Below are 57,671 nucleotides of genomic sequence, written 5' to 3' on the forward strand. Positions count from 1 at the left end.
GTGCAGTGGAATCAAATAATCTTGGAATCCATCCTGCATCGCTTTGTACGCTGTCTTTACGTCAGGTGCGCGTTGAATATGAATCATCGAAAAACCTCCTTTTCCACTGAGCTGTTTCGCTTTCGTTCGTCTCATTTCCTGCATACAAAAACACCCTTGTCACCAAGGGTGTCATTACTCATTGAATTTTAGAGCGGCTACGTCCGTAACCAAAGTAAACAAGTAGTCCGATCGCTGTCCAGATAAAGAAGGCAATCCACGTGAATGGTTGTAAGTTGAACATGAGCATGATACAAGCAAGGACCGACAAGATCGGTAAGACTGGGACGAACGGAACTTTGAAAGCACGCTTCAAATCAGGACGCGTCCGGCGTAGGACGATGACCGCGATCGAGATGAGCGAGAAGGCTGCCAGTGTTCCAATGTTGATCAGTTCAGCCAGTGTACCGAGCGGCACGAATCCAGCGATTAAACCAGCAATCGTTCCGAGAATCCATGTTGCTTTAACGGGTGTGTGCGACTTTTCGTTGACGTCTGAGAAGACTTTCGGTAATAATCCGTCACGACTCATCGCAAATAAGAGACGGACGAGACCAAATGTCATGACGAGGATGACCGTCGTCATACCAACGATGGCTCCTAAGTCAACGAATCCAGCGACCCAGTCTTGGCCTGCCACTTTTAAGGCAAGAGATACCGGACTATCCACACCTTCGAACTGTTTGAAAGGAACGATTCCGACCATGATAGCAGAGACGACGACGTACAAAACGGTAACGATCGCAAGCGATCCTAGAATCCCAACCGGTAAGTTACGTCCCGGGTTTTTGACTTCTTCTGCTGCCGATGTAACGGCATCGAATCCAAGATAAGCGAAGAAGGCAATCGCTGATGCTTGCAAGACACCGCTTATACCAAACGGCGCAAACGGTTTGTAGTTACCTGGTTCGATGTACCAGATCCCGACGACGATGAACAGGACAACGACGGCAACTTTGACGAGTACCATGATGTTGTTGACGCGTTTTGTTTCTTTAATCCCAAGTGAAAGCAAGAGCGTGATGACCATCAGAATTAAGAACGCCGGTAAGTTAAAGAACGTCTCGCTTCCTGGTACAGCACCTGGAGCAGCCGTTAAAGCTGTCGGTAAATGGAAACCAAAACCTGCTAACAGTGACTGGAAGTACCCTGACCAGCCGGTTGCAACGGCACTTGAAGCAAGTCCGTATTCTAAAATGAGACACCAGCCGATGATCCAAGCCACGACTTCCCCGATCGTTGCATATGTATACGTATATACACTGCCTGAGACGGGAATCATCGACGAAAATTCAGCATAACAAAGGGCTGCGAGCGCACAGACGACAGCGGAAATAATGAATGAGATCGGTAAAGCAGGTCCTGCGTAAAGAGCGCCCGTTCCTGTCAGAACGAAAATTCCAGTTCCGATGATGGCACCGATTCCGAGTAAAATAAGGTCAAACCCTGATAAATGACGTGCCAGTTTGGAATGTTGTTTCATGTCCATCATTACACTGACATCTTTCTTGCGAAGCAAACTCATGTTTCATCCTCCGAACTTTTCTCTTTTTTCTGAATATTCAAATCATTGAGGTAATTGACTTTCTAATCATAACAAACGATGTCAGGTTCGATAAGTCTTTTTTTCTGTATTTTTTCACAAAGTGGTCAAACCACTTTTGTGAAAAGACGACAACGCTTTGATGCGTCAACGCAAAAACACCCTTTCCTCCAAAATGAGAGGAAAGGGTGAATTCGTATTACGGGCGATCGTTTGGATGATCGAGGTTAGGACCTTTATGATCATCTGGATTGATCGGGTAATCATCTTGCTGTGCTAAATCGTTTTCTGGCAACGCACCTTTTGGTGTACCATGTGTCGTCTCATCTGTTGAAGAAGAGCGCGCTGAGCGTGGTGCACGATCTGGTGTGACATCATCAGCTGCTTGTGAAGCTGCACCTTTTGCTGCATCTTTTAAGCTCGGTGATGATGAAGTCGATGATGATTTACTTGGGAGGTTCGATGTGTCGACTTCCGTATTCTCTGCTTTCTTTTGTAGACGATCGAGGTAACGCGATGCATTATCACGTCCACCAAGACCAAAGGCAAGACCGAAAGCAAGCGCAAGTGCTCCCAAGATCAAGATGAAGGCTGAGTTGACGATCGTATCCGCAACACCTAGCTGATCGAGTGCCATGAAGACAGCGAGTGCAAGAATTGCGTACTTCGCAACGCTTGAGAGGACTTTTAGTTCAGAGTTGCCGAACAGGCTGTCCATCGTACGTTTGACGAGGTTGCTGACGATGATCCCGATTGCGAGAATGATGATCGCTGTCAGGACGCTCGGTAAGAACGCAAGAACGGCACGACCGAGGTCGACCATGAAGTCAAGACCAATCAAGTTGAAGGCTTCGACGACGAAGAGAACGACGATGACGATCTCAACGAGTGCACCCACGATCGAAGCTGGTGATGTAGAAGCTTGGTTTGCATCCCACGTACCGATTTTCAAGTGACGTGTCAGGTTATTGAAACCAAGACGTGATAAGAGATCCGTCACGAATTTCTTAACGAAACGTCCGACATAAAGACCGACAAGGATCAGTACGACACCAACGATGATGTTCGGAATCATGCCGAGGACGTCGTTCAACATGTTGATCGCTGGTCCTGTGATTCCTTTAATGTTCAATTGATCAAGTGCTGAAATCGTGATTGGAATCAGAATTAAGATGAAGACGACTGTTCCGAGAATCGACGAAAGTGATTTCGCATCTTTTTGATCCGTTGATCCAAGGTTGAAGCGAGCTGCGAATTTATCCGTTCCAACAGCATGAAGGAAATTCGTCACGATATCGCGGACGATTTTCGCTACGAGGAAACCAACGAAGAAGATGGCTGCCGCAGCAATCAAGCGTGGAATGAATCCAAGGAATGACGATAACAATTGGCTGAACGGTTGTGAGACACTCTCAATGTTCAAGGCATCGAGGACACCCGGTAGGAACAGAAGCAAGACGAGATAGAAGACAATTTCTCCAGCGATTTTCGGGTAAGACGATAAGTCCGTCTGACCTTGAAGCATCTTGTTCGAACGTACTTTGTCGTTCGCCATCAGCTTCGTTCCTGCTTTGACGATGATCATGCGAAGAACGACCGCGATGACGTATGCCAAGAGAAGGATGAGCGCTGCTTTCAAGATGTTTGGGATTGCCGCAAGTAATGTACTCATCGTATCTGCAAGTGGTCCAGCAATGATGTTCAGATCAAGGATGTTGAAGACCAAGATAAGAACGAAGACCATGAGCACCCAAAAGACGACGGTCCCGATGATTTTTTCAGGTGTCCACTTTTTCTTCTTTGGTGGCGTACCCTCTTTTTGAGGTGACAACTTGTTGACGACTCCAGACTTCTCTAACGCTTTTTGAACTCCGTTCGCGATCAACTTGGCGATGAGCCATCCAATCAAGAAAATGATGATCGCTCCAAGCAAGTTTCCGAGTGATCCGAGAATGCCGTTCAAGTTCAACGACGTTCCGTTCCAAATGTTATTCATCCTGCCACACTCCTTCACCTAAATAAAATTATATATTTCTGACACTTCTTTAATTTCCCCAGGTAAAGGATTTATTAAACCCTTACCCGTACCAGAATGTGGTGTTTCTTGTGTTCCATACAAAAAACTGGATGGCATATGCTGCCATCCAGTCCGTCGTCTTATGATGTTTGTTGATTCAAAATCGTGCGCATCGCTGCATATCCACCCTCAATGTTAACAACATCCTTAAATCCGAGTGACTGTAGTACACTGACCGCCATTCGAGAACGAACACCGGATGCACAGTGTACGGCAAGTGGACGATCGGTCGGTAATTCCTCCTGACGAGCGACTAGCTTTCCTAAAAGAACCCGTCGTGCTTGATCATAATGTTGGCTGTCCCACTCTGTTTTGTTCCGGACGTCGAGGACGTAGACTTCTTGTCGCTCTGCAGCTGCTAGCGCTTCTTCTGCCGTCCAGTCCTCATAACGTTCCGTTAGCATCGATGCTGGTACTGCTTGATGATCTGCCCAGTAAGTGACCCGATCGAGTCCAATTGATTGAAGATCCCGTTGAATATCTTCACGCTGTTCCGGCGTCGACAGAATCGCGATGTCATGGTCAAAATCGAGTAACCAACCAGCCCAAGTAACGAATTTACCATCGTACGGAATATTGATTGTACCTGGAAGATGTCCATTCCGGAACGACTGACCATCTCGCGTATCAACGATCTGTATCGAAGACGTCCACGCTGTCGGATCCTCGCTCGTCACGAGTTCAGGAATCTCCGTCGTCAAAGCAATTCCTTCTTTATTGACGCGTTTCATCATCGCGAAATAGTTTGGTGGTTCTGGTTGATCCGTCGTTAGTTCCCGAATGAATGCATCTTCGTCTTCCATCTGCAACGCCCAGTTCGTCGCTTTTTCATAGCCGACCGTCGATGTCGGAACGGCTCCGAGCGCTTTCCCACAAGCGCTGCCGGCACCATGTCCCGGCCAAACTTGGACAAAATCAGGTAGCTCCTTGAAACGTTTTAACGAAGCAAACATCTGCTTCGCTCCAACGGCTGTCGTTCCTTTGATACCAGCTGCTTCTTCGAGTAGATCAGGACGACCGATATCACCAACAAAAACGAAATCGCCTGTGAAGATGCCCATCGGTACTTGTTGATTTCGGTCGAATAATAAAAAGGAGATATGTTCTGGCGTATGCCCTGGTGTGTGCATGACTTCTAGCGTCACATTTCCGACTTTGAACCGGTCACCATCTTTGACAAGTTCATGGTGAATATCCGAGACAAATTGATATTTCCAGTTTTCGTCTCCTTCATCTGACAGGTAAGCCGTCGTGTCGTATCGTTTTGCAAACTCTTGTGTGCCCGAGACGAAGTCTGCGTGAATGTGCGTTTCCGCTGTAGCAGTAATCCGGAGACCTTCTTTTTTAGCCACCTCTAGATACGGTGTAATGTTCCGTGCAGGATCGATGACGATCGCTTCTCCTGTCATTTGACACCCGACCATGTATGATGCCTGCGCTAATTTTTCATCATAGAAATATCGTAATAACATTGTGTATACCCCCTCTAGTGTATTAAACGATGGTTCCTTCGTAGCTCATCATGCCGCCGCTGATATTCGTCACATCGAATCCTGCTTGCTCCAAGTACATCGCCGCATTCATGCTGCGACCACCAGATAGACAGATGATATGGACCGGACGTGACGCGTCGAGTTCATCCGTTCGCTCTGTCAACTCGGACAATGGAACGTTTTTGGCTTCAGCGATATGTCCGCTTTCGTATTCATCGATTTCACGAACATCAATCAATTGGATCGTACTTTCAGTTAACGTCTGCTGTAATTGGTCTGTCGTCATCTGTTTCATCAAGATTCCTCCTAGTAGATGCCTCACGGCTGTAAAGTTGTTGAATTCAATATACCCCCTACCGTATATAAGTTCAAGAAAAATGCACACAAAAAAACAGCATCGTCAAAATGACGACACTGTCCTGACTCAAACGACTTCTTTTTCAGAGAACTGACTGTTGTACAGATCCGCATAAAAACCGTCTGCTTCGAGCAATTCTTCATGTGTGCCCTGTTCGATGACACTTCCTTGATTCATGACGAGAATCAAATCGGCATCTTTGATCGTTGAGAGACGATGGGCAATGACGAAGCTCGTCCGTCCCTCCATCAAGCGACGCATTGCTTGCTGGATGAAGACCTCTGTCCGTGTATCCACACTAGAGGTCGCTTCATCGAGAATCATGATTGGAGGATCGGCAAGAACGGCCCGAGCAATCGTCAACAACTGTTTTTGACCTTGCGAGATGTTCGAGGCTTCCTCGTTCAAGACCGTATCATACCCGTCCGGCAACGTCCGGATGAAGTGATCAGCATGCGCCGTTTTGGCTGCCGCGATGATTTCCTCCTCGGTCGCTCCACTCTTACCGTAAGCAAGATTATCTCGGATCGTACCGTTGAAAAGCCACGTATCTTGTAAGACCATCCCAAACGTCGTCCGTAAGTCTTCGCGTGACATCTCGCGGGTATCGATACCGTCAATCCGGATCGTCCCCCCGTTCAACTCATAAAAGCGCATCAATAGATTGATCATCGTCGTCTTACCGGCACCCGTCGGTCCAACGATCGCGACCGTTTGTCCCGGTGCGACATCGATGTTCATGTCCTCGATCAAGAGATCGGTTCCGTAACCAAAATCAACGTGTTCGAACGCGACCGCCCCTTCAGCTTGCGTGAGACGATGTGTCGTCACTTCCTTGATTTCTTCTTCCTCATCCAGTAATTCGAAGACACGTTCCGCTGCCGCAACCGTCGATTGAACGATGTTCGCGATGTTCGCCGTCTGTGTGATCGGTTGCGTGAACTGACGAGTATAGGTGATGAACGCTTGGATATCCCCGATCGAGATTGCCCGTTGCGTGACGAGAATCCCGCCGACGATACTGATCAGGACGTAACTGATATTCCCGATGAACATCATCATCGGCATGATGATCCCGGAGATGAATTGTGCTTTACGTCCTGCTTCATACAACTCTTCATTGACGGCATCGAACTGCTCGACTGCTTTGCGTTCATGTCCGAATGCCTTGACGACGGAGTGTCCGGTGTACATCTCTTCGACGTGTCCGTTCAATTGACCAAGTGTCCGTTGTTGGTCAGCAAAGTATTTTTGAGACCGTTTCAAAATCGGACGAATCGCAAAAATCGAGACCGGTAATGAGACAAGTGAAATCAGCGTTAACAGCGGACTGATCGTCAACATCATGATCAAAATCCCGACGATCGTCACGATTGAGGTGATGAACGATGTCACACTTTGTTGTAACGTACTGCCGATCGTATCGATATCGTTCGTCACGCGGCTGAGTGTCTCCCCGTTCGGACGACCATCGTAGTATTTCAATGGCAGGCGTTCGAGTTTATGATTGACGTCTTCGCGTAAATCGTAGACTGTTTTTTGAGCGATACCTGACATTAAATACTGTTGCAAGTAATTGAACAGACTACTGATGATATACAGTCCAGCGAGCCAGAGCAGGATCTGTCCGATTTTCGTAAAATCGATCGCCGCTCCCGGCACACCTTGGAACTTCGCATATGCCCCTTCAAATAATTCCGTGATTGCCGTCCCCATGATTTTCGGACCGGCAATCATGAAGATCGTACTGAGGATGGCTGCGAGGAATACACCAACGAGTGCCGTTCGACGCGGACGCAGATACCGAAGCAGACGACGGAACGTTGCTTTGAAATCCTTTGGTTTTTCTCCGAGCATCATCATATTTCCGCCACCGGGACCACCAGGCGGAGGACCGCCGGCAGGTCGTTTTTTCTCACTCATGCGATTTCCTCCTCTGATAGTTGTGACTTCACGATTTCCTGATAGACGGCATTGTCAGCAAACAATTCATCATGCGTTCCGATTCCAGCGACTTTCCCTTCATCCAGGACGATGATTTGATCGGCATCGATGACGGTGCTGACACGCTGAGCGACGATCAAGACGGTTGCCTTGCGTGTTTCTTCCCGTAAGGCTTTCCGAAGTGCCGCATCAGTTTTAAAGTCGAGCGCTGAAAAACTGTCATCAAAGACATATAAATCGGGTCGACGAACGAGTGCTCGCGCAATCGACAACCGTTGTTTCTGCCCACCAGAGACGTTCGATCCACCTTGTTCGATCCGTGCTTCGTAACCGTCCGGCATCCGTTCGATGAAATCGGTCGCTTGTGCGATTTGCGCCGCATGCGCGACTTCCTCGTCTGTCGCGTCCTCTTTTCCGAAACGAATGTTTTCAGCGATCGTACCCGTGAACAATAACGCCTTTTGAGGAACGAAGCCGATTTTCGACCGCAGTTCCTCTTGCGATACATCCTGGCTATCAACACCGTTGACCCGGATGCTCCCTTCCGTCACGTCATAAAAACGAGGAATCAAATTGACGAGCGTTGATTTACCGGAACCAGTTCCGCCGATCACAGCCGTTACTTCACCTGGTCGTGCCGCAAAGCTGATGTCGGATAAGACGGGTGTCTCAGCTCCTGGGTAACGGAACGTGACACGATCAAAGACGAGCGTTCCTTTTTCACGATCAGCGGTTTGTGTCCCCTCATCTGTCATCGTTGGTGTCATCTCGAGGACTTCATTGATCCGTTTCGCCGAGACAGCTGCTCGCGGAATCATGACGAACATGACTGATGCCATGACGAGCGCGAACATGATTTGCATGACATACTGGATGAACGCCATCAAATCCCCGATCTGCATGCCGCCATTATCGATTCGGATGCCTCCAAACCAAATGACACCGACAACGGTTAAGTTCATAACGAGCATCATCACCGGCATCAAGAACGCCATGATTTTATTGACCTTGATCGAGACTTCTGTTAAATCCGCGTTCGCTTTCGTTAACCGAACCTGCTCATCACGTTCCCGGTTAAAAGCACGGATGACACGGATCCCGGTCAAGTTCTCCCGCAAGACGAGGTTCAGACGGTCGAGTCGTTTTTGGACTTTCCCAAACAACGGAACCCCTTTCCACAGGATCAACAGGATTGAAATCACAAGGACCGGCATCGCCGCGACGATGACGAGCGATAGCTTGGCATCTTTTGAGACGGCCATGATCAATCCACCGATGAACATGATCGGTGCACTGACGACCATCCGTAACATCATAATGACGACTTGTTGGACTTGCGTGATGTCGTTCGTCGTCCGCGTAATCAATGACGCCGTTCCGACTTGGTCGAACTCTTGCAGGGAGAACCGTTCAACATGGTTGAAGACTTGGCGACGGATATCCCGTCCGAGTCCCATCGACGCCTTCGATGAATAATAACTGGCGGCAACGGCAGCTAACGCCCCGACACCGGTTATCCCGAGCATGACGGCACCAATTTTCCAGATATACGCGGTATCGCCGGTGACGACGCCTTTATCGATGATGTCCGCCATCAGTGTCGGTAAATACAAATCGGACATCGACTGCGCAAAAACCAAGATAAGCACGGCAAGGACTGCCCATTTATAGACCGTCAACCGTTTGAGTAACTTAATCATCCGAACATCCTCCTTTCAGATCTGGACGTAAAATCTGACCGATTCCCTCAGCAATCACTGCGTGTGTTTCAAGCATCTGTTCGAATGCGTCCGGGTCAATCGTCGCAAGCACTTGCTCCAGTTGACGTTGCATCCCCTTCTCTTGTTCCTTGATGTCGGTGACAAATTGCTGACCTTGATCACTGAGCATCAAAACGACTTCCCGTCGGTTGTCTGGATTCGTCTCGCGAATGACCCAGCCCGATTGGACGAGCCCTTCAATCGACTGACTGAGCGTACTTTTCGGTAAGTGCGTATGTGCAGCGAGCTCTTTTTGAGAGATTGGTCCACGCGGTGCAATCGTCATCAGACTATGAAATTGCGGTAAACTGAGTCCGTTTTCCTGTGCCGTCTGGTGCGCTGCCCGAACGAGATAACGCTGGACATTCCAAAACGACTGCATCATCGCAGTCGAACGGGTCGTTTCCGTTTGATCCATCCTGTTTCGCCTCCTTGTTCCATTTCAAATCGTTCCAAAAGGAACAATTACTTATATGAATTAAATTACGCCGATTATTTTTGATTGTCAACGAAAAGGCAATGTGAAAACTCACATAGTTTTGTTATGCTCAAGGAAGACAAGGAGTGAGCATATATGAGACATGAAATGGGGTTATATGAAGTTCCGTTTCGTTCGATCGAACAAGGACGAAAGACCGTCGAGATTCGATTGAATGACCCAAAACGACAACAGGTACACGTCGGTGATCAGATTCAGTTTACGCATACGAAAACAAGGGAGACGCTACTTGTCCGCGTGACAAAACGACAAGTCTTTCCTGATTTCCGAGCGCTTTACGAACAGATTCCAAATGAAGCTATCGACTGTGTCGGTTGGTCGCTCGACGAACTCGTGACGTCGACTTACTCGATCTATACAAAAGAAGCCGAGCAACAGTACGGGGCACTGGCTCTGACGATCGCATTAGAACCATAAAAAAAAGAGGCTGACTTTTAAGTCAGCCCTTTTTTCGATTCATTCCGGTTCGACGTGAACATGGATATCGTAGACACCATATTCTTCCGTCAGCGTATCCTCGACGCGTGTTGCGATATCGTGCGCCTGATGGATATTCAAGGTGGAGTTGACGAGGATGACGACATCGACGACTTCATTGTTTCCATAGTTGCGTCCTTTAATTGACTTGATCCCTTTGACACCTTCGAGATCGAAAATGACATCTTCATACATCTTCAGTTTCTTTTCATCAAAGCCATCTGTCAATTCATGTGACGCTTCCGTAAAGATGTCCCACGCTGTCTTACAGATCAAGAAGCCGACGATGATCGCCGTCACGACATCGAGCCATGGCATGCCGAACTGTGATCCGACGATTCCGATCGTCGTCCCGACACTGACCCACGCATCCGATAGATTATCTTTCGCTGCTGCCATGACGGCTTTGCTTTCAATCTCCTCGGATAACTTCTTATTGTAACGGTAGACGAAGTACATCACGAGAGCTGAACCGATTCCGACGTATGCTGCAAGAATATCCGGTGATTCCTGCTTGCCTTCGAACAACGTCGAGATCGTATCAATCAAGACTTGGAGACCGACTGCCATCATGATGAAGGAAGCTACGAGCGAGGCAATCGTCTCACTTTTCCAGTGTCCGTATTTGTGATCGTCATCTGCCGGACGTTGTGAAATCCGTAAGCCGATCAAGACCGCAATTGACGCGATGATATCCGTTGCGTTGTTCAAACCGTCCGCACGGAGTGCGGCAGAATCTGCTGTATACCCAATGATTAGTTTTAAAGATGATAACAAGATATAGGCTGCGATACTGATCATTGCACCGCGTTCGCCGCGTTTTAGATTATCGTATTTTTGTTGTTCCATTCTCGTCGCCCCCACTTTCTCTGCGATTAGCAAACCTCATCGTACCAGTCGGAAATCGAGTGGGTCTAGAGAAATCATTTTGTTTCAAACTAGGTAATTAACAAATGTGCAATAATGTTTCCCTATACCAAAATGAATTTAATTGGTTCATGTGGCTCTTTTCAAGATAATCAGCAGCATTATCTTAAAGAGTAACCAACTTTTTTGACTTGTCAGACTCTTTGACGAACATAATTCGTGCAAGTTCTGAAGGGAATCGGTAGACTAAAGGTACAACACCAAGAGGAGGAGTTCTCACAATGGCAGAATTCATTAAGAGTGAAGAAACATTCAAGGAATTGATTTCAAGTGATGCACCGGTCATCATCAAGTTCGAAGCAGACTGGTGCCCGGACTGCAAACGGATGGATTACTTCATGCCGGACGTCGAGTCACAATTCGACCACTTACCAATCCACACGATTGACAAGGATGAGTTCCCTGAAATCGCATCGAACCATGATGTCATGGGAATCCCAAGCTTGCTCGTCTTCAAAAACAATGAAAAACTGGCGCACTTGCACAGTGCAAATGCTAAAACACCAGAAGAAGTCACAGCATTCCTAAAGCAAAACTTCAACTAAGCAAAAATAACCTGACGCCGCAGCGTCAGGTTATTTTTTTAACGTTCACACGCGATGCCGTCTTTATCCCGGTCGCTCTTCGTGTTTAAGTTATACGTCGCAAGGCTCACGTACGCCTTGTACTTCGTTACTTTATAGATCGGTTTTCCGTTCTTGTCATACCCGGTCCGATTTTTTAGACCCGCTTTTTTCGCGACGCCGCCTTTGTACGTCTTCTGCATTTCCGTACAGTTCTTAAAGGCTTTTGCTTTCGTTGCCGCTTCACTGGCTGCCGGAACATGGATCAAGGCGAGACTGACGACACCCGCAAGTACGAGCCGACTCCATTTTTCCATAGGGATTCCTCCTTTTTTCAAAAAACAACGATTCGTCTTTTGATTATAGGAGGTCATTTTTAGAAATTGTTCCCCTTTTTCATTTTTACATCAATGATTTTTAAAATCTGACAATCAACGAATATAGGACGAGCTGACAAGGTCATCTTTTAAGACCGACGTCGGGATCTTGAATTCGACGATGCCCATATATCCTGGAGCGATGCTGTATTCATCAAACGACAGGACTAATTTGTGGTCTGCCGTAATATAAAAGTTTTGCTTCGCTGAAATGTGCTTGAACTGCTCGTCCTCTGGCACATCTGATGTTCCTTCGACGAAATAGACCTTTCCTTCATCGGCTTTCATTTGACGACGCATCTCTTCTTTTAGATAATCACTGATCGTCGTGATATATCCGTCATCCTTGAACAAGGATGGTAACGTCAAGACCAGCTGTTGTTTTTTGTCGATCGTATCGTACTGGACGCTTTCCGATGCACTTGCCCGTGTTTCGGTGACGGTTCGCCCAATCGACAACAAGTCGTCCGTATCCGTCTTGACGTCGTAGCGGCTATCGACGGCAAATGCCCCTTCCTGTCCGTTCGTCTCCTGTTTGAACTTTTCGTAGAGCGCTTGTCCTTCCGCGATATACTTTTCGTTCAATTGTTGCTCGAGTGCTTTGTCTGGTAACGTCACTTGAGGGGCTTTAATATCAGCCGACTGTTGTGTCTTCGTCTCTTTCCAGTCGATCGTCACGATCTCAGTCAGTTGACCAAAGACCGGCACCTTCGCCATCGCGTCCGCAAACGACGCATTACTATTTAATCCACCAACGAATAACGTGATCGCGGCGGCTGTGATCCATACGGATCGTTTCGTCCGCGAAGGACGCGTCCGGTGCTCGACTCGGGCAATCATTTCATCGAGTTCTTTTGGAACCGGTGGTTGTTGGTATGCCTGCTTCAGATCATCAAGTTTGTTCGACATCTAAATCATCTCCATTCAATTTCATTTTCAGTAAGGTCAATCCTTTATACAGCCGGGACTTGGTCGTACTTAAATTCAGCTCCAAAATCGTCGCGACGTCTTTTAAGATCAAGTCCTCGAAATAGTGTAAGATGACGACTTCCCGGTACATGACCGGTAGCTCCTCAAGCGCCTGTCGTAAATCGGAATCCGGGTATGTATCTTCTTTCGTCGCGACGAGTTCGATCAGTCGATCCGTGTCGTAACTAACGCTATGCTGTCGTTTCCGGATTGCATCAATCGCTGTTCGTGTCAAAATCTGATAGAACCAGGCTTTCATCCGTTCCTCATCCTCGAGTCGGTCGAGTGACTGTAACGCTTTTTGGATGCTGTCCTGTATGACATCCAGACTATCCTGTTCATTTTTCATATAGCTGTAGGCTAACCAGTAGAGATTCGGTTTGTATTGCTTTAAAAAACGGACGAATGCTTTTTCCCGTTTTCTCATTTGACGAGAGGTCATAGGCCGCGGCTCCTTTTTTCGATATCGTTCTGTGTATACATCATTAAGACGGGCGAGTCGAGAAAAAAGTTGACGACACAACAAAAAAAGGTGACACCAGGTCACCTTTTCATGGAGCAGACTTCATTAAGATAAGGATGATCAACAGAAACGGAACGATGAAAAGTAATGGAATGCCGACAATCGTGACGCATCCCACATCGATTTTCCTTTGTTTTCGGCGTTCACGTTTCCCCGTCCGTTCTTCGCGCTCATTCACGGGACTCAACATACCATTCACCTTTTCTACTTAATAATGCAAACGCCGTGATGTATCATTCCAGACCTTTACGTGGAGCGTAATCAAGGCAATACCGTACAAGACACTCATGTATAACGAAAACTCACCAAACAAGACATCCGTCCAAGCATTTAATCCAAACAATGGGACAACGAAGAGAAAATAGAACACGAACTGAACACTCGCCAATGCATCAAACCAAATCGTTTCAGAAAATGCGCCTTCGAGTAACGAAACACCATAAATGAATAACGCTGCAGCGAGACCAATCCGGATATACCAGACCACGAGGCGAAGCGCTTTTTCTTCCTTCATATAGAACAGCGACCCGACTAGACTAACGAGCCAAACGACGGAGGCGATGCTTTGCCAGCCGTTAATCGCGCCGTCCGGATGAAGTAAGGCAGACCATCCATTGATGCCGATCATGCCAAGTAAACCTACGATGAAGATGAGTCGATACGGTATGTACCTCTGACGCATGACGTTTCCTCCTCTGAAAACGAATAGATGTCACTTCTACGTTGTATATTCCATATGATGGGTTTTATTCCTTTTTCATCACGAAAAATAGTTCGGCTTTTTTGTTTAAGCTGATGACACTAAAACAAGGGCTAACTCATCAGTCAGTCTATACAAAAGATAAGGGTGACAGAATGATGATCTGCCACCCTTATCTCGTAAAAAAATGACACGTTACACGCCACTCCTACAGGAAAAAGCGCATTATGCGCTGTCAGAGACAAACAAGACCCGCTTTCCTGCTTGGATGAAGCAGGAAAACTGGCTTGTGTCTCGCCTGAGGAAAGGGCGTGCAACGATGAGTCATTCTTTTTTGAGTCAAATCCTTGTTTCGGTCATTCCTTCACTTTAAGATTCACATCATCAATCGTCACGTCATGGGCGGCGAACGGCGAACCTTCCGCGCGTCCCATCAAGAACTTCAACGCCCCTGTATCGGCTTGTCCCATTGTAAAGGTATAGCTGTACATTTTCGGTGTTGTCGTGATTGGCTCGACTTGACTGAAGTAACGCGTGTACGAAGCATTTTCGACTGTTACTTCGATTGGACGCGGTACAGTCGACGATGCCGTGAAGCTCAATTCATATGTTTTGCCTTTCGCGAGTGACAAGTTTCCTTGCTCGAGTAAGACACTCCATGGTTCTTGTCCTTCCGCTCCGATCTTTATGCGTGCTGCTTCATTGACAGCTTCGATAGCGGCTTGCGCATCATAGTGGACGTATGACGACCACGACGTTAATCCGTTTGCGAACGAACCGTTCTTCAGTGGTGACGGATCAACCGGCACCGGCGTCACATCGATCAACTCCACATCATCGAGCGAGATTTTCCCGGCTTGTCCACTGAAGTCAAACACAAGCTGATTGTCGTCTGCCGTTTGTGTAGCTGTGAACGGAATGTCGACAGTCGTTGCTTGTTTCGTCAACGGTACAGTCGTCTGTTTCAATTGCTCCTGTGCCCCGGTGATCTTCACCTGAAGTGATTTCGCTTTTTTCGCACCTGCTGTGAATCGAAGCTGATACGCATGCCCGGCTTCCAGTTGAAGTCCCTTTTGCGTTAAGCGTGCCGTCGTTTTTTGACCATGTCCTTCATAACGGAAATCACGTGACTCGGGATCAACAGACCCTGTCGTCCGTTTACTACCGTCGAAGTGCCAATACGTCAAACGATCCATCGCCCCTTGATCGAACGTTCCGTTGTAGACGAGGTTCCCGTCCGGTAGTGCCGGTTTCGTTGCATCTTCATCGATGACGCCGCGCGGAATCTGCTCGACACGGACGTTCCCGATCTGGACACCCGCTTTTTCAAGTCCGAGGTTGAACTCCAGACGCGCTGCGAGATCTGTCTCTGCCGCCATATCGAACGTGAACGTATGTCGTTTGACGCTTGGTGTCAGAGCAATCGACTGTTCATTCGAATATTTCGTGTAACCACGCTCTGCTCCACCACCGACTTTGACCATCATCTTCCGGTCTGCTGTGCTGCTCGCGTCAAAGCTGACTTGGTAACGTCCACCTTGCGCAAGGGATACGTTTTGAATCAGTTGGTGAGAATACGTCTGTGAACCAGGCTGATCAATCGTGACGTCTGCCATCCGTTGCCCCTCTTTTTCAATGATCGCAAGGCTTCCTTTGCCACCGAAGTCTGGGAGCGTGACGTAGTTCCAGTACAGCGGATCAAACGACTGATTCCCGGTGATCATCGTGATCGGTTTTTCAAACGCTGTGTCGTAAACGAGGTTGCCGTCGATCGGTTGTTTGGCTCCGTCCGGTAATGTCACGTTTTCGTAGGTCGGTTCGACCGGTTCGCGGTACGCTCGATTTTTTAAGTCGTAGACCCGGACGTAGTCGACTTCCATCTCGGCTGGAAACTTCGTTGTCGCATCGACCTCTCCATCGAACCAACCACCAACCGCGAGATTCATAACGAGATAGAAGTTTTGGTCGAACGGTGCCGGATAACTATAGTTCGTTGCCGCGTTCAAGCCTTTGCTGTACCAATCGTTTTGTGTTTGATAGAGATTGCCGTCGACGTACCAGCGGAGTTCGCCCGGCTCCCACTCGACCGCGTACGTATGCCATTGGTCGATTCGCTGTCCGTCTGGGAAGTGATAGTCTTTCCCCGTATACTTATTGTTTGGCCAGTTCTCCCCGTAGTGAATCGTTCCAGCGACCTTGTCCGGCTGACTGCCCCAAGCTTCCATGACGTCAATCTCACCGGACGCTGCCCACGCCCCGTACTTATCTTGCTCCGGTAACATCCAGAACGCAGGCCAAAGCCCTTTTCCAGTCGGCAGCTTCGCTTTGATCTCATAACGACCGTACGTCTTACTGAACAACCCTTTCGTCTTCAGCTTCGCCGACGTGTAATCGTATGTACCGAGATCATCCGTCGTCTTTTCCTGCTTCGCCTTGATGACGAGTTTCCCGTTGCGAATAAACGAGTTGTCCTGCTTCGTCGTGTAGTATTGTTTTTCATTGTTGCCCCAACCTGGTGAGACCGGTTGTCCGTTCGCATCCTTGATCCAGTTTCCCGTATCATACGTCCATTTCGTCCGGTCGAGTTGTTTTGCCTGAAACTCATCCGACCAGACGAGTTTCCACTTCGTCTCTTTTTTGTCTGCCTTCGCGTCGACCGCTTGACCGCTCAGCAATAAACCGGTCCCGACCGCCAGTGCTACCCATGTCTTCATGTCTGTTTCCTCCTCTTAGTCAAAAAGAGGCAAGGACGAATGTTCGACCTTGCCTCCTTTGTCACGCTTCTTGCGGAATCGTTGCCTTATGTTGCTCGATGACGCCCGCATACCAGTGGGCGCTGTCTTTCCAAATCCGTTCCTGTGTCTCGAAATCGACATAGAGAATCCCGAAGCGCTTATCGTAGCCGAAGCTCCACTCGAAGTTGTCGAGCAGTGACCAAAGATAATAGCCTTGGATGTTCATCCCTTCTTCGTTTAAATCAGACACAGCTTGCAGGTGTTGTGCGACGTAATCAATCCGGTTCTGATCAGCGACGCGACCGTCGATCAATTCGTCGTCGAATGCCGCACCGTTTTCTGTAATATAGATCGGTAAATCCGTATACTCAGCACGCAAACGACGAATCAAGTCCTTGAATTCGCTCGGTGCGATATCCCAGCCCATGCCTGTCTTGTCATAATCCGAGTACGCATCCTTCTGCAGGAAATCGTTCGCAGCACTGAACTCGACGAGGTTGCGGCTATAGAAGTTGATCCCGAAGAAGTCACACGGGACGGAGATTGTCTCCATGTCGCCTTCCTCGATGAAGGCGTACGAATGGACGTATTTCGAGAACAGGTTCATCATATCGACTGGATACTGACCTTTGAAGACTGGATCGAGGAACCACCGATTCGCGTATCCGTCTGCATTGTTCATGGCCAGCTGATCGTTGACGGAATTCGTCTTCGCATACTTCGGTGCCAAGTTCAACGTGATACCGATCGGTGTGACCGATTTGAACTCACCCTTCAACAGCTCGACTGCTTTTCCGTGTGATAACAACAAGTGGTGCACGGCACGAACGGCTTCGTTCATATCCGTATGACCCGGTGCATGTTGTCCGAGATGATAGCTGAGGAACCCGGCACACCACGGTTCATTGTGTGTGATCCACGAGTCGACGATCCCGTCGAGCTCCGTGAAACACGCGCGGGCGAAGTCAAGGAACCAGTCGACCGATGCTCGGTTGACCCAGCCGCCTTCTTCATGTGCCCACAGTGGTAAGTCCCAGTGGTACAGCGTCACGGCTGGCTTGATGCCTTCAGCCCGCAGACGTGTCGCGAGTTTCTTGTAAAACGCCATCCCTTCCGGATTGTAGACCCCTTTTTGCGGGAAGATCCGTGGCCAGGCAATCGAGAAGCGGTACGTGTCGACGCCGAGACGTTTAATGTGCTGAATGTCTTCTTCATAACGGTGGTAATGGTCACAAGCGACATCACCGTTATGTTTTCCGAAGACTTTTCCGTCCTCATCACAAAAGGCATCCCAGATCGAAGGTGTACGTCCGCCTTCGTTGTGGGCTCCTTCGATTTGATACGACGACGTCGCCGTTCCGAATACGAAGTTCGGTGCAAATTTCATATGTGTAATCTCCTTTAAGCTACTTATTCTTTAACGGCACCTGCCGAGATACTGCTGACGATATATTTCGAGAGGAACAAGAAGGCGATCATGATCGGCACGACAGAAATCGCGATCCCGAGATAGAGCGAGCCTAAGTTCTCTGCGACTTGTGATCCTTTCAAGAAGCCCATCAAGACCGGTAACGTATACTTCTCTGGGGAGAAGAGTAAGACGAGCGGCATGATGTAGTTGTTCCATGAACCGATGAACGTAAAGATCGACATCGTCGCGATCGCCGGCATCATCATCGGTAAAGCGATCGTATGGAAGATCCGGAACTCACTCGCTCCGTCCATCCGTGCTGCCTCGATCAGACTTGGATGTAGGACGGTCTGGACATACTGCCGAACGAAGAAGACCGTGAACGGACTCGCGATCGCTGGAACAATCAACGGGATATAGCTATCAAGCAACCCGAGATTCTTGCTTAATTCGTAGAATCCGATCAAACCGAGTTGACCCGGAACCATCATCATGACGAGCATGAAGACGAACATCGCGTTCTTCCCTTTGAACTGATAGAAAGCGAATCCGAATGCTGTCAACGCCGAGAAATACCCCGACAAGACGGTGACGAGGACAGCGATGATCAAGCTGTTCTTGAAACCGGACCAGATGTTGACGTACGAACTGAGTGCGGCGTAGTTCTCAGCAAGCGAGTTCCCCGGAATCAACGAGAACCCGGACAAGACTTCTTCGTTCGAGCGCGTCGCGTTGATGATCATCATCAAAAACGGAATGATACAGGCGATCGTTAAGACGACGAGACCAATATAGATAACACTTTTGCCGAACCAGGCTTTCTTTTGTTTCGGTGGTGGCGTCAACTTGAGCGGGCGTTCGGAACGCTCCGGTTGTTCCTCCGTTTGTGGCACGATCCGACGTGCTTCTGCATTTCGTTCCATCGGTCAGGCTCCTTTCGGCGAACGTTCTTTTCGGAACATCCCTTTGAAGACGATGATTGAAAAGACGAGCGTGATGGCAAACAGTCCGTATGCGACAGCAGCGGCGTAGCCATAGTTGTTGTATTTGAAAGCTTGGTTATAGAGATAGAGCACCATCGTGTTCAAGGCACCATCTGGCGCACCGACACCATCCGTAATCAACATCGGGAGGTCGAACAATTGCAGACCACCAATCAACGACGTGATCATGATGTAGAGCAAAATCGGTTTTAAGAGTGGCAACGTGATGCGTGAGAAGATTTGCCAACGTGTTGCTCCATCAATCAAGGCTGCTTCGAAGTAGTCCTTCGAGATCCCGGATACCCCCGCCATGACGACGATGAACGAGTGACCGAGCCACATCCATGTCAGGATGAGCGAGACGGAGATTTGTGCGGTCACCGGTTGCGTCAACCAGTTGATCGGCTCCGAGATGATTCCGATTTTCAGCAACATCATGTTCAGTGAACCATGCTGCCAGTCGAGCAAGATGCCGAACAATAAAGCGACCGAGCTGATCGTGATCAAGTTCGGTAAGTAGAACGTCGCCCGGAAGAAGGCAAGTCCTTTTAGTTTCAACTGGAGATCCGAGAACAATAAGGCGAGTAGTAAAGCGCCGCCGATCTGAAGGATGAAGTTCAGCCCCCAAATCTTCAGAGTGTTAAAGAACGCTTCGATGAAGTACGTATCCCCGAGTAACCGCGTATAGTTCGCGAGTCCGACGAGTTGTTCGCCTTCAGCGCCCGTGTAGTTCGTAAAGCTGTAATAGAAAGTCAAGGCAACCGGATAGATGCTGAAGATCAAGAAGACAATCCAGAACGGTGCGATGAACAGATACCCATGGCGATCAAGTTTTTTCACAGGTCAAACCCCTTTCTTAAACAAGAAGAGGTGAGGCGAGGATCGCCCCACCTACTCTCCTTATTCCGGTACTTTGACGTCCGGATACGCGTTTTTGACTTTTTTGTAGAATTCAGCAAGTGCTTCGTCTTTTGATTTTTTACCTTGGACGTATTCCATGACCGATGCACCGTACAATGTATCGAGCTGTTGGTCATATTTCGTGACGATCCCTGGAGTAATCTTGTCTGCTTGATCAAGGAAGAACTCATAGTTGTTCTGTCCGCCGAGGAACTCATCTTTGAAGTCGGTCTTGATTTTTTCAGTAACTGGTTTGTACGCTAACACGTCACCTGTTTCTTTTGCCCAATCTGTTAAGAATGCTTCGTCTTGCGTCATCATCTTGACGAAATCATAGGCAAGCTTTTGTTTCTTCGAATCTTTGTAGACACCTAACCACGTACCACCCCAGAAGTATGGGCTCGGTCCGCTTGTGACCGCCCAGTCACCCGCTGATTTTTTCGCGTTTTCTTTGAGGACGCTGTGAAGACCCCATGTCGGGAGAACATAAGAGAATACTTCTGTTTCCGTCTCTTTACCATTTTCTTTAACTTTGACCGGTTTATCCATGCCTGCGAACCATGATGGTGACCATTCTGGTGCAAGTGCTGTGTATTGTTTCGTCCGAAGTTCTTTTGCGTAATCCATGTAATCCTTCTTGTCTTGCGTCAAGACGAGCTCTTGCTTATCGTTGACCCAAGGTTGTGGGTCATTCCCTTGTGCGAACCAACGGATCGATCCTTCATCTGGGAACATCTTGTAGCCTTTACTCTTCATTTTTTCAGCGACTTCGAAGACGCCGTCCATCGAGTCCATCATGCCGCCGATTTCTTTTGGATCATCTGTGCCGAGGACTTTTTTCGCGATGCTGCGTTTGTAGTAGACGCCACCTGGTGTCGTTTGCCATGACAGCGCACGCACGTTACCGTCCTTATCTTTCCCCATGTCATAGACGTACGGGATATAGTCATCTTTGACTTCGTCTGCGTTAAACGGTTTTTCAGAGAGGTTCGCCCAGTAGCCGGCATCAACCCATTGTTTGAGGAACGCAATCTCACCTGTGAAGATATCCGGTGCTCCGACGCCACTTTCAAGTGCTGGTTTCAACTTCGTCGGGTAGTCGGCGATCGGTACGATCGTCAATTCGACTTTGACACCGTTCTTCTCTTCGAACTTTTTGATTGGCTCTTTCAACTCATCTGTGAACGACCAGATTTTTAAGACGTCTTTCCCGCCGCTCGTCTTTTCTTCGCTGCTACCTGAACATCCAGCAAGGACGCTTGCTGTTAACGCACCGACTGTTAACACGCTAACTAATTGCTTCTTCATCTCATCTCATCCTTTTGTTAAGTATTCCGCTTATAGGTAAGCGGTTTCAATTTGTTATTCAAAAATATCGAAAGCGCTTTCGAAAAGGCTTTAAAGAAAATTCCCGAAAGCCCTTTCGGAAAAAGTGATAAAAAATGATTTCGAAATCGCTCTCGCTTTTCCTCACTGACAACGAGCGAGAGCGATTCCGAAACAACCATTGTGTTATTCAGGTACTGGACCTGTCGATTGACGAACCATCAAGTTAACCGGGATGACATCGCGTGTCGTGACCCGTTTTTTATTGACGATCTGTTCAATCAAGACTGATGCTGCGTGCTGACCGATCGTTTCCGTATCTTGCCGGACTGTCGTCAGCTTCGGTGTGATGTACTGCGCCATGTAGATATCATCGTACCCAACGACTGAGATGTCTTCCGGAATCCGTAACCCGGCTTCATGAATCGCCTCAATCGCACCGATTGCCATTTCATCCCCAGCAACAAAGACTGCTGTCGGTCGTTCAGGTAATGCCAGCAACTCGTTCATTGCCCGCTTTCCTTCTTCCCCGGAAAAGAATCCGCCGTTGACGAGATAACCGCCCGGAATCGGCAAATCAAGTTTTTCCATCGCTTGCTGATAGCCTTCAATCCGCGCTCTTCCGGCATCTGTCGACGTATCCCCTGCAATGTGGGCAATCAACCGATGACCAAGTTCGTGCAAATGATTGACGGCGAGTGTGCCACCGGTGATGTTATCCGAGTAGACGACACTACAATCGGCACTGTCCATGTCGACGACGACGATTGGAATCGTGCTTTGAATCAACTCCTGGACGTGCTGGTCCATCTGATCGGAGCAGATGACGACGATGCCGTCGACTGCCCGGTGTCGGAAATGCTCGAGGTAACTCATATCACGATTGCGTAAGTTCCGCGATGCGAAGATGAGGTCATACCCTTGTTGTTCTGTTGCTTTTCGGAAACTCTCAATGATCGCGTTGAAGAACGGATGCATCATTCCGACGCCATGTGCTTCCGAGAACATGACACCGATCGTCCACGAACGTTTCGTCGAGAGCGACTGGGCGTGCGCGTTCGGTAAGTATCCCATCTCGGCTGCTGCTTGGACGATTTTCGCTTTCGTCTTTTCACTGACATCCGAATAATTATTTAAGGCTTTTGAGACCGTTGTAATTGAAAAACCGGTCATCTTCGCTAAATCATAAATTGTTCCCATGCTACTCACTCCATTTCACCGAAAGCGCTTTCGATAAATTTAGTATACGAAGTCTCTTTGGAAGTTGCAACCTATTTTTTTATAAATATCAGAAAATATGAAAACGTTATCATTAATACTCGATTCACTTCGAAAAGAGTTCGATCTTTCTTTTAATACGAACAAATGTTTGGTATACTAAAAAAAACACACTTCGCTTTTTTAGAGAGGAGCTTTCCCATGCCAATCAATCCGTATCTCGTCTTTAACGGCAACACGCGCGAGGCAATCACGTTCTATGTACGGGTTTTCGGTCAAGAACTACCGGACATCATGGAGTTCGGACCAGGTCCCGGTCCTGATGGTCAGCCCTATCCAGAAGAGATGCAGTCACTTGTTCTCCATGCTGAACTGATCGTTCATGGTACCCGCTTAATGTTCTCAGACGCAATGCCACATGATCCGGTCACGATTGGTCAGAATGTTACCTTGGCACTCCACTTATCTGACGTGGATCTGTTACAGAAGACATTTGATCAACTCGCAAAAGACGGTACCGTCATCATGCCGATCCAAAAGACATTCTGGAGTGAAGCATACGGAATCGTCGAAGATACGTTTGGCGTCCAGTGGCAAGTCAATCATGTAGTGAGTGAAGTGTCGGTGTAATATCACATTTTATATTTACTAAAAGGCGATTCCGTAACTTGGAATCGCCTTTTAGTTAGCTCTCGCTTAAAGAAGTCGAACGCACAGTTGACTGAATCAACTGCTTTAACCAGACTTGTCTTGCTTCTACTGAAAAATCTTCATTTCCGAATACCTCTATTCTAAACGGAAGCATTTCTAACAACTGACGCTCCAGTGCTTTTCGCGCCTGTAAAATCGCAATTGTTCCTTCCACTCCTGATAACGAGCGATTCACACCATATGCTTGCTCTGTGTAATAGGATACGAATCCGTCCGCCCATTCTGTCGGACGCTCTTTTAGTGCTTTACGGAAGCTTTGTTCTACATCCGGTTGATCAACATAAACGAGAACGGGTTGTAACGGTGCGATAATCGTCGCTATGCGTTCAATATACGCTCGCAACGTCGCTTCCGATAGATCGTATTTGATGAGCCCCATCGTCAATGGATTTTGCAAGAAACAGCACTCAAAAACATATGTTGTATCCGTCGTTAACGCTTGAGTGACGAACGCTTCCCACTTCTTAAAGATCAATGACTGATACAACTCGAACGGTAGTTCATAGATATCACGTGCTTGGAGAAATGTAAGCGCTACTTCAGGAACATCCTGTTTTGACTGCCACTGACGATATGATACCAGCACGTAGTCATTGAACACCTCAGCAAATCGTAAGACATCGAGTGAAGCGTATTTACTTTGAAAGTCTATCCATTCATTCATCGTTAAGTAAGCGACACTCTCATAATCTGCAGGATGGTTGAGATCACCTTCGATATGAAGGCGTGTATTGATTTGTTCCTTTTGCAATAGACGAGTTAATGCTTCAGCTGTTGTTGTTTTACCTGAGCCCGGGAGCCCTTCCATTAGATAAAGTTTAGCTTTCATACTGTACACTCCTTAAATCATTTTCGCTTCACTTTTTGATACTTCATCTTTATAGTACATAAAATAATAAAAAAAGAGGTATATATGTAAAAAATAGGTATAATTAAAAGAAAAAATAAAGGAGACTCTTAATGGCCTTACTAACAAACGAGCTAGAAATACTTCCATTACGTGATTTATTCAATATTCCTCTCCGTATTCCTTCGTATCAACGACCTTATAAATGGAGTGCACGCTCAACAAATCTTTTGTTCATCGATACTTATGAAGCATTTCAGAATGATTTAGATGAATATCGTCTGGGGTCTGTCATTCTTCAAAAAGATCATAGTAATACATACAATATCGTTGACGGTCAACAACGACTCACTACCCTTTCGATATTACTTTATTGTCTAGGTGATACAGATCAATCATTATTGCAAGAAGAGTATTCTGAGCTATCTACAAATGCAATACTGACGAATCACAGCATTCTTTCTAGAAAAACGAATGAGTTAAACTCTGATGAACAAGTTCGCTTTAAAAATTATCTTTTAGAAAAATGCACAACCGTTCAAATCGTCACAGATAAGGAACAAGAAGCTTTTCAATTTTTTGATTCTCAAAATTCACGAGGAAAAGCGTTAGCCCCTCATGATCTCCTCAAATCTTATCATCTTCGTGAAATGACAGCCGAAGATGAGTCACAAAAGGTGAATGTCATTAGTCGTTGGGAGGCTGTCAATCAAGAGGATTTGAGTAATCTATTTAAAAACTATTTATATCCGTTAACTCAATGGTATAAAGGAAAACATGGTCTCGGTTATTCCTCGAGTAAAATTGATGCTTTCAAGGGAATTGACACCACGCACGTCTACAATTATGCGTTATACCATAAAGCTAGTAATTTGTTCATAGAACAATTTAATAAAAATGGTCATCATGAACTGCTCGCTTCAAATTCTTTGAATCAGTTCCAACTGACACAACCATTAGTTGCCGGAAAGCGTTTTTTCGACTACATCCTTCATTATGGACAGCTACTAGAACAAATCCAGAAGCTCATTAAACAGTCCTATCCAGAAGACGAAAATCAAATACCACGTAAAGGAACCGGTGATACTTACATCATGCAATTGTTTGAATGCTCCTTGCTATTTTTTGCTGATCGTTTTGGGATTGAAAGCCTGAATAAATCGGTACTCGATTACTTTTATACTTGGAGTTACTCTCTCCGATTAGTCATGAATGCTATCTATCAGGAAACGACTAACAAGTACGCAATAGGTAAGCATGAACGTCTCAACGTGGGACTCGGTATTTTTACGATCATCAGTGAAATGAATACACCGACAGAATTAGATTTATATGTACTAGAGCAACCAGCCGTTGATTTAAACAACAAAAAGAAATACCAAGCAGTGTATAACAAACTTTCTTCCTTGAATGGATGGTGCTAATATGAGCGATAATCTGAAAGTCATACCAGTAGCAAATGTATTCAAAAACACTAATTATTCAGTTCCGATTTATCAGCGGAATTATGCTTGGAACGAACTTCAAATCCTCCAGTTGATTGAGGATATTGATAGTGCCATTCTTGATAATGATGACCAGACATATTTCCTCGGAAACCTAATCGTCAATCAGACCGACAACAACGTCTATGAAGTCATTGACGGTCAACAACGCTTAACGACGTTGTATTTACTTGAACGCTGTCTGAAGTTCTCTTTTTCAAAAGAGGCCCTCCGCTTCGAAGCGCGTGACACATCAAATCGTACACTTGCTTATCTTAGTGATGATAAAGCTTACACATTACCAGAAGAACTAGCTTCCGCTGAAATTTTAAATGGTTATCATATCATTCAAAATTACTTCGAAACGAATCCGATCAATAAAGAAAAATTTGCTAAAAAACTAGAATCCGTCTTTTTGATTCGAGTCCAAGTTCCAAAAAATATTGATTTAAATCATTACTTCGAGATTATGAATACGCGTGGTGAGCAATTAGAACTTCACGAAATCGCAAAAGCAAAATTACTCGAAGTGCTTAAAACCGATCAAGATAAACACGTTGGTGCAATGATTTGGGACACTTGTTCAAATATGAATTCTTACGTACAAATGAATTTTGATCCAAATCACAGAAAGCTTCTCTTCACCCATAATTGGAGTAGTCTCCAATCTAAAATTGAGAGTTTTGATACGATCGTTGATCAAATCGATAACAAAAAGAGTACCTCACAATCTAAAAAACCGTTACTTGCTATTCTAGATAGCAGCAAAACACTGGACACGAAGAGCAAAGAACTTGAAGATGAAAATGAGCGGTTTGAATCAACCATCTCTTTCCCTAATTTCTTACTACAGGTGAATGCTGTCTTAAAGGATCCTAACTCAAATGCTAGTTTAGATGATAAACACTTTCTCCAAACTTTAGAGTGGTCTTGGAACAGTCCTGACAACGCCAAACGTTTTTTATTTACTTTGTTGAAATGTCGTGTCTTGTATGACAAGTACATTGTAAAACGTGAATTTGTCAAAGATTATAAAGAAACAGGTAAGTGGTCTTTGCAACGGTTAGAAAAGTACCGGGATACAAAAAGAAATAGTGATAAACCAGCGTACGTTGGAACACTGAAACGTGAAAAGCAGAACCAAAAATTAAGAACACTTCAATCTTGTTTGCGTATCACCTACACTTCTCCAAAAACCATGCACTGGATATCACTAGTCCTTTCTGAATTACTAAATGATGAATCAACGAATCTCATTAAATTACTAGAGCAGTACTGTTGTAAGAAAGTCAGCGAATCTAATTATGAGACGAAATCAGGGTTTGAAATAGAACGAATCGTTTTTTCTTATCTAGATTATTTAATCTTCCGTGATGGCTACTCATATAAGAACAAACAACTCGTATCTCCATTAAATGATGACTGGCAGTTCCAGTTCAGAAATTCTATCGAGCACTTCTTTCCACAACATCCAATTGACGGAATGAAATGGGATAACCGTGATTTGCATAGCTTAGGTAACCTAGCGTTAATAACGATTTCCGGAAACTCGAAATTCTCGAATTTATCTCCGCTCAGTAAAATCGACTCTTATCCAAATCTAATTAAACAGAGTCTAAAATTAGCGATTATGCAGACCATAACGATATCTAGTGAAGAGAAGTGGACGACAGAAAAAGCAAATGAGCATCAAATGGAGATGACGACTATTTTGAATAAAGATTTAGCGAAATATGCTAGTGTATCATCTTCAATATTGCAGACAACACCCTAAACGTATAATTAGAAGGCTCTAGAAGCATGTTCGACATCGCTTCCAGAGCCTTCTTTTTTTATTCACAAACTATATTTTAGTTAGTAATCTTTTGATTTCATAATCTAACTAAATTCCATTCATTTTATATATTCACTCAAATAATTCGATTTTCATGTAGATAAATTGATTGTTTTTAATGTAATAAGGGAATTTTATCAATGCTACCTTGGTCTTGTTTCTGAAGAAGGAGGTCTATCTAATATGCAATCTATATTCACAATCTTACATTACTGTTCATTAGTGATTCTAATCGCAACAATCGCTTATCGCTATCAAATTGTAAAAGAGAATAAGTCTTCCGAAAAAGTAAAGAACACCACCCTTCTACTTTGGTTAAGTAGTCTCCTGTTTATCTTATCCCTACTCAATGTATATGCGTTGTATCAGCAAGATGGTCAACATGAAATCATAATGCTACCGACTTTATTTGTCATCATATTTAGTTCACTCTGTTGGATGCTCTATTACAGCTACAAAAATCTTAAAAGTCGACCCTCTCCACAGATTTTCATCCCGACTATTTTGCTATTCACACTATTTACACTCACTGTATTTGCCACTGTACTTCGTTTTGAAAATATTTTTTACATCATACTTTGCATTGGTATAGTAGGCATTTTTATGAGTATGCTTTTTTTGTTAAAGTATCAGTCTTTTAAAGAGCTTCCTCGAATATGGAAGTTTGTCTTACCTTTTGGCATCCTGTTCTTAGTGACCTCGTACGAAGTGATTACTTCAGCCCCCACTGAGATTAATTCAGAATCTACTACTAGTTCTTCTGACAATACTGATAACACGAATACAAATGATCTTGTTGATGAAGAGACAACTGCTGAAGAACCAATAACTAGCGACTCTGAGACAGAACAAGATACTTCTGTCGATACAGCAGATGCACCTGATAAAAAAATTTATGATCAAACAGAAAAGTACTATGGGTCATACAGTTCTTTGAAACTACTAAAGGTTAATAAAAAAATTGAACTAGCCCCTAATTTCTTTTACGAAATCAATCAAATCGAAGTTGGAGAGGTCACCGATTATGAGCCATTTGTCAAAAAATTTATGTTTGATGTAGAGCCTACTTCCGTATTAAAAGTAGGTGCAACTATTCAAAATAATACATCAATAGACTATTACTACTCGTTTGCCGGCACCTTTATCAATAACGGTATAAATGAGTATAGTCCTGTAGGAAAGTTCACACTTAACAAAAGCTATGATCCAGACGCAGATTTGCCACTTCTAAAAGCCGGTATGACTGATAAGGGTAGCTTTTATGTTTTTATGGAAGAATCAGCTAATACGTTAACTTCTCTTGATTTCTTGATTGGATTACCAACAGATCCTGCTACAGGAGATCCGATTGATTCTTCTTCTGACAACAGCATAACGATCGACCTTCCATAATTATAAAAGACCTTCCGATAAATAATTCAGAAGGTCTTTTTTGCTTTGCACTATTCTCTCTATCCCCTTTCCTTGTATACTAATACTGTCCTAAAAAATAGGAATTAATCGATTTATTTTTCAATAAACAGTCTCTAATTTCCTAACTTTTAAATTTACATACAAGGAGCAATCTAGTAATGAGCACTACTCGAACAAAAGCGATCAATCTGTTTCAATTCATGGCTTCCGTCAAAAAACTAGGATTAAAAACGCAACGCGATACGAAGACCTATACCGCGATTTTAGACGAGACGACACTTGCTTTCCCGAACGTCAACTCGACGTCTGATGAAAGTCAACAAACCGTAGTCGAAGTAAAGTTCCAGCCTGCTTTCACGACGGATCGTCCCATACTTCCCAATAAACTTACTGAATGGACTGTCATTAATGGCGATGACGTCACACCAAAGGCTTCTCTCCCTACTGAATTGACTTCCGTTTGGACGACTTATGAATTAGCCGTTCGAGACTGGAAAGAGAAAAAAAGACAACATGAAAAAGCCCAAGCCCTCTATGATTTGATGTACCGCATGTATCAATTCCAAACGACAGATAATGATACACACGAAATCGTCTGGTCGTTCGGTCATCTTCATTGGCCAACCCAATCCATCAAACGTCCTTTGTTCGTTCGACCGGCTGTCATTGATTTTGATACGGAAAAGAGCGTCTTCCGCATCGAAACGACACCGACCTTGCCAAAGCTCGAGTTGGACATGTTGAACTGGGATAGTGTTTGGATGAAAGCCGAGCTTTCTGAGTATGAGCTTGCCTTTAAAGAAGATCATGCTTTTGACTTTAATCCATGGGACAAGGACCAACTCCAAGAGCGGAGTGAACAAGTCTTACGCTTATTGCATGCGGATCATGCCTATGGTGAGGAAGCAGATGTCTACGTCTTGCCAAACGTCTGTCTCTACCGTCGTCCTAAATCTAATCATAGTTGGGTAGAAGAACATGAGCATCTGGCTGAAGCCATTGAACAGGACCTACCACTCTCACCAGCACTCGAGCAGTTTTTTACTTCTGACGATGCTGCCATCGCCGCACTCGATCAACAAGATCGAACAGAGTGGCAAGCGGTCGGAGAAGAGATTCTATTCCCTCTTCCGTATAACGAAGAACAAAAACGGATTCTACAACAACTCAGTAACAATGCCGGTGTCGTCGTTCAAGGTCCTCCCGGTACCGGGAAAAGCCATACAATTTCAAATTTGATTTCGCACCTGTTGGCACATGGTAAGCGGGTCCTTGTCACAAGTGAAAAAGAGCACGCGCTGACTGTTCTTCGTGATAAGTTACCTGCTGAAATTCGTGAACTTGCCGTTTCCGTTCTTGGGGCAGATTCAAAGACGATCAAACAGACAGAAACATCCTTACATGGAATCTCAAGTTATTTGAACAAGACGTCTGCTGAAGAACTGGAAGCCAGTGCTACGACGATTCGCCAGCGGTTAGAGTCGATTCGTCAAGAGATTGCATCGACTCGTCGGACGATGCTCGATCAAGCCATCGTCGAACATGATGGTCTAACGATTGGACAAGAAACAAAAACACCACTCGAATGGGCCAAGTGGATCAGTCAATCAACACTTTCAACACACATCCCAACGCCACTCTTAACAGAAGAAGCACCGATGAGTGCGATCGATATTCAAGAATTATATGAATTGATGCAAGACCAAGAGGCATTGGCTGAACTTAAAATCTTAGGGCGTCGTCCTACACGAACGTCTTTTGCCGAACCATTACTTTTTAAAGAGATCGTCAATGAAGTACAAACATTACGCGAACTTGAACCAATCGCTTCATCAGTAGCCTGGATGAAATCTGCCTCTGATGATACGAAATATCAACTCTTAGACTGGTTGCGTCAGTCGTCTCGAAAATATCCACTTCTTGAGCAATGGACAGTGAATCTGTATCGTCATTGGTTGGCACACCCATCTGATTTCGATGAACTCGAACAAGATCGCTTATCGTTCGAGCGGGCGTTGCATGAGATCGAGCAACTTGAACGAATCGTCTCTCTTCACGACTTCACGATTCCGGAAACCGATCAAGATGTCGCTGTGCTCGCAACAGAACTCTTGCCGTTGTTTGAAGGCAATAAGGTCGATGGTATGTTCTTCAAGTGGACAAAACGAAAAAAATACGCCTTCCTATTAGACGAAGTGATGATTGATCAAAAACGATTAACAAGTGCTACTGATGTCACATTATTTTTACAGCACCTGACGTACAGCGACTCACTCCGAAAATTGGAACGTACCTTTAAACATCGATTCGAGCATCACTCGATTGAGGTGACGATGCCTGAAATCACAACGTACCGAAAAGCACTTGATGTCTTCCGCTCTCTAGACGACATCATGCAACATTTCACACAAGTCGTTCGTCCATTGCAGGCAAGCTACGAACACCACGATTTCATGTATGAAGCGGACTGGCTGAAAACGCAAACACATGCACTCGAAACGTTATTAGAGCTGAATCGTTTAGATGAATTAACAGCGGAGCAGCAGACCTGGTTATCACTACTCGACGTGGCAGAATTGACGCATCCCATCACCTTACCTTTACAACAGGCAATTCGTGACTGGGATACGGATCAGTATGCAGCTATTTATGAAGAACTAAGAGTTCTAGAAACAAACGAACATCGAGCGAGCCGTTTACAAACCCTTAGTGACATACTCGAGCAAGCAGCACCAAATTGGATCACGGCGTTACGGACGAATAGTGCACCGACGTTCCACGCGCTCGAACTTCGAGATGCCTGGCACCTTGCCTATGTTAAAACTCGACTGGAAGCATTAAGTGATGCAGACGAGCGTGAACACTTGCACCGCCTCGAGCAGGAAGAAGGTCAAACCGTCGCACGTCTATGTGCCACACTGGCATGGAAAGAACAACTCAAGCGGATGACGCCTTCGAAACAAGAGCAACTGAACAGCTGGGCGACGTTGATTCGTAAAGTCGGCAAAGGGACTGGGAAACATGCCCCACGTTACCGAAAAGAAGCAGCTAAACAAATGATGCAGGCGCAAGACGCGATTCCGGTCTGGATCATGCCTGTCAACCGTGTGCTCGAATCCTTCAAGGCAGCAAGTGATCTCTTTGACGTCATCATCTTTGATGAGAGCTCTCAAAGCACGATGGACGCGATTTCTCTCTTATCACGGGCACGTAAAGCCATCATCGTCGGAGATGATCGCCAAATTAGTCCGACGAGCTTTGATAATCGGGATAACGTCGAAGAAAAGCGAAAGACCTATTTTGGGGATGATTCCACGATGGCGTTGTTCGATGGAACGAGTAGCCTCTATTCACTCGCTTCCGTTAAGTTCAGTACAAAAGTTGGATTACGGGAACACTTCCGCTGCGTCCCGGAAATCATCGGCTTCAGTAACGCTCATGTCTATGAAGGTACGATTGTTCCACTCCGCTTACCACAGCGAGCTGAACGACTGAATCCTGCGGTAAAAAATCATTTCGTCAGTTATGGCTATGTCGACGAGACGACGACGGATAAGGTCAACATTCCGGAAGCTCGTGCCATTGTTGCTGAATTAAAACGAATGATTCAAGATCCGCTCTATCACAATCGGACGTTCGGTGTCGTTTCGTTACTTGGAAATGCGCAAGCGACACAAATCGAGCGGATCGCAACATCGGAAATCGGAATTGATGTCTTGATGCAGCATCAAGTACGCTTCGGAGATGCTTATACGTTCCAAGGAGACGAACGAGATGTCATGCTTCTCTCAATGGTCGTCGCACCGAATACACGCTTCATGTCGATGACAAAAGAGACGGATAGTCAACGCTTCAACGTCGCGGCCAGTCGAGCCCGCGATCAAATGATTTTGTTCCATTCTGTGACGTTAAACGATATCGGAAATAACAATTGTATGCGCTATAAATTACTTGGGTATTGTCAAAATCCCCTCGGTGACCAAGCATCATTCGATAGTGTGAAACATCGTTTTGATTCTCCATTCGAAGAAGCTGTCTATCGTCGCCTCGTTGCACGTGGTTACCTCGTCACACCACAAGTACAAGTCAATGGCTACCGGATTGATCTCGTCGTTGAAGGTGAACACAATCGCCTTGCTGTCGAATGTGATGGAGAACGTTGGCACGGTCCAGACGCTTATGAAGCAGATATGTTCCGACAAAAAGTATTGGAGCGCGCAGGCTGGCAATTCTGGCGTGTCCGTGGACGTCACTTTTATCAAGATGCCGATCGAGCGATGGAATCGTTATGGACGACACTTGAAGAGATGGAGATAAAACCTTCACTAGTTGAATATGTATAAGCAAAAGGAACAGTCCAAAACGGGCTGTTCCTTTTATATCATGATGGTGTTTTTGAACAATTTATGTTCATTCTCTTATCTTATAAACATAATATTCATCCGAATATTTCTTGTCGATTTAACTTACACCTAGTGCCTTAAATACAGCATCTGTTGGGTCTGCATAAAATACTGGTTGTACTTTGACTAATAAATCAGGTGGGACAGTTTGTAAATCCATAACAGATGATGCAGGGATTAATACTTTTTTCGCGCCTGCATCGACGCACACTTGTAAAACACTTGCAAATTCTTCAACCTTTGCGATTGTTCCCCCAACAGTCATATTACCAATAACAACTGTACTTTCTTGAACCGGTTTGTCTAATGCCGATGAGCATAATCCAATTAGTTCCGCAATCGCAAGTTCATTCGTTAGTCCAATTCCTTGAAGATCACTAATATGCATCAAGTAATCTTTTGTTTTGGTACTAATGGTATTACTAATGCTTTTACTGTTAGATGTGAAGAAACGAAAAGCTGTGTCTAAGCTTTCTTTTGTCTCTCGAGAAGAACCAACACCTGATTTATCAAACTTACCCGTTCCACTGACAACTTGATTTTCGAGTTTGTAAACGCCTATCATACCTGAGTTACCATGTCCTACAACATAGACATGTCCAGGCTTACCCATGCCTTCAGGAATGAGCTTTCCACCACCTTGTTCCGGTACGGAAACATGTTCTTCTTCTAGTGTCTCTTTATTGATATAAGAGAACATCACATCATAAAATTCCATACCACCAATTTTCTTTAGTTGTTCCTTAACTCGGCGACGTCCTTCTAATGCATAACGCAAAATTTCTTCAATATCTTCCTTCGTATAAATTCCATTTGGATAGATGAGCTTTACCATTCCTGATACTGTTTTGCGCACGGCTATAGTATCTCGTTGGTTTAAGTTATTACCTAATTTAAAATAACGGTCTATTGAATCCGCAAACGAGCGTTTTTTCATTTCTCTAAAGAATTCAGCTATATAATCTACAATGAATCCGTATTTATCAGTAAAGAAATCTGGTCGCATTTTGGGAATTTCCCAGCCGGGCATATAATAATGCATTCGATCAAAAAATGCCGTATCATTTGCCATTTCCTCAGGGAACGGTGCAAATAAATGAGAGGTTTTTAATAAGACATCTAAACTTTGATTGATATTACCAACAAACACCATAGAGGCCGAAGCGTTCTTTTCTTCTTTACCTCTGGCAAACGATCCTGAAGCCATGTAATCCTTCATAATTTGAATACCATCTTTGTCTTTAAATCGAATACCTGCGACTTCATCAAATGCAACGCAATCCCACATTCCAACCAATCCAACTTTTCGAGTAGACATATTATAGAACAAATTGGCTACTGTTGACTGTCCACCCGATACTAAAATGGAGTTAGGTGAAATTTCTTTGTATACATGTGATTTTCCTGTTCCACGAGGTCCAAGTTCACACATGTTATAGTTGTTTTCTACGAGAGGTACCAGTCGTAAAAGTAAATGCCACTTTACACGTTCTTCTAATTGTGTCGGTTCCATCCCAGTCGATCGAATCAAGGCATCAATCCATTCATTTTTTGTAAATTGCTTGCGCCCTTCAAATACCTCATTCATGTCCATGTTCGGCATTTGAATTGGTTGAAGACTGCTAACACTAAATGGATTTGAAGCTCGTCCTTCTTCATCGTAATAATAATCAATCTTGACCATACACCAAATGCCACCGACAAGAAGTTTATCAAACTCTTTTACAAAATTAGAAGGAATCGGAACACCTTTTAATCCGAGATTCGAAAACTCTGCTTCATACGTATCAATCTTCGGATTTAAAGCTACTGTCACTTTATCAATAATTGAATATTGTCCCAGTTCACGAATTCTTGATTTGATCTTTTCTGATTCGTCTGGACGAACAAAGTTATCAGTCAAGATTTTTTTTACGCGATCTACCCCTTCTTGAATGCTCTGCTCATCATCAGTCGCTGCATACATTCCTAATAAATACTCAAGTACATATACAGGAACATTTGCACCTTCTTTAATGAGTTTAGTTAAGTCTTTACGAACAACTCGCCCAGCAAAGATATCATTTAATTTCTTATCAAGATCTAGTGTCGAATTCTCCTCTGTTCCCTCTGCCACAAGTACACCTCCTCAATTAAAAGTCAAAATCACTGACAATTCCTAAATTAATGGAGAATGGTATCTTCTCTGTTACAACTCCTGTTTCTAAATCTTTTACAAGTAAATAATAAGTTTTGTTACGATCATACGAAATGCTTTTCAAGACAAATTGAAGCTTAAATATACGATCTCCAGGGTTATCAAAGGTACGATCTCCAATAATTGTTTCTTCATTGGATAACACCGTCCCATCTGCATCTTCGATACAAATAACCACTGTACGCGGAATCATCTTATCTTCGACTTTTTCTGTTTGGAAAAAATTCAAATTGAAAATACTATTCGTAATTTTACGTGTCGAACTCGTGAGTTTGATGTCTACTTTTTGAAGAACATAAGATCCCTTTTGACCAACTCTTTTGTTTTTGTAGACAACTAATGGAACCACAACTTCTTGTAAACTGGCACCACCATGAACAAAGTTGACACCACTCCCTTGCATACGATTCCGAATCGTCCCATTTGGTACATAGGCTGTCAGTTGCTTTTCATTATCTACAATTGAAGATAGGTTAATGCCAAGTTGTCCGGAAATTTCTCGCTTTTCTTTCGACAATATATAACGATGTTTTAATTCGACTGTATTTAACACTTCATTACCTATTTTATCACTGTCTTCTAAGGCATCACGTTGATATAAAAAGCCATGGTCAGCAGTGACGTAGATGTTCGTTCCACCTAATTCATCGCGAATCATTTTAACTAATGCCTTTAACTGATTTAAGGCTGTTTCAACCGCATTAAACGTATAAATTTCAGTAGAAGCTTTATCACCCATCGCATCAATTGTGTCGTGGTAAATATATACAACGCGGTTCCCTTTAAAAGCTTCTCGACGACCAGCTTTATTCATGGCAAGCATCTCTTGGAAATGAATGGCGAGACTCTCTTCTACATAAGACTCGATAATCTTTTTGCGATTTTCGAGTCCTGCCGAATCCTTTCCATCTACCAGCACACGACCGTTTTCATCAAAATCTAAATTACGATGTGGTAGCAGAGCTGCCATACCTAACTTCGTTACAGAAGGAACTACGCCAAGCATGGATTGCATCTCACAAATACCTGTTGTTTCAAAATTCAAAAGATCTATCAGTTCCAATCCTACTTCATAACGCATAGCGTCTGAAACAATAACGAAAACACGTTCCCCTTTTCGAACATGCGGAGCAATCGTTGACGAATAAAAACTTTGCTGACTTGGAATTCCTGGAAGCGACCATTCCATAATCATTTCTGACTTAACTGATTGTGACCAATGAGAGCTCAATTCGCCGATAAACCAGTTGGTATACAAGTGTTCAACAATTTCTTTTAACTTTTTCACTAACTCGTGATTGCTTTCTTCATCATAGGCCACATAGAATTTTCGGTAATACGTGTCCATAACGTAATATTCATCACGATAAGCTTTGTATAAATCAATAGCTGGCCCTTGTGAAATCCCTTGTTGATGAGCTTTATAAAACTCCTGCATTTTTACTGTGTAATAGAGAGCTTCGTAAATCGATGCGTATTTTCCATAATAATGTTTCACACGTCTCAATTTAATCAGCTTCGTGTACTCTCCATAGTCTTCAAGCCCCTCCATTAAGTTATTCGCAATGTAGATAATAATGACTTTATCGATATAAGGGAATATATCAGCCTGTTTAAGCTCATCTATCGGAATATCTTGTAGAATGCTTGAAAGCTTAATTTCCTGCTCTACTATTTCAGAATACTGATCAAAGACTACAGCATCTGCTTTATGATGCATCCAGTGATCAATAAACACCAACGAATTCGCCTTGTTTCTTACAGCTATAAAATCCTTTACACTCGTTACGTATTCATCACTTATAGAGTGCGTGAACGCTGTGACGGTTAAATGTATAAACAAAGTCTTCAAGGTCTTAGTTTCGCGCACATAGCCATAGTAATTTGCAACATATCGCCAAAATATATCTATATCAAAAAATCGTTTCAGTTGAGATAAGGGTCGGTTTTCATTCTCATCAAGTGTATCCATTAACACTTCTTTTAACAGCGCTTCAAAATCCGGCGTTTTCACATTACACAATACACTCATAATCGCCAATTCAATTGTTTCCTCTGAGTAGGAATCGATAGCAAATGACTGAAATTTACGAAAGCGTTCTTTATTGTTAAAAAATCTTTCATGTTTTTTAATAATCGCTCTAAGAGAGGAATCTATCTGAAGTTCATTTAAGATAAGTGAAATTCGATCCGCGAAAAAGGTGTTAGAATAAAGTACTGTATCTACTAACCAATTGTCTTCTGCACTTAGTTCTAAGGTTGTATAGATCAGATAAAAGGACGTCGAATCTGCTTCCTCCAACAAATATTTTATATAAAATGAATTTTGGTGAGATAGTGTTCGAATTTTAACATTTGATAATGTTAATTGACCAATTTCATCCGTAAATTCTTCGTCTTTATCTACCCAAAATACAAGCTTTCGTTGTTCACCATCTTTTAACGGTTCATTAAAAATATCTTGTAGTGCAGACTCAATTTGTATCATATTCATAGCATTTACCTGCCTTTTAATTACTTACGGTTATATCTTTGCCACTAAACCCTTAAATTTTTCATAGTTTACTTTCACACCATCATCTAAGTCAATTTCAATTTGCATATCTGCCATATGATGAAGCAACTCGTCGTAAGCTTTCAATTCATCAATTTTTTTATCGAGAGACTTGAGTTCTTTCTTAGCGTTATTGATTTCTTTCGAAGTAGAATCTCCTTCAATAACATCAAGCAAGTCCTTCTTTTCCGCATCTAAGCGAATTTGAACTTCATGTAAATAGTCCGTCCGAATACGAGAAAGCGTAGTTTTATCATAACGGTGCATATAGATTAAGCAGCTAAACGCTTTTTCTTTACCTGATGTAAATAACCAGTAGATTGGTCGTTTTTTATAGGTTTTCACATGGTCTTTATAAAAGTCATTTAAGAAGTAGCGACGCAAAGCTTCTCTTGCTGTTTCATTTTTCTTTCGACCAATCGCCGCTGCAATAAAGTCTAGATTTTCTTCAAGTGTCTCTTCACTAAATGTTATTCGAACAAAGTCTACAATTTTTGTGATGATATCGTCTTCGAAATATGCACCTGATAAAATAGGAATAATATTGTCTTCATCTATTGAAAATGTTTTATACTGAGACACATCAAACTCTCCACCTGCGTAAATTAAACCTTCTTTATCTAACGAATAGCGACCAAAGTAACAGGCAACGAAATAAGAAAGAAAACTCTTCACGTTCTCCTTTAATTCACTTTTTTGTATTGAAATATCTTCATCACACACTTCTTGGCTTAATTCTCCTTGTAAGCCATACATTTCAATAAATATTTGGTTTAACAACTCTTCGTTTTTTTTAAAATTATTTAATTGGTTTTCTTCATAAATTTTCAATTTATTCCATGAAGATTCAAAACTTATTTGATTCTTCTCATGCATCAATAAAGGGTGTCTTTTAAAATCCCAAGAGGTTTCATATGCGTCCCAATTATGCTTAGAAATCAAAATATTTTCATCGACTTTTTGATTTACCTTTTCTTCTTCGGAAATAAGTAATGGAATTTGTATGACATCTCCTACTTTAAAATCTATTGTTGGAGATATAAATTTTAAGTAGCTCATTCCTACTTTACTATTTATAAGTGCCATTATATATTTTAATTTTTTTTCATCATCACAGAATCCTTTAGCTCCTTTAGAATCGAAAAGGAAACCCTCATTGGATAGTCTTACGGATATATTTCCAGAACTCAATGCAGACCACGTTATACCTTTTTTGAAACTAAATTCACCATTATAATTGTGCGATCTTATTCTGCCAGTTGTTTTATCAATGTTATTCTTAATTTCAAATCCATCATTTTCCCAATTTACAATATATTCATTGTTTCCATACCATTTTCTATAACTTCCTCCTTTATTGTAAGGAACCCATTTTATTTTTTTATCAAGTGCATCTTTTGTACTTTGACAAGTAAAGTTTATTGAATTATTTATAACTTCAAACCAATTTTTTAGAAATTTATTATTATCAGCAGTAGCCATACCTTCTCTTGTTGTTAAATAAGAACCGATTGAGAGACCATTAAAGTTTTTTATCATCTTTTCACTTACCCAATAAGCAATTGGATTTCCTGGTATTTTTTTTAGGTTTTTTGCAGAAATTTTTCCGCTTCTATTTTCAAAAATCGGAAATTTAATCGGAGTCTCTTTCGAACTAATGTCTTTGTAAGTTACTTCAGTAAATGTTCCTAGGTATTGATTTACATGTACATTTCTAAAAACTGTAGCAGCAGTTCCAAATGCAATTCCCATTACCATATTATCCATGTGTAATAAAGTTGAAATTGTTTTTTGATCTAATATTTTTTTTCTCATTTTTTCATAGCTAGATAAAAACATCCACGACTGCATAGTAACCATACTATTGAAACCTGAATCTTTTAGTAGTTCAAAACCTCTTTCAATAAAAGCTGCAAATAAGTCACTCTTTGTATCAGGATAATATGTATTTAGATATCCTATGAGATTGGGATTCATCCCTCCTCTTCCCATGTAAGGCGGGTTTGTACAAACTACGTCATACTTTTCATTTAGTAAATTAGATTGTTTTAGCAATAATGGTAGTTTTTCTTCTAGTACTTGTTTATCAACTAATTCAAACAAATCAACTTCTTCTGATTTGTATTTTTCAAGAAATTCTTCAAGCAAACCATATTGTGATAGTTCAACTTTTAATAATGAACCGTATTCTTTTGCATCTTTAAAATTATTTTTTAGAGAAAATAGTATATTTTGAATTTCAATATTATTTTTTGTGATTTTTTTAATCATATTATCTGTAAGCCAATTACTTTCTTGAATAGAATAAATATTTGGTTTTATTGAATCTCTAAAGATTCTTCTGGATTTTTCTCTAGCTTTCATCATTACTGCAAAAGAAGCCATTTGCGCTGCACGATCGTCAATATCAATTCCATACAGATTTTTCTCTAAAATTAATATAGGAATTTCACTTTCAATATATCCTTTTTCAAGATATAACTCATAAAAAATATCAAATGCATATACGAGTACATGACCACTTCCACAACATGGATCAAGAAATTTTATTTCTTCAGGATTTACGTTTTTGTACTTTATTTCTTTAAGTTGTTTGTTAGTATTTTCTTCTTGACTTGCTTCCTTTAAATAATACATCCATTCATTTTTTAATGAACTTTTTGGGTAACTTTCTGTCCAAATACGCCCCAAGGAATTTTCTACCATATAACGCACAATCCAATTAGGAGTGAATAGCTGTGTTGCTGCTGGCAATTTCTCTTTTGTTATTTTGATATTCTTCTTCAAATTTGTAAAAACTTCTTCTTTTTCTTCAGATATATAGTATTGATAAAGCCATCCTATTATCTCCACTTTATACCAATTATTTTCGGATATTATCTCTGTATTTGTCATTTTCTTTAGAAACGAATCTGTTCCAAGTAATCCATCGGGGAAAAGAATTTCAGAATAATCTTCAATCGTCTCGAACATAAATGGCATATAGCGATTCAAGTCATTGCAATGCATTTTGATCAAGTATTTAAATAACTCATCTGTTTTATTGTTCAGTTTTAAGTCATATACGTAGTCTTTATCCAAATTTAAATTTAAAGACAATGCTTCTTTCATCATGTCGGGTTCTACGCCACCTGAATTGGAAGAAAGCACGCGAACTTTTGTCGGAAGGTAATCATTTACCTCCATGTAACGTAGTGCCACAAAACGATTGAACCATGTGTATGCCGTCTCGTTCATTACATGATCAAAACCTATATTATTAATTCGAGAAATAAGTTTATTTCGCTGTTTTCTTTCTGTATCGGAAAGCTGTCTACCTTCAATGAAAACAGCGTCTGAACTTTCTATACTTACTTTTTGAATTGACTCCGCAGTAATACCCAGTTTTCTAGCTTGAAGTTCTACTTTTTCAAGTAATTCCCTTCTTGCTTCAATTGCGAATTTTTTTAATGCTGATTTATTCAATACATTCACTCCTTATGAAAATGACAGACACCGACAAACTAAATTTTGTCGGTGCTGATATCTTTTAGAAACCCATGTGTTAATCAATAAATTTGATTTCTTTATTTGATTTAATGATTTGTTTTAACTTATGAGACAATGCATTAATATATTTGTCTACATCTTGTTCTGTCTTTAATATATTTATATCAACTAATTTTTTCACTTTTACACTTTCTGTACGAATTTCCAGCGCGCTAATTGGTGGCTCAACAACCTCATCGCCACGTTCTCTTTGACGCTCTCCTTCTTTTTTACGTTGCCATTCAGCAATTTCTCGTTTGATGGTGAGAATACTCCGTTCTTTAAAACTTGTACTTTGAGCAATCGTTGCATCAACTTTATAAATATCAGTAAATTCATCTAAATTAGTCTGAAAGCTGGTATAACGACCTTCAATTTGCTGCTTTGTTTCGTTAGATACTCCGTATTGTTTAGCATATAGGGACAATTCATCATAATCCACCTTTAGCTTTTCTTGAACATTATTTTTTTTCTCTGATAAGAGGGAAGTCATTTGCTTTTCTAATTCGTGAATTAATTCTGGAATTTCTTTAATTTTACGATAAGGAATTGGGTTTTTGATAATATCCTCAAGACTCATCATAGCCTTCGTTACAGTGTCCTCTGACAAATATGCTTTGTTTTCTTCGTACTTGTTCAACCCGGCTAAGCCTTGATCAAAAATCTCTTTCTGATTCGTGTCAAAGAAACTCTTTACATAGACGATATCTTCTTCCCAATCAATCAAGTCTTCTTCGTGCTCTTTTAACTTGTTAAAGAATGTAACATTATCGATTTTTTGATTGAATTGAATAAAGTACTCAAGCCCTTTATCAAGTAGGCTCATTCCTGGATATTTTCGTCCTTCGTAACGTACTTTATACGAATTAATTTCGTCTATTTGTTTACTGATGAGTACACGAATATCTTTGACAAGACCATCCTCATCATCTGCTAAATCTGTTGTATTGAAAACTTCTCTGCAGACTCGCTTGGCTGCCTGAATGAGTGCAACGTCAACCTTCATTCGTTTAAAAAGAAATGCTTTATCCGATTCGCCTGCTTTTCCAAAGACTGTTATTAATTTATTTGTATCTACCTCAGGTTCTAAGTACTCTGAATTGTATCGAATGCGAATACGTTGTTCTTTTAACAACTCTGCAAGCAAACCGGCAATATCCATTTGTTTCCACCCAAACGGCTTATCTTGAAAGCGATCATATACCAATTTAACACGGTTTTGTTTTTGTGCTTGATTCTGCATATCGATAAATTCATAGACTTCTCGTTTAGCTAATTCGTTTGGTTTTGTTATGATGCTATCGTCTAAAGATAACTGATCATTGGTTGAAGTTAAAGTAGCGATCAATTGTCGCTCATTCTCTATATTCTCTTTTATATATCCTAACTTAAAATATACATTATCGATTAACAGTTTAAAGGCAAAGTTAATTTTTTCTTTTACAGAAGAGCCTTTACTATCCATTTTGTCTCCGTTGACAAAGAATGATCCATTTTTAATCGCATCATCTAGCAGCTCACGTACTCTTCTTCTTCTTTCACGCACTTCGGCTTGCTTGTTGTTTAAGATGTTTTGAATATTTTCTGGAAGCTGTGTAATGTTCTTTTTCTTACGAAACTCTTCTATCTTAAGTGCTTCTTCTATTTCCTCAACGTATGCTTCACTACCCCCTAATTTAATTACCATTTCGCTACTGTCTGAAGTCATCATCATCATTTCCTGATCTGACTTTTGGTAGTTGTCTGATAGCGGAGATAAAATATGCAATCCGATAGTAGATGTCTGCGCCCCATAATTTTTTTCGTCCATTTTTTGATTAAAACTAAAGGAATAAAATTTATTATAGGTAAATCTTTTATCCTCGTATAAATCTTGGAAGATATAGTTCGCTAACTCACGTTTAATAACGTCTTCATCAATATTCATCTGTTTAATTTCACGGTTAATATCTTGTTCCTCATCTGTTAAGAACAGATAGTGATCGCCATTTTTTTGAATCAATGTTTGTCCGATTAGCTTTCTCAAAGAAATCTTAATTTTTTCTTTAAGCTGCAGCTTATCTTCATCAATATGGGTAACCATGAGTGTAGCAATATTATCGATGTTTGACGGCAATTCTTTAATGTATTTAATCATGAATAGTACTTTCAATAAATCCTGATTAAATTGATCATTTTTCAACGCAGAATTCACTGTTGCTCCTTCAATAACTCTTGATATCGATGGGCTTAAAAATTCTTTTATTGTATCGTAGAAAGCATAGAAAGGAATTAGGGATCCTTCCACTTCGTCTTTGTATCGTAGTCCAGCTTCTTTAAAAGCAGAAAGCATTGAACGTTCGCCTTCAGATAAATGTTTGCCTGATGAGCCATGTTTACGTACTTGTTCAAATACATTTTGCAATAACTTAAATTGGTACGGGACGAACGGGTAAACTTCAGCAAACTCTTGCTCATTATTGTATCCTCTAAGGTCCGCTGTACTACCAGTGAAACTGATGAGGTTTTTTAAAATTGCGCTTTTTTCAGGGTATAGCACTTTTAGTTTGTCATTAACGTGCTTATGCTTCTCCAAAATCCGCTTTTTAATAACCTCGTCGACTGATATCGAAGATAACGATAGTCTTGTATCAAAACGTCCTTGAATACGAGAAAAATCATCACCTTTAACTTTTACGATGGAATCAATACTTTCTTGAGATGTCACCATAATCCATACTTTCCCTTGCGCATGTGTCCCTAAATCCTCTGTTAGTGTTTGCAAGTTAAGCATTAAATCACGACTATCTCCTATGTATTGACCAATCTCATCAACTAAAAATACCAAGTGAAATTTCGGTCCTTTTTCATCGATGTACTCTTTCACGTCTCTTGAGAATTTTTCAATACTAATTTCAAAATTGTTTACACCTTCATTAAACCAGTCACGTGCAGTTTCTTCCGACATATCTGTCGCTTTGGTTAATGCCCCGATGATATAATCTGCATCGAAGTAGAAGCTGTTACGGCGTTCCTCCCACATTTCACCTGCTAACGTATAAAATTCTTTTTTAAACGTTTCATAAAAACCTCGTTTATCCAGGTATTTCTCCATTTCAGCTACCCCTGGAATATCTCCATAATAGCCTCTATGTTCGTAAAACACTTTCATGAAAACGCGCAAAATAGCATCTTCTTTTGATTTGCTACCTAAAGAACTTTTAGAATCAATGTTAAATAAAATCACTTCTGTATCCACATCAGCAGTACGTTTCATGTTGGAATAGACTAATGTATCTTGTACTTTGTTTTCAAAGAAGTCGATTGGATGTTTTCCTTTAACAGACTGATTCTCTAATAGGTATGCGAGAATTTTAAGAAAGTGAGATTTACCGGATCCAAAGAATCCACTAATCCAAACACCCATTTTATCTGTCTTTCCGTTAATTCCTTTTTGATAATTGTCGTAGAACTTCGAGAAATGTTTGTGCAACTCTTGTGTGACCACATATTCATCAAGTTCTTGATAAATATCCTTTTCATTCATTTGTGCGACTTTAATAACCCCACGTATATCACGTTCAATGTCCTTTAAGAACATCTCTTTTAGTAGCATGTAAAATCCTCCTCGTCTTATATAAAATCAACTAATCACTATATTTTTTTAATCAACTAAGCGAAATGCTCTATAATAATTATCATCTTTAAACTTACTAAATAATTGCAAAGATTGACCATCATATGTTCCAGGGAAAAACATTACCACCGGTGTCTTATCCAATACTTCTTGAAGGTTATTTAAGATATTGTGCGAACGTACAAATGGATACACTTTTCCTATACCAGTGAGAAATACAACATTATAATCGTCCAGCTGTTCCTTTATCTTCTGTATAAACACTTCCGGTTTGGCAAACGCGGTCATAGCTCTAAATAAGGCATCTTTTCCTTGACGTTCTTCCATATCAAAGATGCGATCAAAGATGCGCTTTTCTTTTGTAATCTCGATAAGCATCTTGTACAAATCGAATTCAATAATGCTTCTCTCAGTTCCCTCATAATCGAATTCTTTTTTTATATGTTCTACATAGTCTCTAACAATAAGTTCATCCTTTGGTTCATAATCAAAAACATAAAAACTAATTTCATTCCCTAAGCCGCGCCCATCAATAAATTTTTCCTCTTTTATTTTTGGAATGATGCTATCTAATCTTGCATTTAAATTCGCCATATTTCCCCCTCATTCACCCATCGCTCGTACGTATCGAACATCGCCTATACGATTAAGATGTTCTTTGATTTGATCGTCAATGATGATATGCCGTAGTTCTTTGCTTTGTCGACTTTTAAGAAATCCACTTTCAAAAAGAACCTGCATAAACGCTCGCTTTAACTTTTCGATATTACTAGCGCTCCAACTCGATATTTTTTCACTCTGCTCTAACTTTGCTTCGAAAAAAAGATTCACATCTTTTTTCTCAATTAAATAATCATTATTGTGTAATTTTTCACTAATTACTTCATTCATAAATTCAAAAAATAGAAGATCGGTCTTCATAATTGCATATAAATTAATTACTTTGCTCATTTCAATAGAACCTTCTACCATATGGATTGCTAATTCTGAATCAATTACATGAGCTCTTTTCATCACTGATGGAAATGTTCGCTTTATTCTTCCTTTATTTTCGAACTGAAATAAATTTTCGTTTATTACTTTGCTACGGATTTCTTCAATAGAAATCCCCTGCTGTTTTAATATAACTACTTGTTTTAATTCAAAAAGAAGATATGAAGCACCATTCATACTAGAAGAATATTCTAATTCTATTGTCATATAATCAAACCTTTCAAACAAGACTTCATACTTGTTTATTTCCACAATAAGATTTTATGCTACTGTTTTTTCCGTTTATCACTTATCTATCTCTACCCTTATTTAAATAAATTTGGATATAGAATTTCTTGGTTTAGTACTTTAATATATAGGCTTTCTATGATTATATTTTATTCTTACTTCATTAGTTAGACAATGTAGACAAAAGAAGTATTTTAGCTATAACATATATTTTAAACTTAGTAAATTAGAAATATATACCTTTAAATAAGACGTGTAGGATTTCTGCAAACAAAAAAAGAACTCTGAATGAGTCCTTTTCCAATGTATATTTTGTTATAATTCGAACATAATTACTTAGAATTGGTTTTATAAATCTCGAAGTAAATATGAAGTCTTAGCACTACAATTTCATATAAGATTTGACATAAATATTTTGTATCTTTTTTTGCTATTTTTATAAATAAAGTTCGACCGTCAAACTCAAACGGCTTCCCCATCTTCGGAAAAGGCATCTTCTTTAATAACCTCTCTACTTTTGCAGAATCAAAAGGACCTTTTAACTCCGCCGTTTGCGCATCCTTCAACTCCCGATACTTCTCCGCATGTAAATACTCATAAAAGAACGGCGCAACTTCTTCGGCCGTAATCGGCTCCATCCACCGCTCTTCTCCCCGCTCAAGCATCGCTAGCAAGACGACCATCTTATAGCTCCGATTCATGATCGTCTTTTCGACTTGTTCAATCAATTCACGATTCGCGTCGTACGCTTCGATTTCTTCGTCTGATAACTCCTGATGCTCTTTCAAGAACCCAACATAAGAACCCCACTCTTGTTTATAGCCTTGTGGAACTGCCGCATATTCTCCAATCTCAACATACGATGGTCGACGACCAAGTTCGTATTTGATTTGTTCATATTGTTCAATCAATCGTAACTTCCGCTGACTTGGTTGCCGGAGTCGATGAATCAATTCCAGTGCCCGCGTATCGAACTCAATCACACAACCGGGCGGTGGCGTAATCGGTTCTGTTTCCCCTCGCTTGAACGACTCTTTCATCGTTCCGAGAAGCTTCAGCTTCGTCTCGACGTTGCGATAGTTCCCAATCAAGTCAATGATGACGCAGTGCGATTTGTCCTGTGCCAAGCGTAAACCGCGTCCGATTTGTTGCGTATAGATGGCGACAGACTCAGTTGGACGACAGAACAGGAGTGTATCGACTTTTGGAATATCGACACCTTCGTTAAACAAATCGACTGTAAAAAGGACTTCAATCTCACCCTGCTCGAATGCTTGCATATGTTGCGCGCGATTCGTCGTCTGCCCTGTCAGTGCAAACGCCGTCGTTCCTTTTTCCCGGAATACTTGCGCCAGATATTCCGCTTGCTTGATCGACGAACAAAAGCCGATCGTCTTCGTTTGCCGATGTTTCTCCCACGAATGATAGATATTACCCGCGACCTCACGATCAAGTTGTCGATGCTCGAGCTGCGATGCATCATAGGTCCGACCGATTCGTCGAATTTGGGAATAGTCGATCGTGTCATGAATACCGTAATAATGAAACGGCGTCAAAAAGCCTTCAGCAATCGCCGCTGTGAAATGCATCTGGAAGGCAACATTATGGTGACAGATCGAATAGACATCCGTACCATCCATTCGGTCTGGTGTTGCCGTCAGACCAAGTAAGAAACGAGGCGTGAAATGATCAATGATTTTCCGGTAACTCGTTGCTGCCGCGTGATGGAACTCGTCAACAATAATGAGATCAAACTGATCCGTTGCAAAACGATCCAAGTGACGCTTTTGCGCCAGCGTCTGGACGGAAGCGAAAACAATCTCCGTCGTCTCCGTGACAGTCCGGTCACTGCCGATATAAAAGCCGGTCTGCCACGCCGGATTGACTTTTTGAAACGAACGCTCCGCTTGCAGTAATAGTTCTTTTTGATGTGCTAGGAATAGAACCCGTGTAAAGTCTCCCGCAAAGAACGCACTCAGGTAGGTCTTCCCTAGTCCAGTCGCAAGCACTGCCAACGCCCGTGTCCGTCCTTCTTCCATCGTTTCCCGTAATGCGTGGAGCGCTTCTTCCTGCACTCGGTGTGGTAGGATTTCTGGTGCAACGACGACTGTTCCTTCGTCGTACTCGACTTCCGGTTCCGCGACATATTGCCGCGCCGCATACTCTTGACGGTAAGCATCTAAGACAACCGGATTCAGTTCTTCTGCCGATTCACTAAGGTAAAGATCCATGAAGGCATCAATCGCATCATCAAGTATCTGTGGTGCGACAGCTTGCGGTAGATGAACGTTCCATTCGATACCGGACCGAAGCGCACTGTTCGAGATGTTCGACGAACCGACGATTGATAAGCCAGTCTCTGCGTTTCGAAACAGATACGCTTTCGGATGAAAAGAGCGTCCGCCTGACCGATAAAAGCGAACTGACAACCCATCAAGCGAAAGCAACTGGGCCAATGCTTCTGGATCGGTGATGTGTAGATAGTCGCCAATCAACAGCCGAATCTCGGCTCCTCGTTGCAAGGCACGACGAAATGCCGGGACGAGCAAGGTGACACCTGACTTCTGGGCAAACGCTGCGACGATATAGACTTCCTCCGCCTGATCAATGGCATCAACGAGTGAGTCATATAAGTGATGCGTCGTCAGCTTCGCTTCCGGGATCAATCCTCGACCTCAATCAGGTAGAGGCATTCTTCGAAGCCGCCGCGTTGTTGCTGTTTCTTCGCTCGGACGGCTTCCAGTTCCTCGACTGTCACGCCATGTGTCTTCGCTAACGCTTGGATCAGCTCCAGTAAATCAGCTAATTCCTCGACAGCTTCTGCGTCTGTCACTGCCTCCTCATATTCAGCCAGTTCTTCATGCAATTTCTTTTTCGCTTCCACTAGGAATTCATGTTCGTTTAACGTGCGGAACGTCGCTTTTTTTCCGTTTTGGTCGATGATGTTTGGAATCGCGTCCCGAACTAATTTATGATAAAGTGGCATATCAATTCACTCCTTTGAAGGGTTGAGGGATATCCGAGTCGAATCACTCGGTGTCGTACATATGTATTTTACAAGAGGAGGTTCTTTTCATGTCTACATTCAAACAAATCGACACAACGAACGCCCCTACTGCAATCGGTCCTTACTCGCAAGGCTTCATCGCAAACGGAACACTCTATGCTTCCGGTCAAATCCCGATCGATCCGGCAACAGGTGAACTCGTACCAGGCGGAATCACGGAGCAGACGGAACAAGTCATGCGCAACGTCGATGCCATCCTGAAAGATGCAGGACTGACACCAGACCGCGTCGTCAAGACGACATGCTACTTAACGAGCATGGAACACTTCGCTTCTTTTAATACGATCTATTCCGATTACTTCGCACCGCACAATCACTTCCCAGCTCGGTCTTGTATCGCGGTTAAGGAACTACCAAAAGGTGCATTAGTTGAAGTCGAGATCTTAGGACTCGTGTGATCTGATCGCTACGCACTCGCTGCGTAGCGTTTTTTATCGCAGTCCCCAGCGTCCTGTTCCTTTTCCGGTCTCACTGTAAAAAAGGTCCTGCTCTCCCCGGTACAATTCACACTCACTCGCATGCAGGTAGATCAATTTTCGAATACGTGCCTCGAGTCCTGCTTCTGATGTAAACCGTGATAGATCCAAATGTTCTATTTGTCTGACGCGCTGGTAGATATCAATTAAGTCGAGTGGCGATTGTCGTTCTAGGATTCGTTGAATTACATCAAGTAACCGTTGGCTCTCATCCGTCATATCCCTCTAACTCCTTTTTCATCACTTTGTTTTGAATCGCATTCATCACAATTGGTATTTGCACGACCAGATTCAAGACGCTGACTCCAAGAACCAGTTGACTGGCTGTCAATGGTTTGAAATATCCTTCGCCGTATCCTTCCCCTACACTAAGTGCGATCCCATACGAAATCGCAAACGAGACCATATTGCCGATGACGATGTATTTTGGTTTTCCACTCCGTGCAAGTGAATACGATAGAGCACCGAGTCCAAACAAAAATAAGACGTACCCTAAAATCGAACCCTCTTTCCAATCAAGGTAAGGTCCAAGCCACGCAAACGGAATCAGATACAATAGTGCTCGTTTCATTGTTCATCCTCCCATTCTTCATCTTCTCGATTACTCCCGGCATTATAATAACCGTATAAAAGTTCCCGAATCATCCACCATCCAGGTGGATAGATATTTGATCCTGAAAGTTTCTCTGTACCATTTTCTGTCGTCACATGAATTTCCCAATCCGTGCCGTCACAAATCATAACGCCTTCAGGATACGGATAGTTTCGCCAAACTTCTGCATCGAACCGATCCGACCACATGTCGATTAAGTAGATGTCCTCTTCCGTCAGCTTTCTGAATAATGGATGCTCTTCTTCATCTAAAAAGAGACGCCCCTTCGGATACCATGGACCTAATAATCCTTCCTCATCTTCCGCACGAATCGTTCGACTTGCACGGTCCCACCAAAACGTCTGTCCTCTTCCCATACCGGACTCACGGAAATAAATTCGTTCGACTGTTTGCATCATGATCATCCTCTAAAATTGATATTTCCATTATAGCCCATTTGTTATTTTTAACCTGTTACATTTTTTAGTATGGTTCTACTGATTTCTGTTGCTGTGAAACATTTTTCTTCTTCTATCAGTAGATGTAGTGAAAGGAGATGTTTCACATGCATGTATCCATTCAACAAGCCGGTTATGACGTCGGTCAGCCCGTCTTACAAGAGATCACGTTTTCCTTACACCCTGGATCCATTACCGGTTTGATCGGTACGAACGGTGCAGGAAAAAGTACGACGATTCAAGCGATGTTCGGTACGCTACCTTGGGTCGAAGGAGAGATCGATTTACCAGTCTCACTCGCCTATATTCCGGAGCAGCCAACCTATTATGAATATTTGACGCTCGCCGAGCACCTTGAGCTGGTCGCCTCACTCCACGAGACGGATCATGCCTATACAGAACGACTCTTAAAGACGTTTGAACTGCATGCCGTCACAGGTGACTATGTATCTTCTTTCTCTAAAGGAATGAAACAGAAGGTCATGCTCGTCTGTGCCTTGATGCAACGCGCAGACTGCCTGATCATCGATGAACCGTTCGTTGGTCTTGACGCGGTCGCAACGATTCGCTTGTTACATTTACTCGAAGCAGAACGAACGCGTGGCGTAGCGATTCTGCTCGTCACCCATGTCCTTGATTCCGCGGAACGTCTGTGTGACGACTTTGTCTGGATTGATCAGGGGCGTATCAAACATCAAGGAACACTCGCTCAAATCGGTGAAGCCTCTGGTCAGCCCGGTGCCCGCTTGTTCGACATCATGGAAGCGATGGTGCTCGAGCATGATTGAAACCTTTTTAAAGCAACGGATCCGTCGACGGCATGCGGAACAGCGTCGCTTCTTTCGAGAAATTTTCGATTGGACAATCTTGCTGTATCTCGTCATTCCAGTCGGTCTGTTCATCATCTATGAGACGATGCAGATCTTAAACGGTCAAGCGGACTGGGTTCAAACGGTTCCGGTCGCTTGGATTTTACTCGGATGGATTCTGTATGGATTCCTGCCCGCCTTTTACACCTGGTTCGAACCAGCAGATCGCCTCTTCTTCAAACCGGTTCCTGGAGCGATCGTTCGAATGAAGTGGTATTCCGTTCGGTATCACTTCGTGCGGATTTTTCTATTGACTGCCGGATTACATTTACTCTGTTTTCCCTTACATCGCATCCGGTTTGACCAATCTAGTATCACCGTACTGCTGATTAGTCTTGCGCTCTCTTTGCTCCAACCATTCTTTAGCTTTTGGACATACCGGTTATCTGGGCAACGGTTCTTGCGGAAATGGAGCGGTCATCTCGTCCTGGCAACCGGACGCATCACTCTGTTGCTCCTGCTTTGGCTTCAACCGCATTCTGTCCTCTTCGTCGTTGCACTGTGTGTGTTGCTGTTCGGATCCCTTCATGTCCGGCACTGGTCGCGGCGTGAGGACAGATTAACGGAGGATATCCTGTTGTCAACGAAACGACAGTCGAGTTTATCGGCGACCGTCCTTGAATTGAACGGTGCCTTACCGAAGCCGTCTCACCGAAAGCGTCCGTTCCTTCATCTGCGATTATTCAAGCAGACGCACCAGCAACTTCCGTTGATCACGTATCTGCGGGATCCGAGTAAACGTCGTTTCTTACTCCAGCTGTTTGCTGCGATGAACTACGGTCTTCTCGTCTTACCATGGATCGGACGCGGTCTCGTTTTCGCTTTCGTCCTGTTCGTTCTTTATCAGGAAGTAAAACAACATACCCAATGGTTCAGACAGCAACGTTTCTATCGGCTCATTGACTCGAATTCTAAAGCACCTAAGGAAAATAAAGTAATTTAAAATATATGGTAATGAAGTACTTTTCCCCCATTTCCTTTCGTACACTAAAAGAAATCCAATAAGAACGGAGTGTGTGCGGATGAAGTGGGGTTTGTATCCGAAAATGTTACTCGCTTTTCTCGGTCTTGCAATTGTACCGATCGTCTTGATCGGCTCGTTCTTGTATGTCGAAACAAAAGGTGCGTTGACAGACGAGGCCTATTCAAAGCTTGAAGCGATTCGTGATGCTAAAAAAGCAACAATCACGCAACATATCGATGAGAAGTTCTTGAATCTCGAAGCGTTAGCTGAAAATGAACAAGTCCAGCAGGCATTCGCTCCTTTAACGAAACAGTTTGCGGACGGTGGACTGGCGAATGACGCCTACCAACAAGAAGCGAAGAAATTCGATACGTATTTCAATCAGTACATCGAACAGTTCGGCTTCTATGACGTCTTCTTCATTGATCCAGACGGAAATGTCGTCTATACGGCGTTCAAGGAACCGGACCTCGGTCAGAATGTGGTCACGGGTGATCTCAAATCGTCTGGGCTCGGAAAAGCCTATCAGAATGCCTTGACACAACAAAAAGGCGTCATCGCCGATTATGCGTATTACGAACCGTCACAAGCTCCCGCTGCCTTCTTTGCGATCCCCTATGTTGATCCAAAGACGAAGCAACCACGCGGGGTGCTTGCGCTGCAGCTCGACGGAAATAAAATTAATAAAATCATGAAAACAACGGCTGGTCTCGGTAAGACCGGTGAATCGTATCTCGTCGGTGCCGATCAACGTCTACGGTCTGATTTCCGGGCAACGAAACAGACCGAAGTCGGCGAAAAACGCATTCAATCGACGCCGGTCAAACAAGTCATTGCTGGTCAGACGAAAACGACAGAAACAACGGACACAGATGGTCATGAAGTCGTGACATCCTTCACACCCCTTAAAATCGCTGGTCTTAACTGGGGATTGATCACAGAAGTCCATACGGAAGAAGTCTTTGCTTCCTTGTCTGATTTCGTCCAAAAGCTATTGATTGCGTTAGTGGCGTTAATTGCTCTCGTTGCACTTGCTGCAATCCTCTTTACACGCACGCTCGTCCGACCAATCCGCGCGTTACTGCACAGTGCGGGTGCGATTGCCGAACACGATTTATCACAGCCCGTCGTTGCGACGTCACGTGATGAGATTGGACAGCTCTCCCGTTTATTCGAGACGATGCGCCTATCTTTGATTGATCTCGTGAAACGGGTCGATACAATGTCACGGACGATTGATGACTCTCTCGCAGAACTCGTCGTTGAAGCCGAAGAAACAGGACACGGAACGAAAGAGATGGCACATGCGATGACCGGCATCGCCGCGACCGCCCAGCAACAGTCCGGCGCGTTCGATGGACATACAGCGTCCTTACAATCCTTGACGGCAACAATCGAGCAGACCGCGCAGACATCGGCTCTCGTCGTCGATAGCGCCAGCCGTTCGGAAAGTCTTGCGACGACCGGGCGTTCGGATCTCCATGCAGTCACAGAACAGATGCAATCGATTCAAAACGCGATTGACGAAGCCGCCGATAAATCACGTCGCGTTCAAACCGCTTCTCAAAATATCTTAGAAATCATCAGCATCATCGAATCGATCGCTAACGAAACGAACCTCCTCTCGTTGAATGCTTCGATCGAAGCGGCCCGTGCCGGGGAACAAGGCAAAGGATTCGTCGTTGTTGCACGCGAGATTCAAAACCTTGCCAATCAATCAAAACAATCGATGGGACGTGTCCAGGAGACGATCGATTCAATCCAACGCGAGACAAAACAACTCGAGGACGCGATGGCACGCGGAACCATCGCTGTTCAGGACGGTGTCGTTCGTGTCACGGAAGCGACGCAGTCATTTGATTCAATCGTCACCCAGTCCAAAGGGGTCACCGTTGATATGTCGGCCCTTTCGGAAACGAACCGGGATGTCTTATCAACCGCTTCGCACCTCGTCGCGCAAGCCGAACAATTACGTGCTGGGATCGTTGCCAGCGCGCAAGACAACCAACAGGCATCCGAGCAATCGCTTACCTTCAGTGAACGAATGGATGTCGTGCATACGCTAACGGAAGAGATTTATACGCTCTCACGTGAGTTGCACGAGACAATCAACCGCTATACACTCGATTAAACTTGAAAGGAGACATGCCTCATGCCGACTCACTTATTTCTCTTTGGAGGCGGTCCTCCTTTTACACCGCACTTACGAACACGATTTGCCGCATTAACGAATGGTGGACCGGTCGCGATTCTATACGTTCCGCGGACCGGTAAGGATTGGACGAGTTACGCCTCGATTTATACGAAGCCGTTACAGGAAGATGGCATCTCATCTTTCGTCCATCTGCCACTATCTAACGCACCAACAGACGGACAACTTGCGCAATTGAAGCAATGTCAAGGCATCATCATTTCTGGTGGTGAGACCGAATTGTATCAACGCTACCTTGTCGATACGGAAATCGGTGACATCATCCAGTCGCGTTTCGCAGATGGTGTTCCGGTCGTCGGCTTTTCAGCTGGTGCCCTCGTTTCGCCCGAACGGTGTATCATTCCGGAGATCGACCAACGCGACAATCAACGTCTTCGCTTGCCTGGTCTTGCCTTACTGAAAGACGCGGTCGTCTGTGTGCATTATGAGACATGGGGCGAAGCTGCTCATCTCACGCAATCTTTTACGGAAGAAAGCACAGACCGTGCCTTCGGACTTGCTGACGAGAGCGGGATCTATCTACGCGATCAGTACCTCGTCGAAACAGAAGGAATCGATCCCGTCATATTGTTGGGGAGTCCCGTCGTATGACAGCAATCGTTCCTGCCGTCAAAGGCATCATCATTCACGAGCAACGTCTTCTGATCGTCCGCCGGGCTGCTGCTGACTTCGGTGGTGGGACGTGGGAATGTCCGGGTGGCAAGATCGACTTCGGTGAATTGCCAGTCGACAGTCTAGTTCGCGAGATAAAAGAAGAGACACAATTGACGGTGACTCCGGAGCGTCTACTTTATGCCTCGAGCTTTCTGACGCATCCCGATCGGCAAATCGTTCTCTTGATGTACGTCTGTTCGACGTATCAAACGGACGTTCAATTATCAGAAGAACACGACGCTTATCTCTGGGCGGACGAAACAACGATCCGTCAGTTGATTGCCCCGAACATTCTGGCTGATTTTGAACATTATGATGTATTTTCGTTACTGCATCGCTAAACACAACTGCCCCGCCTGACCAGTTGGTCAAGCGGGGCAGTTGTTATTTACAGTAAAGGATCTCGGTAACAGACGACGCGATTTCGTCCAGTTTGTTTGGCTTCATATAACGCTAAATCTGCCTTTTGGACAGTCTCAAATACGGTTGATGCTTGATCGGAAGAGGCAGCCCCTAGCGATAATGTGACGTGAAAGACGGAGTACTCCTTGTAAACGAAGTGTTGATCAGCGCAGGCAGATCGAATCCGCTCCCCGAGCCTTTCCGCTTGTCGGAGTGGTACGTCCGGCAACAGTAAGACAAACTCTTCACCACCGTATCGACCGACGACGCCTTGTTCCGGACAATACGATTGTAGGAGATGACTAAGTTGCCGTAAGACGACGTCCCCCCCCTTCGTGACCATATGTATCATTGATTGATTTAAAATGATCGAGATCAAGAATGAGGACGGAAAAGACCGTTCCGTTTTGAGCATACTCGGCTAACGTTTCATCTAGCTTCCGGCGGTTTCCGAGTTGCGTCAGCCCATCCGTTAAAGCCAATTCTTGTTGCGTGTGGACGAATAAAAAATGCTTTCTTAGTTCCTGTAAGAAACGATAGGTGACGTAACCACCAATCATGATGACAATAATATAGACGAGCGCAATCTCTAAAAACCGCTCGAACGTGTTCGTTAATAAATAGAGCGCCGGTAAGCTGTATGCGATCCCTGTTCCAAGCAACACGAGATAATCTTTCATCCGTTGAGCAGCGAACCGGCGATAAACCGTTGCTGTCACGAGTAACGCGACACAAATCAAGGTCGTCAGGATCAGTCCTTGATATTCGCCAGCTGGTGTCACCGCAAATCGGGCGCCAATGATGAACAGCATCGTGATGCTACCGCTGACTAACCCTCCGTAAAAGTACGCCGTAACAAGTGCAACGAGACGCAAATCAATCTTTGCGACGTCATAGGAGATACTGTTGAAAATCAACAGTGCACCAATCAAACCGGCGATACAACCAATCGCTAGTCGGACTTGTAAGGAGGAGTTGGGCGAGATTCGCTCAATCCGTCGTAGTGGTAAAAACGCGAACAGCAATGTCGCGATCAATAGTGAAAAGTTCAACAATAATGAATTGAACAACGTAAGCACGACGACATCCTCCTCATCCCATTTTAGATGTTTACTCTATTCCCGTCAGATTACACATTCCCCTCTTTTTCCAAGGTTTTCAAACAGGAGGAGAGGGAATCAAACAAATATGTCTATCGTCTACATCATTAAGGGGGAATTTGTTATGGACCGTCAAGCTGAGAAGCGTAAAAGTAAGATGCCGTTCTTCATCATTCTTGTCATCGCTATCTTCGTCATTGTTGCTGCTGCGTTGATCATTTACGTCACATCTGAACCAAAAGAAGAG

48 protein-coding genes (2 of these 48 only partly in view) are annotated in these 57,671 nt (G+C 43.4%); 14 read left to right on the plus strand and 34 right to left on the minus strand.

The window, feature by feature from the left end; all coding sequences use genetic code 11:
* The 8 genes from ITJ88_RS11830 to ITJ88_RS11865 all read right to left on the minus strand — a co-directional run.
* On the minus strand, positions 1-87 hold the start of the coding sequence (locus tag ITJ88_RS11830) for a GNAT family N-acetyltransferase (protein WP_195865788.1). 693 nt of this gene lie to the left of the window's left edge; 87 of the gene's 780 nt are visible here — the first part of the coding sequence; it begins with the start codon at positions 85-87; the stop codon falls past the left edge of the window.
* A 91-nt stretch (positions 88-178) separates the two neighbouring features.
* Positions 179-1,564: a branched-chain amino acid transporter BcaP gene (bcaP, locus tag ITJ88_RS11835; RefSeq protein WP_195865789.1), complete on the minus strand. Its 1,386-nt coding sequence runs from the start codon at positions 1,562-1,564 to the stop codon at positions 179-181.
* A 217-nt stretch (positions 1,565-1,781) separates the two neighbouring features.
* On the minus strand, positions 1,782-3,578 hold the full coding sequence (locus ITJ88_RS11840) for a mechanosensitive ion channel (protein WP_195865790.1): 1,797 nt from the start codon (positions 3,576-3,578) through the stop codon (positions 1,782-1,784).
* A gap of 161 nt (positions 3,579-3,739) precedes the next feature.
* Complete coding sequence (locus ITJ88_RS11845; protein WP_195865791.1) at positions 3,740-5,131, minus strand: MBL fold metallo-hydrolase; 1,392 nt, start codon at positions 5,129-5,131, stop codon at positions 3,740-3,742.
* A 22-nt stretch (positions 5,132-5,153) separates the two neighbouring features.
* Positions 5,154-5,447, minus strand: a complete 294-nt coding sequence (locus ITJ88_RS11850) for a rhodanese-like domain-containing protein (RefSeq protein WP_195865792.1) — start codon at positions 5,445-5,447, stop codon at positions 5,154-5,156.
* A 129-nt stretch (positions 5,448-5,576) separates the two neighbouring features.
* Positions 5,577-7,433, minus strand: a complete 1,857-nt coding sequence (locus tag ITJ88_RS11855; protein WP_304999654.1) for an ABC transporter ATP-binding protein — start codon at positions 7,431-7,433, stop codon at positions 5,577-5,579.
* On the minus strand, positions 7,430-9,154 hold the full coding sequence (locus ITJ88_RS11860; protein WP_195865793.1) for an ABC transporter ATP-binding protein: 1,725 nt from the start codon (positions 9,152-9,154) through the stop codon (positions 7,430-7,432). Before ITJ88_RS11860 ends, ITJ88_RS11855 begins: the two co-directional genes overlap by 4 nt.
* Positions 9,147-9,632, minus strand: a complete 486-nt coding sequence (locus tag ITJ88_RS11865; RefSeq protein ID WP_195865794.1) for a MarR family winged helix-turn-helix transcriptional regulator — start codon at positions 9,630-9,632, stop codon at positions 9,147-9,149. The genes ITJ88_RS11860 and ITJ88_RS11865 overlap by 8 nt, the downstream gene beginning before the upstream one ends.
* Positions 9,633-9,788: 156 nt before the next feature.
* Here ITJ88_RS11865 and ITJ88_RS11870 point away from each other — a divergent pair, with 156 nt between their 5' ends.
* Positions 9,789-10,130, plus strand: coding sequence for an ASCH domain-containing protein (locus ITJ88_RS11870; RefSeq protein ID WP_195865795.1), 342 nt, complete (start codon positions 9,789-9,791; stop codon positions 10,128-10,130).
* Between the two features lie 39 nt (positions 10,131-10,169).
* Here the strand turns inward: ITJ88_RS11870 and ITJ88_RS11875 are convergent, their stop codons facing one another.
* Complete coding sequence (locus tag ITJ88_RS11875; RefSeq protein WP_023466924.1) at positions 10,170-11,039, minus strand: cation diffusion facilitator family transporter; 870 nt, start codon at positions 11,037-11,039, stop codon at positions 10,170-10,172.
* Between the two features lie 299 nt (positions 11,040-11,338).
* Here ITJ88_RS11875 and ITJ88_RS11880 point away from each other — a divergent pair, with 299 nt between their 5' ends.
* Positions 11,339-11,662, plus strand: coding sequence for a thioredoxin family protein (locus ITJ88_RS11880; RefSeq protein ID WP_023466923.1), 324 nt, complete (start codon positions 11,339-11,341; stop codon positions 11,660-11,662).
* Positions 11,663-11,700: 38 nt separating this feature from the next.
* Here ITJ88_RS11880 and ITJ88_RS11885 read toward each other — a convergent pair whose 3' ends face one another.
* The 11 genes from ITJ88_RS11885 to ITJ88_RS11935 all read right to left on the minus strand — a co-directional run bounded on the left by ITJ88_RS11885 (position 11,701) and on the right by ITJ88_RS11935 (position 22,804).
* Positions 11,701-11,997, minus strand: coding sequence for an excalibur calcium-binding domain-containing protein (locus ITJ88_RS11885; protein WP_195865796.1), 297 nt, complete (start codon positions 11,995-11,997; stop codon positions 11,701-11,703).
* A gap of 114 nt (positions 11,998-12,111) precedes the next feature.
* Positions 12,112-12,966, minus strand: a complete 855-nt coding sequence (rsiV, locus tag ITJ88_RS11890) for an anti-sigma-V factor RsiV (RefSeq protein ID WP_195865797.1) — start codon at positions 12,964-12,966, stop codon at positions 12,112-12,114.
* Entirely contained in the window at positions 12,950-13,453 is a 504-nt protein-coding gene (sigV, locus tag ITJ88_RS11895; protein ID WP_230088836.1) for an RNA polymerase sigma factor SigV, read from the minus strand. Before sigV ends, rsiV begins: the two co-directional genes overlap by 17 nt.
* A gap of 124 nt (positions 13,454-13,577) precedes the next feature.
* Positions 13,578-13,727 (minus strand): hypothetical protein, encoded by a 150-nt coding sequence (locus ITJ88_RS11900; RefSeq protein WP_156772485.1) that lies wholly within the window; start codon positions 13,725-13,727, stop codon positions 13,578-13,580.
* A gap of 30 nt (positions 13,728-13,757) precedes the next feature.
* The gene (locus ITJ88_RS11905; protein ID WP_195865799.1) at positions 13,758-14,231 is read right to left on the minus strand and encodes a hypothetical protein; all 474 of its coding nucleotides are present in this window, start codon (positions 14,229-14,231) and stop codon (positions 13,758-13,760) included.
* A 374-nt stretch (positions 14,232-14,605) separates the two neighbouring features.
* Positions 14,606-16,963: a carbohydrate binding domain-containing protein gene (locus ITJ88_RS11910; protein WP_195865800.1), complete on the minus strand. Its 2,358-nt coding sequence runs from the start codon at positions 16,961-16,963 to the stop codon at positions 14,606-14,608.
* A gap of 61 nt (positions 16,964-17,024) precedes the next feature.
* Positions 17,025-18,371, minus strand: coding sequence for a GH1 family beta-glucosidase (locus ITJ88_RS11915; RefSeq protein ID WP_195865801.1), 1,347 nt, complete (start codon positions 18,369-18,371; stop codon positions 17,025-17,027).
* Positions 18,372-18,394: 23 nt separating this feature from the next.
* The gene (locus ITJ88_RS11920; protein WP_081637442.1) at positions 18,395-19,318 is read right to left on the minus strand and encodes a carbohydrate ABC transporter permease; all 924 of its coding nucleotides are present in this window, start codon (positions 19,316-19,318) and stop codon (positions 18,395-18,397) included.
* A 3-nt stretch (positions 19,319-19,321) separates the two neighbouring features.
* Positions 19,322-20,218 (minus strand): carbohydrate ABC transporter permease, encoded by an 897-nt coding sequence (locus tag ITJ88_RS11925; RefSeq protein ID WP_195865802.1) that lies wholly within the window; start codon positions 20,216-20,218, stop codon positions 19,322-19,324.
* A 60-nt stretch (positions 20,219-20,278) separates the two neighbouring features.
* A complete protein-coding gene (locus ITJ88_RS11930; RefSeq protein ID WP_058703541.1) occupies positions 20,279-21,586 on the minus strand; it encodes an ABC transporter substrate-binding protein in 1,308 nt (435 codons plus the stop codon).
* 204 nt (positions 21,587-21,790) lie between these two features.
* Positions 21,791-22,804, minus strand: coding sequence for a LacI family DNA-binding transcriptional regulator (locus tag ITJ88_RS11935; RefSeq protein WP_195865803.1), 1,014 nt, complete (start codon positions 22,802-22,804; stop codon positions 21,791-21,793).
* Positions 22,805-23,023: 219 nt separating this feature from the next.
* Between ITJ88_RS11935 and ITJ88_RS11940 the strand changes: the two genes are divergently transcribed.
* Entirely contained in the window at positions 23,024-23,452 is a 429-nt protein-coding gene (locus tag ITJ88_RS11940) for a VOC family protein (RefSeq protein ID WP_195865804.1), read from the plus strand.
* 55 nt (positions 23,453-23,507) lie between these two features.
* Here ITJ88_RS11940 and ITJ88_RS11945 read toward each other — a convergent pair whose 3' ends face one another.
* Complete coding sequence (locus ITJ88_RS11945; protein WP_195865805.1) at positions 23,508-24,362, minus strand: P-loop NTPase family protein; 855 nt, start codon at positions 24,360-24,362, stop codon at positions 23,508-23,510.
* Between the two features lie 131 nt (positions 24,363-24,493).
* Between ITJ88_RS11945 and ITJ88_RS11950 the strand changes: the two genes are divergently transcribed.
* The 4 genes from ITJ88_RS11950 to ITJ88_RS11965 all read left to right on the plus strand — a co-directional run bounded on the left by ITJ88_RS11950 (position 24,494) and on the right by ITJ88_RS11965 (position 33,454).
* Complete coding sequence (locus tag ITJ88_RS11950; RefSeq protein WP_195865806.1) at positions 24,494-25,804, plus strand: DUF262 domain-containing protein; 1,311 nt, start codon at positions 24,494-24,496, stop codon at positions 25,802-25,804.
* On the plus strand, positions 25,791-27,638 hold the full coding sequence (locus ITJ88_RS11955; RefSeq protein ID WP_230088837.1) for a DUF262 domain-containing protein: 1,848 nt from the start codon (positions 25,791-25,793) through the stop codon (positions 27,636-27,638). Before ITJ88_RS11950 ends, ITJ88_RS11955 begins: the two co-directional genes overlap by 14 nt.
* A 243-nt stretch (positions 27,639-27,881) precedes the next feature.
* Entirely contained in the window at positions 27,882-29,090 is a 1,209-nt protein-coding gene (locus tag ITJ88_RS11960) for a hypothetical protein (RefSeq protein ID WP_195865807.1), read from the plus strand.
* A gap of 179 nt (positions 29,091-29,269) precedes the next feature.
* Positions 29,270-33,454, plus strand: coding sequence for an AAA domain-containing protein (locus ITJ88_RS11965; RefSeq protein WP_195865808.1), 4,185 nt, complete (start codon positions 29,270-29,272; stop codon positions 33,452-33,454).
* 118 nt (positions 33,455-33,572) lie between these two features.
* Here ITJ88_RS11965 and brxL read toward each other — a convergent pair whose 3' ends face one another.
* The 8 genes from brxL to ITJ88_RS12005 form a co-directional block, all read right to left on the minus strand.
* Complete coding sequence (brxL, locus tag ITJ88_RS11970) at positions 33,573-35,630, minus strand: protease Lon-related BREX system protein BrxL (protein ID WP_195865809.1); 2,058 nt, start codon at positions 35,628-35,630, stop codon at positions 33,573-33,575.
* Positions 35,631-35,646: 16 nt separating this feature from the next.
* Positions 35,647-38,199, minus strand: a complete 2,553-nt coding sequence (pglZ, locus tag ITJ88_RS11975; protein WP_370567806.1) for a BREX-1 system phosphatase PglZ type A — start codon at positions 38,197-38,199, stop codon at positions 35,647-35,649.
* 36 nt (positions 38,200-38,235) lie between these two features.
* A complete protein-coding gene (gene pglX / locus ITJ88_RS11980; RefSeq protein WP_370567807.1) occupies positions 38,236-41,739 on the minus strand; it encodes a BREX-1 system adenine-specific DNA-methyltransferase PglX in 3,504 nt (1,167 codons plus the stop codon).
* Between the two features lie 70 nt (positions 41,740-41,809).
* Complete coding sequence (gene brxC, locus ITJ88_RS11985; RefSeq protein WP_195865812.1) at positions 41,810-45,388, minus strand: BREX system P-loop protein BrxC; 3,579 nt, start codon at positions 45,386-45,388, stop codon at positions 41,810-41,812.
* A gap of 48 nt (positions 45,389-45,436) precedes the next feature.
* On the minus strand, positions 45,437-46,003 hold the full coding sequence (locus ITJ88_RS11990; RefSeq protein WP_195865813.1) for a DUF1788 domain-containing protein: 567 nt from the start codon (positions 46,001-46,003) through the stop codon (positions 45,437-45,439).
* 9 nt (positions 46,004-46,012) lie between these two features.
* Positions 46,013-46,609, minus strand: a complete 597-nt coding sequence (locus tag ITJ88_RS11995) for a DUF1819 family protein (protein WP_195865814.1) — start codon at positions 46,607-46,609, stop codon at positions 46,013-46,015.
* A 353-nt stretch (positions 46,610-46,962) separates the two neighbouring features.
* Complete coding sequence (locus ITJ88_RS12000) at positions 46,963-49,296, minus strand: DEAD/DEAH box helicase family protein (protein ID WP_195865815.1); 2,334 nt, start codon at positions 49,294-49,296, stop codon at positions 46,963-46,965.
* On the minus strand, positions 49,293-49,616 hold the full coding sequence (locus ITJ88_RS12005) for a nucleoside triphosphate pyrophosphohydrolase (protein ID WP_195865816.1): 324 nt from the start codon (positions 49,614-49,616) through the stop codon (positions 49,293-49,295). Before ITJ88_RS12005 ends, ITJ88_RS12000 begins: the two co-directional genes overlap by 4 nt.
* Positions 49,617-49,705: 89 nt before the next feature.
* Between ITJ88_RS12005 and ITJ88_RS12010 the strand changes: the two genes are divergently transcribed.
* Positions 49,706-50,095, plus strand: coding sequence for a RidA family protein (locus ITJ88_RS12010; protein WP_195865817.1), 390 nt, complete (start codon positions 49,706-49,708; stop codon positions 50,093-50,095).
* Positions 50,096-50,128: 33 nt separating this feature from the next.
* Here the strand turns inward: ITJ88_RS12010 and ITJ88_RS12015 are convergent, their stop codons facing one another.
* Genes ITJ88_RS12015 through ITJ88_RS12025 form a run of 3 tightly spaced genes read right to left on the minus strand, consistent with a single transcriptional unit; the run spans position 50,129 to position 51,184 of the window.
* Positions 50,129-50,392: a hypothetical protein gene (locus tag ITJ88_RS12015; protein WP_195865818.1), complete on the minus strand. Its 264-nt coding sequence runs from the start codon at positions 50,390-50,392 to the stop codon at positions 50,129-50,131.
* The gene (locus ITJ88_RS12020; RefSeq protein ID WP_195865819.1) at positions 50,382-50,744 is read right to left on the minus strand and encodes a hypothetical protein; all 363 of its coding nucleotides are present in this window, start codon (positions 50,742-50,744) and stop codon (positions 50,382-50,384) included. Before ITJ88_RS12020 ends, ITJ88_RS12015 begins: the two co-directional genes overlap by 11 nt.
* Entirely contained in the window at positions 50,741-51,184 is a 444-nt protein-coding gene (locus ITJ88_RS12025) for a hypothetical protein (protein ID WP_195865820.1), read from the minus strand. The genes ITJ88_RS12020 and ITJ88_RS12025 overlap by 4 nt, the downstream gene beginning before the upstream one ends.
* 146 nt (positions 51,185-51,330) lie before the next feature.
* Here ITJ88_RS12025 and ITJ88_RS12030 point away from each other — a divergent pair, with 146 nt between their 5' ends.
* The 5 genes from ITJ88_RS12030 (at position 51,331) to ITJ88_RS12050 (ending at position 56,263) form a co-directional block, all read left to right on the plus strand.
* Positions 51,331-52,011, plus strand: coding sequence for an ABC transporter ATP-binding protein (locus tag ITJ88_RS12030; RefSeq protein ID WP_195865821.1), 681 nt, complete (start codon positions 51,331-51,333; stop codon positions 52,009-52,011).
* Positions 52,004-53,035: an ABC transporter permease gene (locus ITJ88_RS12035; RefSeq protein WP_195865822.1), complete on the plus strand. Its 1,032-nt coding sequence runs from the start codon at positions 52,004-52,006 to the stop codon at positions 53,033-53,035. The genes ITJ88_RS12030 and ITJ88_RS12035 overlap by 8 nt, the downstream gene beginning before the upstream one ends.
* 79 nt (positions 53,036-53,114) lie before the next feature.
* Complete coding sequence (locus tag ITJ88_RS12040) at positions 53,115-55,187, plus strand: methyl-accepting chemotaxis protein (protein ID WP_195865823.1); 2,073 nt, start codon at positions 53,115-53,117, stop codon at positions 55,185-55,187.
* Between the two features lie 21 nt (positions 55,188-55,208).
* Positions 55,209-55,859 carry a Type 1 glutamine amidotransferase-like domain-containing protein gene (locus ITJ88_RS12045; RefSeq protein ID WP_195865824.1) on the plus strand — a complete coding sequence of 217 codons (651 nt, stop codon included), beginning with the start codon at positions 55,209-55,211 and terminating at the stop codon, positions 55,857-55,859.
* Entirely contained in the window at positions 55,856-56,263 is a 408-nt protein-coding gene (locus tag ITJ88_RS12050) for an NUDIX hydrolase (protein ID WP_195865825.1), read from the plus strand. The genes ITJ88_RS12045 and ITJ88_RS12050 overlap by 4 nt, the downstream gene beginning before the upstream one ends.
* Before the next feature lie 47 nt (positions 56,264-56,310).
* Here the strand turns inward: ITJ88_RS12050 and ITJ88_RS16320 are convergent, their stop codons facing one another.
* Entirely contained in the window at positions 56,311-56,667 is a 357-nt protein-coding gene (locus ITJ88_RS16320; protein WP_230088838.1) for a GGDEF domain-containing protein, read from the minus strand.
* Positions 56,627-57,403 carry a GGDEF domain-containing protein gene (locus ITJ88_RS12055; protein ID WP_370567808.1) on the minus strand — a complete coding sequence of 259 codons (777 nt, stop codon included), beginning with the start codon at positions 57,401-57,403 and terminating at the stop codon, positions 56,627-56,629. Before ITJ88_RS12055 ends, ITJ88_RS16320 begins: the two co-directional genes overlap by 41 nt.
* A gap of 145 nt (positions 57,404-57,548) precedes the next feature.
* Here ITJ88_RS12055 and ITJ88_RS12060 point away from each other — a divergent pair, with 145 nt between their 5' ends.
* Positions 57,549-57,671: the 5' portion of a hypothetical protein gene (locus ITJ88_RS12060; protein WP_023466867.1), read on the plus strand. The gene runs 54 nt beyond the window's last position; the window shows 123 of its 177 coding nt (coding positions 1-123); its start codon is at positions 57,549-57,551; the stop codon falls past the right edge of the window.

This window comes from Exiguobacterium abrahamii (assembly GCF_015645365.1).
Lineage (GTDB): Bacteria > Bacillota > Bacilli > Exiguobacteriales > Exiguobacteriaceae > Exiguobacterium_A > Exiguobacterium_A abrahamii.

Excerpts from the sequence above, each read along its gene's own strand:
- pglZ (WP_370567806.1), bottom strand. The coding sequence starts at position 38,199 with ATGATACAAATTGAGTCTGCACTACAAGATATTTTTAATGAACCGTTA.
- ITJ88_RS12030 (WP_195865821.1), top strand. The coding sequence starts at position 51,331 with ATGCATGTATCCATTCAACAAGCCGGTTATGACGTCGGTCAGCCCGTC.
- ITJ88_RS12035 (WP_195865822.1), top strand. The coding sequence starts at position 52,004 with ATGATTGAAACCTTTTTAAAGCAACGGATCCGTCGACGGCATGCGGAA.
- ITJ88_RS12010 (WP_195865817.1), top strand. The coding sequence starts at position 49,706 with ATGTCTACATTCAAACAAATCGACACAACGAACGCCCCTACTGCAATC.
- ITJ88_RS11955 (WP_230088837.1), top strand. The coding sequence starts at position 25,791 with ATGGATGGTGCTAATATGAGCGATAATCTGAAAGTCATACCAGTAGCA.
- ITJ88_RS11840 (WP_195865790.1), bottom strand. The coding sequence starts at position 3,578 with ATGAATAACATTTGGAACGGAACGTCGTTGAACTTGAACGGCATTCTC.
- brxC (WP_195865812.1), bottom strand. The coding sequence starts at position 45,388 with ATGCTACTAAAAGAGATGTTCTTAAAGGACATTGAACGTGATATACGT.
- ITJ88_RS11850 (WP_195865792.1), bottom strand. The coding sequence starts at position 5,447 with ATGAAACAGATGACGACAGACCAATTACAGCAGACGTTAACTGAAAGT.
- ITJ88_RS12020 (WP_195865819.1), bottom strand. The coding sequence starts at position 50,744 with ATGAAACGAGCACTATTGTATCTGATTCCGTTTGCGTGGCTTGGACCT.
- ITJ88_RS11965 (WP_195865808.1), top strand. The coding sequence starts at position 29,270 with ATGAGCACTACTCGAACAAAAGCGATCAATCTGTTTCAATTCATGGCT.
- ITJ88_RS11940 (WP_195865804.1), top strand. The coding sequence starts at position 23,024 with ATGCCAATCAATCCGTATCTCGTCTTTAACGGCAACACGCGCGAGGCA.
- ITJ88_RS11845 (WP_195865791.1), bottom strand. The coding sequence starts at position 5,131 with ATGTTATTACGATATTTCTATGATGAAAAATTAGCGCAGGCATCATAC.
- ITJ88_RS11960 (WP_195865807.1), top strand. The coding sequence starts at position 27,882 with ATGCAATCTATATTCACAATCTTACATTACTGTTCATTAGTGATTCTA.
- ITJ88_RS12040 (WP_195865823.1), top strand. The coding sequence starts at position 53,115 with ATGAAGTGGGGTTTGTATCCGAAAATGTTACTCGCTTTTCTCGGTCTT.
- bcaP (WP_195865789.1), bottom strand. The coding sequence starts at position 1,564 with ATGAGTTTGCTTCGCAAGAAAGATGTCAGTGTAATGATGGACATGAAA.
- ITJ88_RS12050 (WP_195865825.1), top strand. The coding sequence starts at position 55,856 with ATGACAGCAATCGTTCCTGCCGTCAAAGGCATCATCATTCACGAGCAA.
- rsiV (WP_195865797.1), bottom strand. The coding sequence starts at position 12,966 with ATGTCGAACAAACTTGATGATCTGAAGCAGGCATACCAACAACCACCG.
- ITJ88_RS11990 (WP_195865813.1), bottom strand. The coding sequence starts at position 46,003 with ATGGCGAATTTAAATGCAAGATTAGATAGCATCATTCCAAAAATAAAA.
- ITJ88_RS12025 (WP_195865820.1), bottom strand. The coding sequence starts at position 51,184 with ATGATGCAAACAGTCGAACGAATTTATTTCCGTGAGTCCGGTATGGGA.
- ITJ88_RS11880 (WP_023466923.1), top strand. The coding sequence starts at position 11,339 with ATGGCAGAATTCATTAAGAGTGAAGAAACATTCAAGGAATTGATTTCA.
- ITJ88_RS11910 (WP_195865800.1), bottom strand. The coding sequence starts at position 16,963 with ATGAAGACATGGGTAGCACTGGCGGTCGGGACCGGTTTATTGCTGAGC.
- ITJ88_RS11865 (WP_195865794.1), bottom strand. The coding sequence starts at position 9,632 with ATGGATCAAACGGAAACGACCCGTTCGACTGCGATGATGCAGTCGTTT.
- ITJ88_RS16320 (WP_230088838.1), bottom strand. The coding sequence starts at position 56,667 with ATGGTCACGAAGGGGGGGGACGTCGTCTTACGGCAACTTAGTCATCTC.
- ITJ88_RS12015 (WP_195865818.1), bottom strand. The coding sequence starts at position 50,392 with ATGACGGATGAGAGCCAACGGTTACTTGATGTAATTCAACGAATCCTA.
- ITJ88_RS11950 (WP_195865806.1), top strand. The coding sequence starts at position 24,494 with ATGGCCTTACTAACAAACGAGCTAGAAATACTTCCATTACGTGATTTA.
- ITJ88_RS11855 (WP_304999654.1), bottom strand. The coding sequence starts at position 7,433 with ATGAGTGAGAAAAAACGACCTGCCGGCGGTCCTCCGCCTGGTGGTCCC.
- sigV (WP_230088836.1), bottom strand. The coding sequence starts at position 13,453 with ATGAGAAAACGGGAAAAAGCATTCGTCCGTTTTTTAAAGCAATACAAA.
- ITJ88_RS11870 (WP_195865795.1), top strand. The coding sequence starts at position 9,789 with ATGAGACATGAAATGGGGTTATATGAAGTTCCGTTTCGTTCGATCGAA.
- ITJ88_RS11945 (WP_195865805.1), bottom strand. The coding sequence starts at position 24,362 with ATGAAAGCTAAACTTTATCTAATGGAAGGGCTCCCGGGCTCAGGTAAA.
- ITJ88_RS11920 (WP_081637442.1), bottom strand. The coding sequence starts at position 19,318 with ATGGAACGAAATGCAGAAGCACGTCGGATCGTGCCACAAACGGAGGAA.
- ITJ88_RS12045 (WP_195865824.1), top strand. The coding sequence starts at position 55,209 with ATGCCGACTCACTTATTTCTCTTTGGAGGCGGTCCTCCTTTTACACCG.
- ITJ88_RS11885 (WP_195865796.1), bottom strand. The coding sequence starts at position 11,997 with ATGGAAAAATGGAGTCGGCTCGTACTTGCGGGTGTCGTCAGTCTCGCC.
- ITJ88_RS11905 (WP_195865799.1), bottom strand. The coding sequence starts at position 14,231 with ATGCGTCAGAGGTACATACCGTATCGACTCATCTTCATCGTAGGTTTA.
- ITJ88_RS11930 (WP_058703541.1), bottom strand. The coding sequence starts at position 21,586 with ATGAAGAAGCAATTAGTTAGCGTGTTAACAGTCGGTGCGTTAACAGCA.
- ITJ88_RS11875 (WP_023466924.1), bottom strand. The coding sequence starts at position 11,039 with ATGGAACAACAAAAATACGATAATCTAAAACGCGGCGAACGCGGTGCA.
- ITJ88_RS11995 (WP_195865814.1), bottom strand. The coding sequence starts at position 46,609 with ATGACAATAGAATTAGAATATTCTTCTAGTATGAATGGTGCTTCATAT.
- ITJ88_RS11935 (WP_195865803.1), bottom strand. The coding sequence starts at position 22,804 with ATGGGAACAATTTATGATTTAGCGAAGATGACCGGTTTTTCAATTACA.
- ITJ88_RS12005 (WP_195865816.1), bottom strand. The coding sequence starts at position 49,616 with ATGCCACTTTATCATAAATTAGTTCGGGACGCGATTCCAAACATCATC.
- ITJ88_RS11915 (WP_195865801.1), bottom strand. The coding sequence starts at position 18,371 with ATGAAATTTGCACCGAACTTCGTATTCGGAACGGCGACGTCGTCGTAT.
- ITJ88_RS11860 (WP_195865793.1), bottom strand. The coding sequence starts at position 9,154 with ATGATTAAGTTACTCAAACGGTTGACGGTCTATAAATGGGCAGTCCTT.